Source organism: Amycolatopsis sp. NPDC114503 (genome assembly GCF_055633655.1).
Map to the genome: position 1 here is coordinate 373,833 of NZ_JBVKDT010000004.1, position 57,671 is coordinate 431,503.

The window sequence follows — 57,671 nt, forward strand, 5'->3', positions numbered from 1 at the left end:
AGGGGATCAAACAAGAGACTGAAGCCACTCATCTGTCAAAACCGAATGATCCCCCCGAACCCCAGAAAAAATCACTGGACCCCACCAGGGACCCCCCCCACTCCTCGGCCCGAAACGTCGGCTTAAAGCGATCCCGCACGCGACGGCGAAGCCGGCGCCATCAAACCCAGTCCTGCCGAGCCACCAACCAAAACCGGCGCCCTACCCCCGCACACTCACCCACAAAACCCCGGCAACTCCCGCGTATCCCCCACCGGCCCCCACCGCCCGTCAACCTTGGCGTACTCCCACCGAGCCCCCCGAGCCACGATCTGCCGCAACGCCAGCACCAGCCGATCCACGTGCTCCTCGGTACTCCCCAGCCCCAGGCTCACCCGAACCGCCTGCTGCCCCTCGCCCCCGGCCTCCCGAATCAACCGCCGAGCCGCGACATGCGCACAGAACGCCCCGTCCCGCACCCCGATCCCGTACTCAGCCGACAGCACCGCCGCCAACCACCCCGGCTCGAACCCGTCGACCACAAAACTCACCGTGCCGACCCGATCCACCGGCGCGTCAAAGAACCGCAGCTCAGCAAATCCAGGCAAGCCCTCGAGCCCCTTACGCAACCGCTCCAGCAACGCAGCCTCATGCGCCTCCACGGCCTCCCACCGAGCCGCCAACTGCTCGCAGGCCACCCCGAGCGCATACACCCCAACGGTATTCGGCGACCCAGCCTCGTGCCGCTCCTCACCGCTGTTCCACACCACGGCTTCCTCGGTCACCAGCTTGGTCGCCCCACCACCGGCGAGATACGGCTCAGCCGCCCGCAACCAGTCGCTGCGCCCGACCAACGCCCCAGCCCCAAACGGCGCATACAACTTGTGCCCGGAAACCGCCACGTAGTCGACATCCAACTCCCGCAACGAAATCCGCCGATGCGGCGCGAGCTGAGCCGCGTCCAACGCCACCCGGGCCCCGTGCTTCCGAGCCACCGCAGCAATCTCCGCCACCGGCAACAACTCGCCAGTCACATTCGACGCCCCAGCGACCACCACCAACCGAGGCCCCTGCGGACATTCCGCCAGCGCTTCGTCCACAACGGACACCGCGGCAAGCCGAGTCCGCGGCAACTGCACCCGCCGAACGTTCGGCCCCCGCCACGGCAACAGCGCGGCATGGTGCTCACTGTCGAAAACAACCACAGAAGTCTTACGCGGCAACGCTTTCGCCAGCAGATTGAACGCATCAGTCGTGTTGCGCGTGAAGATCACCGAGTCACCGCTGCGAGCATCCACGAACCGGCGCAGCACACCCCGGGTCCGCTCGTACAACCGAGTAGAAACCTGCGACGCAAACCCAGCACCACGATGCACGCTGGCATACCAGGGAAGAAACTCGTCCACCGCCGACCGCACCGCGTCCAGGCACGGCGCGCTGGCCGCGTGATCGAGATTCGCGTAACCGATGTCGCCGCCCGTCACCAGCGGCACCCGCAGCGCCGCACCGGCAACAGTGGGAACAGCGGCAACAGTTTCCGTGGACCGGTCGAGTGCGAGAGTCATGACGGCGCCTCCTCGGCGTTCCGGGGGACCCCCGGCGAGGGGCCCGCGCTTGCCCGTCGCGCTGCGCGACCGGCCTGGTCCTCACCCGGGGCACCCCACCGCGGTAGGAGGGTTGCCGGCCAGCAAGCCGGGGCTTCGCGCTGGCACTCATGACCTGAAACCGACGATAGCGGAAAACCGGGGAGCGAAACCAGCCCCGTCCCGTGATCTGAGACAGCGGTCACACGGGTGTCCACAAAGGACAGAGGGGTCAGGCCCCGGATTCCCCGTGCCAGCGAGCAAGACGACCGGCCCGGTCGACGGCCCGGATGCGCTGTTCGGTCGCGTCGCGGTCGGCGGCGGTCGTGACCACCAGAAGCTGGTCTTCGACCTGCAACCGGCTGGTTTTCTGCGGGGTGAAGGCAGTGCCGCCGCGGACCACGAGACTGACCGTCGCCCCGGCGGGCAGGCGCAGCTCCGACAGGTACACGCCGTGCAGCTTCGACCCCTTCTGGATGCGCACCTGCAGCAGTTCCGCGCCAAGCTCGTCGAGCGGTGCGGCGTCGACCTCGATCTCCTGCGCCTGCGTCGCCTTCGCCAGCCCGAGGATCCGCGCGAGCGGACTGAGCGTCGCGCCCTGCAGCACGGTGAGCACGATGACGAGCACGAAAACCGCGTCCACGAGCCGTTGCGCGCCGGGCACGCCCTCGGACAGCGGGATCATCGCGAGCACGATCGGCACCGCGCCCCGGAGCCCCGCCCAGGACAGGAACACCTGATCCCGCCACGGCAAACGGAACGGCAGCAACGACAGGACCACCGACAGCGGCCGGGCGAGCAGCAGGACCACGGCGCCCGCGACCAGACCCGGAATCAGCGTTTCGAGCAGCCGGGTCGGCGACGCGAACAGGCCGAGCAACACGAACAGGCCGATCTGCGCGAGCCAGCCGAGCCCTTCGGCGAACGACAGGGTGTCCGACCGGTGCGGCAGCTTGGAGTTCCCGAGTACCAGGCCAGCGACGTAGGTGGCGAGCAGGCCGGACGCGTGCGCGAGTTGTCCCGAGGAGTACGCGAGCACGCACACCGCCACCGTGGCGAGCGGGTACAGACCGGTCGCCGGGAGCGCCGCCCGGCGCAACGCCTGCGCGCCCAGCCAGCCGAACGCGAGGCCGAGCACGAGACCGGTGAGCAGTTCGTAGACCACCAGCAGCGGCAGTGACCAATCGACCGCTTCGCCGGACGCGAGCACGACGACCGCGATGTAGGCAGGCGCGTCGTTGATGCCGGATTCCAGTTCCAGCGCGCCGACGAGCCGTTTCCCGACCCCGGCCGTGCGCAGCACGGAAAACACCGCCGCGGCGTCGGTGGACGCGAGAACCGCGCCCCACAGCAGGGAGAGGCGCCAGTCGAGGCCGAGCAGCCAGTGCAATGCCGCGCCGGTGACCGCGATGCTGATCACCACGGCCACTGTGGACAGCAGGATTCCGGGCCCCAGCGAGGGTTTCACCGCGGACCAGCGCGTGGTGAGCCCGCCTTCGGTGAGGATCAGGACAAGCGCGGCGAGGCCGAGCGACTGGGTGAGCGCCGGATTGTCGAAGCGGATGCCGAACCCGGCTTCCCCGAGCACGACGCCGATCCCGAGATACAGCAGCAGCGACGGGAATCCGAGCCGGATGGACACCCGCACCGCGACGACCGAGACGACCAGAACCAGCGCGCCGACGCCCAGCACCATGGGAAGCTCGTCCATTCGCCCGCCTCCCTCCCGGTCGCCCGCAGGCGTCCAGAATAGTGAGGCAGTGTCCGGTTCCCGACCGCGCACCACCGGTGCGGGGGACCACCCAGGTGTGTTACGACGCCTCGGCGGCACTCACCGTCGCGAGATCGACACCGAGCGCGGCGAACGGCCCCCTCGCGCCCGGCAGAACCCGGACCGCGCGCTGCTGGTCCCGTGTCAGCCATCCCGCCTCGACCGCCCGCTCCAGCACCGCCGCCGGGACCGCGCCGGCGAGGTGCTCGCGCCGCTCTGTCCAATCCAGACAGTCGCGCAGCAGCGGCCGCCGCGGCCGATCCGGCACCGCCACGCCGAGATCGGCCAGCACCTCGCGTCCGGCGTCGGTGAGCGCGAGCCCGTCCGACACGTCGATCAGTCCCCGATCGACCATCCCGTCCCGCAACGCGACCCCGAGCGTCCCGGCCAGATGGTCGTAACAACTGCGCGCGAAGGACAATCGCTGTACCCGCAACGAAGTCCGCAGCCCGGACGGCCGTTTCAGTTCGGCATGCTGCGCCAAATGCTCGATCAACTCCGCAACCCGCGGATTCGCAAGCCGCACGTACGCGTGCCGCCCCTGCTTCACCCGGGCCACGAACCCGGCCTCGGCCAATCGCGTCACGTGCTCGCTGGCCGTCGAAACCGCGATCCGCGCGGCGGCGGCCAGTTCGCCGACCGTCCAGGCGCGGCCGTCGAGCAGCGCGAGGCACATGGTCGCGCGGCTCGGGTCGGCGAGAACAGCGGCGACCTCGGCCAGTGCGACGGTTTCCATGCCTCAACGGTAGAGCGGGGACACTTCGGCCGCGGCCGAACTACAGCGCGTCGAGGAACTTCGCGCCGAGCGAGACGGCCGGTTTGGAGTCGTTGGCCCCCTCCAGGAAGACCGCGAACGCCAGGTCGCCGCGGTAGCCGACGAACCAGCCGTGCGCCTCCGCGCCGTCGCCGAACTGCGCGGTGCCGGTCTTGCCGAACACCGAACCGGAGTGCGACAGCCCGGTCGCCGTGCCGCCGGTGACGACCTCGCGCATCATCGGCCGCAACGCCGACAGCACCGACGACGGCGGCGGATTGTAGCCGGTGTTGACCTTGGTGCCGTCCGCCCACAGCCGCGGCACGACCGCGTGCCCGGACGCCGCGGTCGCCGCCATCACCGCCGCTCCCATCGGGCTGACCTGCACCTTTCCCTGGCCGATGCCGTCCTCGACCTGCTCGTCCGCATTCGCCGCCGGGTCGACGCGGCCCAGCTCGGTGGACAGGCCGCCGATCCCGAAGTCGGCGTTGAGGCCGAACTGGGTGGCCGCCTTCGCGAGTCCGTCGGCGGGCAGCTGCGACGCGAGCCGGGCGAACGTGGTGTTGCAGGACTTCGCGAACGCCTTGTGCACGGTGGTCGTGCCGAGGTCGAATCCCTCGTTGGAGAGCGTGCGGGTGCCGATCCGGTCGGTCAGCGGGCACGGCACCGAGGAATCCGGCGTGACCAGCCCGGCTTCCAGCGCCGCGGTCGCGGTGACGATCTTGAACGTCGAACCCGGTGCGTACTGGCCGCTGAACGCCGACGCCGCGTTGGTGACGCTGGCATTCTGCGCCACGGCGAGCAGATCGCCGGAAGACGGCTGGATCGCGACCAGGACCGCCTTGCCGTGATATCCGTCGACCGCCGCCTGAGCTGCGTTCTGCGTCGCGACGCTGAGCCCGGTGGCGGCCGGTTTGTGGTCGCCTTCGGGATTTCCGAACAACGCCTCCAGGCTCTTGCCCGAAGCGTCCACGCGCTCGACCGCGAAGGCTTCGGACGCCTGCCCGTGCCCGGTGAGCGCCGAACGGAGCAGCGGGAACGCCTTGTCGTCAGCCAGTTTCAGCCCGCCGCTGCCGGACACGACGAGCGGTTTGCCGTCGCGGTCGACCACCGCCGGCACGTCCGAGGACGCGAGCGCCAGCCGCTGCCCGGCTTCCAGCTTGGGGTGCAGGACCGTCGGCGCCCAGTGGACACGCCACTTGCCCTGCGCCTGGACGAGGCCGAGGTTGCCGGTGTACGTCCAGGTGCGGCCAGGGCCGAGGTTCCAGGTGATGGTGTAGGCCGCCGTGGCCTTGTCGCCCTGCGCCGCGCCGACGTCGCCGAGCTTGGCGGTCAGCTGCGTGGGCCGAAGCATCGCCCACGCGTCCTGAAGCGCGGAAGAGGCGTCCGTCGGAGCGTCGGTGGCCTTGCTGGCCGTGTCAGCGTCCTTCGTGGCGAAGGCGAGCAGGTACTCGCGGGCTGCCGAGCTCGGGTCGTTCGGCTCCGCGGCGGTCGACGCCGGCTCCGAACCCGGCGAGGCCGCCGTCGGTCCCCCGCCGCCGAGCAGCACGACCGCTGCCACCACGATCGCGACCACGGCCAGCGCGCCCCCGATCAGCACGCCCTTCTTCCCGGCAGGACTCACCGTCGCATCCCCCTCGCCCCACGCGGTCCGCCCGCGTCCCTGGCTCAGCTTGCCCATCGCGGAACAGAACCGGGTGTTACCTCGGGGAACGCGACAAATTCGTGATCAATGCCGCGCTGTATAGGTCGTTATACAGTTTGGTCGGCCTTCCGGCGGGCGCGCTGCCAGCAGATCCCGGCCACGACCAGGACCGCGACCAGCACGCCCGAGCTGATCAGCTGGATCCTGGCGTCGTGGTCGGCGAGCAACACCGCCAGGATCGCGACCATCGCGGCCAGCGTCGCCCAGGTCAGATACGGGAAGCCCCACATCCGCACGGTCAGGCTCTCCGGCGCGGTGCGTTCCAGCTGCCGCCGCACTCGCAACTGGGTGCAGGCGACCAGGATCCACACGATCAGCAGCACCGAGCCGACCGCGTTGAGCAGGTACTGGAAGACGGTGTCCGGCCAGAGCGCGTTGAGCGCCACGGCCACGAAGCCGAACAACACCGAAGCCGCGACCGCGAAGACGGGCACACCGTTTCGGTCCACTTTGGTCAGTGCGCGAGGAGCGTGTCCGCGTCGGGCCAGCGAGTACACCATGCGCGCCGCGCCGTACATGTTGGTGTTCAGCGTGGACAGCAGGGCGAACAGGATGACGACGTTCATGATCTGCCCGGTCGCCGGGATCCCGATGCGTTCGAGCACCGCGGCGAACGGGCTCTGCCCGGCCTGGACGCTCGTCCACGGCAGGAGCGAGACGATGACCAGCATGGAACCGACGTAGAACACCGAAATCCGCACGACCGCGTTGCGGACCGCCCTGCCGACGGCGTGCGCGGGATCGTCGGACTCCGCGGCGGCGATGGTCACCACTTCCAGGCCGCCGAAGGTGAAGACGACGGCGAGCAGACCGGTGCCGACGCCTTGCCATCCGTTGGGCAGCAGACCGCCGTGGCCGAGGAGATTGCCGGCGCCGACGAAGGACGTTCCCGGGAGCACGCCGAGGAAGGCGAGCACCCCGAGGACCAGGAAGGCCACGACCGCCACGACCTTGATCAGCGCCAGCCAGAACTCGAGCTCGCCGAATCGGGACACCGCCGTGAAGTTGACCGCGGTCAGCACGGCCATGAAGATCAGGACCAGCGCCCACTGCGGAATGCCGGGCAGCCAGCCGTTGACGATGATGGCGGCCGCGGTGGCCTCGACGGCGAGCACGACGACCAGCGCGGCCCAGTACAGCCAGCCGATGGCGAACCCGGCCCACGACCCGAACGCGCGCTCGGCGTGCACGGAAAACGACCCGCTGGCCGGGATCGCGGCGGCCATTTCCGCCATCATGCGCATGACCAGCATCGCCAGCGTGCCCGCGAGCACGAACGACAGCACGATGCCGGGCCCGGCGAGCTTGATCCCGACGCCGGAGCTGACGAACAATCCCGAACCGATCACGCCGCCCATCGCGAGCATGGCGAGGTGCCGCTGGCGCAAGCCGGCGGCCAGCCCCTCGGGAGCGGCTTCGGCGGCGGCTTCTGAAGTCATGGGAAATCCCTAGCAGACGCTTCCCGGCGCGGCGCAGCTCGGTCGTCCGTCAGGCCGAAGACCGGCTGGGCCGGTAACGCGCCTTGAGATGGAAGCGTTCGCCCTGCGGACCGAGGATGCTGAGGAATTCCACCGCGTGCTCGTCGGCGTTCCCGAACCAATGCGGCAGATGCGTGTCGAATTCGGCGACTTCCCCGGCCTTGAGCACGAAATCCCGGTCGCCGAGGATCATCCGCATCCGCCCGCTGAGGACGTACAGCCAGTGGTACCCCTCGTGCGAACGCGGATCCGGGTCGAGCCGGCCGGTCAGTCCGGCCGGGAGAATCTGCTTGTACACGTGCAATCCGCCGGGTTTGCGGGTCAACGGCAGGACGGTCATGCCGTTGCGGCTGAACGGCCGGGGATGCACGCGGGGGTCGCCGCTGGGCGGGGCGCCGACAAGTTCGTCGAGCGGCAGCTGATAGGCCTTGGCCAGCGGGAGCAGCAGTTCCAGGCCGGGTTTGCGCTGCCCGGATTCCAGCCGCGACAACGTGCTCACCGCGATGCCGGTGGTCTCCGACAACGCGGTGAGCGTGGTCCCGCTGCGGCGGCGCAGCTCGCGCAGCCTGGGCCCGACCGCGGCCAGCACGGCGTCGAACTCATCGCTCATCCGCCCATGGTGCGGGCGGCTTTGCGGTTTCCGCCAAGAATTTTGCTGAAACCGCGGTCTTGCTCCGGCTCCCGGAGCAAGACCGCGGTGCCTCACGCCTTCGCGACCGCCACGCGGACCTTCACGCCCTCGCCGACCGTGCCGTCGAAGCCCTCGGCCACCTCGCCGTAGGACACCGACGTCGCGAGCGTTTCGGACGCCACGAACTCCTCGTGCTTGCGCACCGCGTCCGCCACCTCGCCGACGGCGTCGACGGTCAGCGAGATCCGGTCTCCGACGTCGAGACCGGCCTCACGGCGGGCCTGCTGCACGACGCGGACCAGGTCGCGCGCCAGGCCCTCGGCCGCCAGTTCCGCGGTGACCTCGGTGTCCAGCACGACCAGACCGGCCCCGCCGGGCAGTTCGGCCGCCGCGCCGCCGCCGGCCGCCACCAGGCGCCGGTCGTACTCGCCCTCGACCAGTTCGACGCCCGCCGCCACGACCGCGCCGGACGCGTTCGTCGTCCAGTCGCCCGCCTTGACCGCCTTGATCACCTGCTGCACGGCCTTGCCCAGCCGAGGCCCGGCCGCCCGCGCGTTCACCGCGACCTCGAACGTGCCGTGCGCGGCGACATCGGCGGTCAGCTCCACCGACTTCACGTTCACCTCGTCCCGCAGGATCTCGGTGAACCCGCGCAGCGGTTCGACGTCCTCGGCCGCGACGACGAGCTTCGCCAGCGGCAGCCGCACCCGCAGCTTGTTCGCCTTGCGCAGCGCCAGCGCCGACGACGCCACCTGCCGCACCTTGTCCATCGCGGTCACCAGCGCGGCGTCGGCGGGCAGGTCGAGCGCGTTCGGCCAGTCGGTCAGGTGCACCGAACGGCCGCCGGTCAGCCCGCGCCACACCGTTTCCGTGGTGAGCGGCAGCAGCGGGGCGATGACCCGGCAGGTCACCTCCAGCACGGTGTGCAGCGTGTCGATCGCGTCCTGCTCGCCCGCCCAGAAGCGGTCGCGCGAGCGGCGGACGTACCAGTTCGTGAGCACTTCCAGGAAGTCCCGCACGGTCTGGCACGCGCCCGCGATGTCGTAGCCGTCCATCGCGGACTCGACGTCGGTGACGAGTTCGTGCGTCTTCGCGAGCACGTACCGGTCGAGCAAGTGCGTGGAATCCGTGCGCCACTGCCCCTGCTTGCCTTCGGCATTCGCATACAGCGCAAGGAAGTAGTACGAGTTCCACAGCGGCAGCACGGCCTGACGGACCGCGTCGCGGATCCCCCGGTCGGTGACGACGAGGTTGCCGCCGCGCAGGATCGGGCTCGCCATGAGGTACCACCGCATGGCGTCGGACCCGTCGCGGTCGAAGACCTCGTTGACGTCCGGGTAGTTCCGCAGCGACTTCGACATCTTCTGGCCGTCGGAGCCGAGCACGATGCCGTGCGACACGCAGGTGCGGAACGCCGGCCGGTCGAACAGCGCGGTCGCGAGCACGTGCAGCAGGTAGAACCAGCCGCGGGTCTGCCCGATGTACTCGACGATGAAGTCGCTCGGGTAGTGGTGCTCGAACCAGTCGGCGTTCTCGAACGGGTAGTGCACCTGGGCATAGGGCATCGAGCCGGAGTCGAACCACACGTCGAGCACGTCCGGCACGCGGCGCATGGTGGACTTCCCGGTCGGGTCGTCCGGGTTCGGCCGGGTCAGCTCGTCGATGTAGGGCCGGTGCAGGTTGTCCAGCCGCACGCCGAAGTCGGCCTCCAGCTCGTCGAGCGAGCCGTAGACGTCGATCCGCGGATAGGCCGGGTCGTCCGAGCGCCACACCGGGATCGGCGTGCCGAAGTAGCGGTTGCGGGAGATCGACCAGTCGATGGCGTTCTCCAGCCACTTGCCGAACTGGCCGTCCTTGACGTTCTCCGGGTACCAGGTGATCTGCTGGTTCAGCTCGACCATCCGGTCCTTGAACTGCGTCACCGCGACGAACCACGACGAGACCGCGCGGTAGATCAGCGGGTTCCGGCAGCGCCAGCAGTGCGGGTACGAGTGGTCGTAGGTCTCGTGGCGCAGCAGCACCGCGCCCTGGCGCTCCGCGCCGCCGGTGCCGTTCTTGAGGTCCCGCACGATGTTCGGGTTCGCGTCGAACACCAGCTGCCCGGCGTAGTCCGGAACGGTCTCGTCGAACTTGCCGTGGTCGTCCACCGGCGTCACCGGGGCGATCCCGGCCGCGTCGGTGACCACCTTGTCCTCGGCGCCGTAGGCGGGCGCGATGTGCACGACGCCGGTGCCGTCGTCGGTGGTGACGTAGTCCGCCGACAGCACGCGGTGCGCGTTCTCCGTGCCGACGAAGTACGGGAACGGCGGCGCATAACGGGATCCGAGCAGCTGCTCGCCGGTGTAGTGCGCGACGACGGCCGGCTCCTCGCCGAGTTCACGCGCATACGCGGCGACACGGGCCTCCGCGAGCAGGAAGCGCTTGCCGTCGTTCTCCACCACGACGTACTGCACCTCGGGATGCACGGCGGTGGCGAGGTTGGACGGCAGCGTCCACGGCGTCGTGGTCCAGATCAGCAGGTACGTGCCGTCGAGCTCGTTGTCGTTGCCCTCCAGGCGGAATCCGACCGTGACGGCCGGGTCCTGGCGGTTGCGGTAGACGTCGGCGTCCATGCCAAGCTCGTGGTTGGACAGCGGCGTCGCGTCGCGCCAGCAGTAGGGCAGGACGCGGTAGCCCTCGTAGACGAGTCCCTTGTCCCACAACCGTTTGAACGCCCAGAGCACCGATTCCATGTAGGTGACGTCGAGCGTTTTGTAGTCGTTGTCGAAGTCGACCCAGCGGGCCTGGCGGGTGACGTACTCGCGCCATTCGTCGGTGTAGCGCAGCACGGACTCGCGCGAAGCCTCGTTGAACTTCGCGATGCCCATCTCTTCGATCTCGGTCGTCTCGGTGATCCCGAGCTGCCGCATCGCCTCGAGTTCGGCGGGCAGGCCGTGGGTGTCCCAGCCGAACCGCCGCTCGACGTGCTTGCCCTTCATCGTCTGGTAGCGCGGGACGATGTCCTTCACGTACCCGGTGAGCAGGTGCCCGTAGTGCGGGAGGCCGTTGGCGAAGGGCGGGCCGTCGTAGAAGACGTACTCGTTGTCGCCGTTGGTGCCCTCGGGACGGGCGTCGATGGTCGCCTGGAAGGTCCGGTCGCTCTCCCAGTACGCGAGGACGCTCTCCTCCAGCGCGGGGAACGACGGCTGGGACGGGACCGTGGTCTCTCCGCCCGGCGAAGCCTGGGGGTACATCCGGGTGCTCCTTGCGTTCGTCGCTCGTACGGGCGACCGGCGGCCGCCCACACGGGGACGAGACGCTCGCGCGTCACGCGGTACCACCCCGCTTGCCCGGCACGCTGCTCCCGGGCCACTCGTTCGCACGGCTGTCACGGGCCGCACCCGTCCGGTTCTACTGCGGGCTCGCGCCCGGTTCTTCCGGAGGCTCCCCGGTGATGGCCGGATCGACGCCTTGCTGTCACCAGGTTAACCCGTCGCCGCAACTCGCTTTCGCCCTGCCCCGGCCGTGCTCGCGTCTTCACCCGGGCCAAGACGCGGAAATCGATGTCCGGCACCGGGTTCCGCCGATACGGTAACGACCGGGCGTGCGCGGCGGATGTGCCGGGCAGATCTCCCTTCCGGCCACAGCACAGGAGTCGAGCACGGGTGAACCGTAGTTTTCAGGTGGATCTTCGCGGGGTCGTCGACCTGCTGAGCCAGCACCTCTATTCCAGTCCGCGCGTGTACGTGCGGGAACTGCTCCAGAACGCCGTGGACGCGGTGACCGCGCGCCGGGCGGCCGACGATTCGGCGCCCGTCGGCATCGCGATCGACGTCGACGGCGGGACGCTGCGGATCACCGACACCGGGATCGGCCTGTCCGAGGCGCAGGTGCACGAACTGCTCGCGACGATCGGCCGCAGCTCCAAACGGGACGAACTCGGCTACGGCCGCCGGGATTTCCTCGGCCAGTTCGGGATCGGGCTGCTGTCGGCGTTCCTGGTCGCCGACGAGACCCGCGTCGTCACCCGCTCCGCGACCGGCAGTCCCGCCGTCTCCTGGACCGGCCGCGCGGACGGCACCTACGCCGTCGGACCCGGCGAACGGGACGCGATCGGCACCACCGTCACGCTCACCGCGCGCCGCGGCGCCGAGCAATGGTTCGTGCCGGAGACGGTCGCCGACCTCGCCACGCTGTACGGCTCGATGCTGCCGTTCGAAATCACCGTCAACGGCAAGGCGATCAGCGGCGCCGGCGTCCCGTGGCAGGCCGACGAACGGTCCGCCGGGCACCGCTCCGCGGACCTCGTCGGCTACGCGCAGGAGGTCCTCGGCTTCACCCCGTTCGACATCGTCGACCTCGACGTGCCCGAGGCCGGGCTCACCGGCGTCGCCTACGTGCTGCCGTTCCCGGCGAACCCGGCCGAGCACGCCGGGCATCGCGTGTACCTCAAGCGGATGCTGCTCGCGGAGAACGCGCCCGGGCTGCTGCCGGACTGGGCGTTCTTCGCCCGCTGCGTCGTGGACACCGGCGAACTGCGGCCCACTGCGAGCCGCGAAGCGCTCTACGACGACGACCAGCTCGCCGCGACCCGCGAAGCGCTCGGCGAACAGCTGCGCGGCTGGCTCGTCGGGCTCTCGAACACCCATCCGCAGCGGCTGAACCAGTTCCTGAAGATCCACCACCTCGGCGTGAAGGCGCTCGCGCTGCACGACGACGCCATGCTGCGGCTGGTCGACGAGTGGTGGCCGCTGGAAACGAACGTCGGCCGGATGACGCTCGCCGAGTTCCGCGCGCGCTACGGCGTGCTCCGCTACTGCGCGACCGCCGACGAATTCGACCAGCTCGCCGGCGTCGCGGCCGCGCAGAACCTGCCGGTGATCAACGGCGGCTACACCTACGACAGCGAACTCGTCGAACGCGTCCGCGCGCTCGAACCGGACGTGCGCGTCGAGCGGCTCGACCCGAGCGAACTCGCCACGGCCTTCGACGATCTCGACCCGGAGACCGCGCTGGCAGTCCGGCCGTTCGCGGCGGCCGCGCAACGCTGCGTCGACCGGCTCGGCTGCGAGGTGGTGCTGCGCGAGTTCGAGCCCGCCTCGCTTCCGGTGCTCTATCTCGTCGACCGCGCCGCCGCTTTCGCCGGCGAATTGCGCGCGACCAAGGAAGCCGTGGACGAGCTGTGGGCCGGGGTGCTCTCGGCCTTCGAGAAGCCGGAACGGGAACGCCCGCAGCTCGTGCTCAACTACCGCAACCCGCTGGTGCGGCGGATTTCCCGGCTCGAGAACGAGGAATTGACCTCGCTGGCCGTCGAATCCCTCTACGGACAGGCGCTGCTGCTCGGCAGGCACCCGATCCGGCCCGCCGACTCCGCGCTGCTGAACCGGGCCTTCCTCAGCCTTCTCGACCACGCCGTCCCGAACCGGGAGAACTGATGACCGCGCCGACCGGACAAGAGCTGTGGGACCGGCTGTCGTCGGCCCGGGACCTGCCCTTCGGCAAAGGTCAGACCGCCGCGGTGGAGAGCCTGGTCCGGACCGCCGACGCCGAGGGCATGCCGGACCTGCAGTACGCCGCCCGGCTCTCGCTGCTCCGCGCGTACACGCACGGCGGCGAGCCGGCGAAGGCGTTCGTGCCGTTCGCCTGGTGCCTCGCCGAGCACGACAAGGGCAACGGCGACGAGAGGTGGGACTACATCCTCTTCTGGTCGTTCAAATCCGTCGTCACGTCGCTGGCCGACTTCCCCGAGGTACCGCTGGATCGCACCTACGCCGTGCTCGACGACATGGAGCGCCGGTACCGGGCGGCCGGGTACTCGATGAACCCGGTGCACCAGCACCGGCAAATCGTGGCGCGGCACGTCGGCGACCACGAAACGGCCGTCGAGCAGTACCGGCTCTGGAACGCGGCGCCGCGCGGCGAGATGTCGGACTGCGCCGGCTGCGAACCGTCCGCCAAGATCTCGCACCTGAGCCGCTACGGCCGGTTCGAGGAGGCCGTCGCGGTCGCCGAACCGGTGCTCGGCGGCAGGTTCACCTGCAGCGAGCAGCCGAACGGGATTCTCTCGTCGCTGCTGCTTCCGTTCGTCCGCACCGGACGGCTCGACGAGGCGGCGCGAGCGCACCGGCAGGTGTACCGCACGATCCGGCACAACCGGCTGGACCTGGACCTCGTCCCCTGCCATCTCCGGTTCTGCGCGCGCACCGGCAACCACGTGCGCGGGCTGGAAATCCTCGAGCGGCATCTCGGCTGGCTCGGCGACGCGCCTTCCCCGTACGTCGAAATGGAGTTCTGCGCGTCCGCGGCGCTGAATCTGCGGCTGGTCGCCGAATCCGGCCACGCCGACGCGACCGTGCGGCGGACCGGCGGCGAGATTTCCGTCCAGGCACTGCACGACGAGCTTTCCGAACGGGCGCTGGGCATCGCGGCCCGCTTCGACGCCCGGAACGGGACGAGCGAGCAGAGCGACCTGATCCGCGGTCTCCTCTCCGCCGAGCCGATCGTGGACCACCTCCCGCTCTCCGGGACCGCCCCGCGCCCGGCCCCGGCGCGGACGCCCGCCGCACCGTCCTTTCCGGACACTCCGGAAGAGCTGGCGGACCTGGCCGAAAAGCACTCCCGGCGCAGCGAGGACGCGGCCGCCGAGGCCGTCTGGGCGAAGTTCGACGAACTGTGCCCGGAGCCCACCGGGTCGCTGCTGGCCCGGCGGCTGTCCGGGTCCGCTTCCGCGGCGGCGGACCTCGAAGCCGCTGCGCGCGATTGGCTGCGTGCCGCCGAATTGTTCGCGGCCGAAGGCGACGAGATCGCCCGGCACACCGCCGCGAGCAAGGCCGGACTCGCCCGCTGCCAACTGGGCGAACCCGGCCTTGCCGACCTCGCCGACGCCGCCGAGGCGCTCGCCGGGCTCGGCGACCGGGAGCAGCACGTCCGCGCCCTGATGCGGTGGTCCGTGGGGCTTTCCGAGACCGACGACCTCGACGCCGCGTTCGATGTTCTCGCCCGCGCCGAAGCCGCAGCCACGGAGCTGCCCGCCGATCTGACCGCCCGGCTCTCGCTGCTGCGTGCCGAACTCACCGCGCGCAGCGGTCGCCTGCCCGAAGCGCGAGAACTGGCCGAACGCGCGACGGAACTGTTCGCCGAAGCCGGTTTAGCCGACCAGGAGGCGTGGGCGCGTCTGATGGCCGGACGAATGGCCGCCGCGACCGGCGAACTCGAGGCGGCTTACGCCCTCTTGCGGCCCGCCGAATCCGCCGCTGCAGCCGGCCTGCGCGCCCAGGTGCGGCACACCCTCGGCATGGTCGCGTCCGACCTGCAGCTGCTGGAAGAAGCCGTAGGCCACTACCGCGGCGAGGTCGCTGATCTGACCGAGGCCGGGGACCGGACCGGGACCGCGCTCGCCCAGCTCCGCCTGGCCGCCGCTGCCGAACGCGCCGGGGACGCTGGGACTGCCGCCGACGCGGCCGAGGCGGCGATCGAGGTCCTGGAACGAGGCGGCGACGAGGACGAACTGGCCAGAGCGCGCTACCTGCTCGCCGGGGCGCACCGCACGCTCGGTCAACGGGATCCGGCGCTGGCCCTGCTGGAACAGGTGCTCGACCACTTCGTCGCCGCGGGGCACCAGCCCGCAGCCGGACAGGCGGCCGAGACCATCGGCGACGTCCTCGACGAACTCGATCGCGACAGTGCCGCCGCCGAGTCCTACCTGCGCGCGGCGGAGTACTTCAGGGAGAGCGAAATCCCGGTCGACGCCGTGCGGAACCTCCGCCAGGCAGCGGTGTCGTGGCGATGGGCGCGGCAACCGGACCGGGCACTCGCCGCGCTGGCCGAAGCGGAGACAAGCGCCGCGGCGCTCGAAGGCAACGAGCCGCCGGTCGTCTGGGAACGAGCGATGGTCGCCTTGAACGGCGGCCGGTTGCTGGCTGCCGCCGAACAGCCGGAGGAGGCACTGCCCCGGGCGGCCGCGGAACTGCTCCAGGCACTCGGTGCGACCACCGAGGCCGCGATCGCGACCGCGCTGCAAGCCCGGCTGCTGTTCGAGCTGGAGCGCCCCGCCGAGGCACGAACCGCGGCGGAGGCGGCGATCTCGGACCTGCCGCCGGAGGCGACGGAGCAGATCTCGGAACTCCGAGCGCTGCTGACGATTCTCGACGTGAAGTAGGCGTTGCTCCGCCGAGCCCGCAGGTTTCTCTCGCGGGCTCGGCGGAGGTTCGTTTTGCGTCGGAGGGCTGAGTCCGGTCGTACGCGGTCTCCGGGATGCGTCCCATCGCGCCCACGCCGTCCCCACACCCGTCCGGCTTTTCTCCCGGCGGCTCCCGTCACCTCGTCGGCTCAAGCCGCTTGCTCCGAGCCCGCCTGTGCACCGTCGCCACCGCGAGCGCCGCCGCCGCGAGCCACAGCGCGGCCGACACGAATCCCAGCACGTGCAAGCCCCGCACGAACTCCGCGTGCTCCGCCGGTTCTCCCGCCACCGCACCGAAAACCGCCACGCCGAGCGCACCGCCGGCCTGCCGTGCCGCGTTGTTGATCCCGCCGGCGATCCCCGCGCGCTCCCCCGGCGCGTCGGCCACCGCCGCAGTCACCACGGCAGCGGTCAGCAGTCCCATCCCGACGCTGAGCACGAGCAGCGTCGGCAGCAGCGTCCAGTATCCGGTGCCGGGACCAACCCGCAACAGGTTCAGCATCGCCGCCGCACCGAGCAGAAGCCCGGCCACGATCTGCGGACGCGGGCCGAACTTCGCGGTGAGCCGTCCGGAGACCGGGCCGGCGAGGACCAGCGGAACGAACATCGGCAGCAGCGCGACCGCGGCGGCGATCGGGTCCGCGCGGAGGACGTCCTGCAGGTAGAGCGTGAACACCAGCACCGAACCGAGGCCGACGAAGTTCATCGCCGCGGACACCAGGTTCGCGCCCGCCGTCTGCCGGGACCGCAGCAGCGGCAACGGCAGCATCGGTTCGGCGGAGCGCCGCTCCACGACCACGAACGCAACGGCCGCCGCCACCGCGAGCAGCCCGGCCCACGGCGTCTTCGCGATCACCGCATACACGGCCGAACCGAGTGCCAAGGCCGCGGCCGCCGCGCCGGGAACGTCCACGCGGCCCGGTTTCCGGACGTCCGGGGGCACCATCCGGCGAGTCGCGACGGCCGCCGCCGCGACAATCGGGACGTTCAGCCAGAACACCGGCCGCCACCCGGCCGTCTGCACGAGAATCCCGCCCAGCAACGGCCCGGCGGGCAGGGCGAGCGCCGAAACCCCGGCCCAGATCCCGAGCGCGCGAGCCCGTTCGGCACGGCCGGGGAACGTCCCGGTGATGACCGCCATCGTGCCCGGCAGCAACAGCGCCGCCCCGACGCCCTGCACCGCGCGGGCCGCGACGAGCCAGCCCGCCGACTGCGCCAGCCCGCACGCCGCCGAAGCGGCCCCGAAAACGGCCAGCCCGGTCAGCACCACGCCGCGGTGCCCGAGGACGTCGCCGAGCGCTCCCCCGGTCAGCAGCAGCGCGGCGAGCACGACCGAATACCCGACCACCACCCACTGCAACTGCGGAACGCCGGCGTGAAGTTCGCCGCCGAGGGTGGGGAGGGCGACGTTGACGACGGTGACGTCGAGCTGCACCAGGAACATCCCGGCGCACATGGTGAACAAGATCGCGGTGCGCATGGGTCCAGCAGACACCGGGAACGCTTCCGTCGCGGTGGAAGTGTGGCGGGGGCATGCTGGAGGCATGGAAGGAGACGCTGACATCGCGCGCACCGCCGCCCTGTTCGCCGATCCGGCGCGGGTCCGCGTGCTGATGGCCCTCGCGGACGGCCGGGCGCTGGCCGCGTCCGTGCTGGCCGGCGAAGCGGGCCTGACCGCGCAAGGCGTGAGCGCGCACCTGTCGAAACTGCTGGCCGCGGGCCTGGTGACCGCGGAAAAGTCCGGCAGGCACCGGTTTTACCGCATCGCCGGCGCCGCCCCGGAACTGCTGGAAGCGCTCGCCCGGCATTCCCCCGCGCGCCCGGTCCGCTCGTTGCGGGAAGGCACGCGCGCGGAAGCCTTGCGCACGGCGAGATTGTGCTACGACCACGTCGCCGGACGGCTCGGCGTGACCGTCACGGCGGCGTTGCTCGACCGCGGCGCACTGGCCACTGTGGACGGTAACCCGACCACTCACCGACGGCCCGGGGACCGGATTTCCTCGCAGCTGCAAGAACATCCGTACGTGCTGGGGCCTGCCGCCGACGAGGTGTTCGCCGCATTAGGCGTGGATGTCGAGGCAGCCGCGGAGAGCCGTCGGCCGCTCCTGCGGTTCTGTCTGGATTGGACGGAGCAGCGCCATCACCTGGCCGGAGCCCTGGGCGCAGCGGTCACACGACGATTCATGGACGCCGAGTGGCTTCGGTCACGGGCCAAGGCGCACCGAGCGGTGCAGCTCACCGAGGCTGGCGCAAGGGTGCTGGAAGAGGTGCTGGGGATCAGCGGTGCGCCGCGGCCAGCACCGCGTCCGGACCGCACCGCGCGCACGGCGTGAAGCCCAGCTGCCGCGCCTCGCCGACGCCGATCGGGATCGTGTCGCGGCCGGACAGCCAGCCGCAGTCGACCAGGTGGTAGCGCGGGTACTCGTCGACGACCACGACCTCGTCCTCGAGTTCCTTGACCACCTCGAGGTCTTCCGGCGCGGTCTCTTCCACGCCGGGCGGAGTGTCGCGCACCGCCTTCGCTTCGGATTTCGGCTCGCCTTCCGAAGCGGCCTTCGGCTCGGCAGGCTTCTCGACCTCCGGTTCCGGCACGTCCGCCGGATCGCCCAGCTCGCCCGTCGCGGGAAGCAGCGTCGTCTGCTCGGCGTCCTCCTCGGCAGGGACCGCCTCGTCCTTCTTCTCCGAGCCGGGCTCCTCGTCCGCCGAGTCCCCGGAATCCGCGTCGGAATCCGCGCGCTTGCGCCGGCGCAGCCAGTCGACGAGCAGAAGGAGCCCGGCGAGCACGGAGAGGCCGATGGAAACCCAGGCCCACAGCGAGGTGCCCGTGATGAGCGCCGTGACGAGCAGCCCGAGAGCCGCCAGCACCAGAACGAGGACGATGTAGAGCACGCTGAATTACAACACGCCCCGCCCGGCAACCGGGCGCGACCCGCCCACGCGGCGTACCCCGCCGGTTCCCCACCGTGGCGTGTCCGGATCCGGACACGCCGAAACCCCGCCGGGTCGGAAGGTCATCCGGCGGGGTGCGGTACGGCGGTGGGTCAGCCGGCCTCGGCGCGCGGGCCGAACGAGTAGCCCTGGCCGCTGCTTCCGGTCGAGGACTGGCTCGAACCGGAGGACGCCGACGCCGGGGCCGCGGAGCCTCGGTCGTCGAGCTCGCGCAGCTGGGACTCGAGGAATCCGCGCAGCCGGGTGCGGTATTCGCGCTCGATCGTGCGGAGTTCTTCGATCTTCTTGCCCAGAGCGCCCTTTTCGGCGTTCAGGTTGTTCATCGTCTCGGTGTACTTGCGCTGCGACTCGCGTTCCAGCGTGGTCGCCTTGTCGCGCGCCTGGCGCTCCAGCGTCTCGACCCGCGTGCGCGCGTCGTTCAGCATGGTCTCGGCGCGGGTGCGCGCCTCGTTCACCATCGAGTCGGACTTCGCCCGGGCGTCGGACAGCAGCTGCTCGGACTTGGTCCGCGCCTCCGCCAGCATCCCGTCGGACTCGGTCTTCGCCTCGGCGGTGAGCCGGTCCGCCATCTCCTGCGCCAGGCCGAGCACCTTGGCGGCCTGCACGTTCGGCTCGCCGCTGTCGGGGACCATCGAGTGAGCCTGGGTCTGCTCCATCGCCGACGGAGCGGGCGGCACCGGGGCGAGCCGACGCGACGGCTCGGGGTCGCGGCCCGGCGGCGGGCCGGCGACCTTCGCGTTCTCGAGCTCGGAGCGGGTCGACTCCAGCTCGGCGTCGAGCTGCTCCACCTGCTGCCGCAGCTCGTTGTTGTCCTCGATCAACCGGGCAAGCTCGGTCTCCACCAGGTCGAGGAACGCGTCCACCTCGTCCTCGTTGTAGCCCCTCTTGCCGATGGGCGGCTTGCTGAACGCGACGTTATGCACGTCAGCGGGGGTCAACGACATCAGATCACCTCACGCACTCCATGGCCTGCAGGACACACCCGGGTTTTCCCCGATCACCTGGGTGTCAGTTGCATCGCGAAGAACACAACCAACAGCAGCACCATAATCGACAAGTCCAGTCCTACGCCGCCGATCCGGACCATCGGAATGATCCTGCGGAACAACCGCACCGGCGGGTCGGTCACTGTGTAGATGGTCTCGAGCGTCACCGCAACCCCTCCGGCGGGACGCCATTCCCGTGCGAAAGTCCGCACGAGCTCGACCACGATCCGGGCCGTGAGCAGCAGCCAGAAGGCAAACAGCACGTACCAGATCGCAAGCCACACAGCATTCACGGCGACCACTCTAGCGGGGGACGGCCGAGTTGGGCGCGACCAGCCGCTCGAAGGGCGACATAGTCGACAAAATCACGTCTGGCTGCGCCCAGCGGTCCGCCTGTGTTCACCCGCGCAGGAACAATCCGCCCTCGGCGATCCGCCTGCGGTCCTCGGCGGTCACGTCCACATCGGGCGGTGAGAGAAGGAACACCTTGTTGGTGACCTTGTCCATCGAGCCCCGCACGGCGAACGCCAGCCCCGCCGCGAAGTCCACGATCCGCTTGGCGTCCGCGTTCTCCATCTCGGTGAGGTTGATGATCACCGGGATGCCCTCGCGGTAGTGCTCGCCGATCGCCCGCGCCTCGATGTAGCTCGTCGGGTGCAGCGTCGTGATCCGGCTGAGCGGGTCCCGCACCGGCGCGGCGACCGGTTCGGCGACCGGCCGCAGCCGGGCGACCGGCTCCGGCTGGCGGTCCACGGCGAGCGCGCCGTGGGTGGACGGCTCGGCCGCCATCGCCCGCGACCGCACTCGCGCGGCGGGCTCGTCGTAGCTCTCTTCGACGTCGCGGTAACGCGCCCGGGACCGGGCGGGCGGCTGGTCGTAGCCGTCGTCGTACTCGTCGTAACCGTCGTCGTAGCCGTCTTCGTCCGCGGGCACCATCCCGAAGTAGGCCTTCAGCTTCTGCAGCGCGCTCATAGCCTCTCCCTAGCCCTTGCCGCTCCCGCACCGTTGTGCCCCGCCCGGCCGGACACGAAACGTGACCACCGGGCGGACTCCCTACGGCGAGGCTAAACCGCGCCCGCCGAGCAACGCGGTTCCGACACGCACACACGTCGAGCCGTGCCGGATCGCCTGGTCCAGATCATGGCTCATTCCGGCGGAGACGTCAGCGGCTTCCGGATACCGGGCGCGAACTCTTTCCGCCGCGTGGGACAACCGGGCAAAAGCTGTGCCCGGATCCTCCCCTAACGGGGCCACGGCCATCACGCCTCGCAACCGCAGCTCCCCCGTGTGGGCGATGCGGTCGGCGAGGGCGTCGACGTCTTCCAGCAGGGTTCCGCCGCGCGCGACGTCGCCGTCGAGGCTCACCTGGACCAAGACGTCGAGCGGTCCGGTCCGCTCCCCGGCCTCCCGCGCGGCGGCGACCGCGCGGGCGAGCGCGTCGGCGAGCCGGACCGAGTCGACCGACTGCACCTCGACCGCCCAGCGCACCACCGAACGCGCCTTGTTCCGCTGCAGCCGCCCGACCATGTGCCAGCGCGGCGCGACGTCCGGACGCAGTTCGGCGACCTCGGCCGCCTTCGGACCGGCTTCCTGGTCGCGGTTCTCGGCGAGGTTCAGCAGCCCGAGGTCGGTCAGCAGGGCGGCGTCGGCCGCCGGGAACGTCTTGGTGACGCCCAGCAGCCGCACCTCGTCGCGGGACCGCCCGGCCGCCGCGCAGGCGTTCGCGATGCGCTCCTCGACCGCGGCCAGCGACGCCGCCAGCTCCGCCCGCCGCTTCTCCGCCGGGTCCTCGGTCACGCTTTCTCCTCTTCCAGCCAGGTGATGCCGGCGATCCGGCCGGTGGTGCCGTCGCGGCGGAAGCTGAACAGCGTCTTGTCCTCCGCCGTGCACCGCGGGTCCGCGCCGACGCGTCCGACGCCCAGGTCGGCCAGCTGCTGCCAGAGCCCGGCGCGCAGGTCCAGACCGGTCGTGCCCTTGCGCGTTTTGCAGGAACTGCCGGGGAGATGCTTCTCGACGTCCGCGGCCATCGCGGCCGGGACCTCGTAGCAGTCGCCGCAGATCGCCGGGCCCAGCAACGCCTCGACCCGGCCCGGTTCGGCGCCGAGTTCGCGCATCGCCTCCAGCGCGGCGGGCACCACCCCGACGCGCGCCCCGACCCGGCCCGCGTGCACCGCGGCGACGACGCCTGCTTCCGGATCCGCCATGAGCACCGGGACGCAGTCCGCGACCAGCACCACGAGCGCGACGCCCGGACGGTCGGTTACCAGCGCGTCGGTGGCTTCGGCGGCCGAGGTCTCGGTGCCGTCCACGATCGTGGCGGTGCGGCCGTGCACCTGCTCCATCCAGGCCAGCCGGTCCTCGGCGAGGCCGAGTTCGGACGCCAGCCGCTTGCGGTTGGCGTAGACGTCGCCCGCGTCGTCGCCGACGTGGTCGCCGAGGTTGAAGCTCTCGTACGGCGGCCGGGAAGCCCCGCCCGCCCTGGTCGTGACCACTCGTCGTACTCGCACCCCGCCATCCTGCCAAAAACGACGGCGGCCGCCCTCCCGAGCCTCGTGCGCGGCGATGCCGGTTAGAACCGGCGCCAGCACTCACGAGGCCCGTCCAGCCGCCGCCGCTTCTGCCGCTGCGCCGCGCCCGCCCCCGACAGCAGCCCGCTCGCCCCGCGTGTGCGTGCGTCGTCGTGGCCGAGGCCCTCGTGCGCGGCGATGCCGGTTAGAACCGGCATCAACACTCACGACGGTCCGGACACACGGCAACGGCCGCCCCGAACGTGTCGGGACGGCCGTTGCCGGAAAACCAGGATCAGCGCCGCATGAACGGGGGAACGTCCACGTCGTCGTCGGTCGGGTCGTCGTGGACCGTCGTCGGGCGGCTCGGCAGACCGCCCGTCGCAGAACCCGAACCGATCGGCGAATACCCCCTCGTGCCGCCTCCGGGTTGCGGAAGGCCGCCCGGCGGGGTACCGGTGCCGGGCTGCGACAGTCCCGAGGAGGGCGTGCGCGGCGGAGCCACCGGGTAGCCGGAGCTGCCCGCCGGCGGCACCGGGGTCGCCCCGGTCTGCGGCGGGGACTGCGGAGCCGAACCGCCGCCGACCTGGCCCGCCGCGGCGGACGCGGTGCCGTTGCCCTGTTTGCCGCCGAACGCGGGCGGGTCGAGCTTCTTGTGGGTGGGCGCGCCGGCGTCGAAGCCGGCCGCGATCACCGTGACGCGGACCTCGTCGCCGAGGGAGTCGTCGATGATCGTCCCGAAGATGATGTTCGCGTCCGGGTGCGCCGATTCCTGCACGAGCGACGCGGCCTCGTTGATCTCGAACAGCCCGAGGTCCGATCCGCCCGCGATGGACAGCAGCGCGCCGTGCGCGCCGTCCATCGACGCTTCCAGCAGCGGCGAGTTGATCGCCTTCTCCGCCGCCTGTATCGCCCGTCCCTCGCCGCGCGCGGAGCCGATGCCCATCAGCGCGGAGCCCGCGCCGGACATGACGCTCTTGACGTCGGCGAAGTCCAGGTTGATCAGGCCCGGCGTGGTGATCAGGTCGGTGATGCCCTGGACACCGGAGAGCAGCACCTCGTCGGCGGAGCGGAACGCGTCCATCAGGGACACGCCGATGTCGCCGAGCTGCAGCAGCCGGTCGTTCGGGATCACGATCAGCGTGTCGCATTCGTTGCGCAGCTGCTGGATGCCGTCCTCGGCCTGCTTGCCGCGGCGTTTGCCCTCGAAGGTGAAGGGGCGGGTCACCACGCCGATCGTGAGCGCGCCGAGCTTGCGGGCGATCTGCGCGACGACCGGCGCGCCGCCGGTGCCGGTGCCGCCGCCCTCGCCCGCGGTCACGAACACCATGTCGGCGCCCTTGATGACCTCTTCGATTTCCTCGCGGTGGTCCTCGGCCGCCTTCTGCCCCACTTCGGGGGCGGCTCCGGCGCCGAGTCCGCGGGTGAGTTCCCGGCCGATGTCGAGCTTGACGTCGGCATCGGACATGAGCAGTGCCTGGGCATCGGTGTTCACCGCGATGAACTCGACACCCTTGAGGCCGACCTCGATCATCCGGTTCACGGCGTTCACGCCGCCGCCGCCGATGCCGACGACCTTGATCACCGCAAGGTAGTTGTGCGGGGGCGTCATCGGGTCCGCCTTCCTGATCGTGATGTGCACATGCCGCCCGCCGGGGCCGGAAACCCTCAACCTCAACCCGAGAGTGAGAGTTATGTCAACCACCGGCGTCAAGGCAGGACGGTAGGCGCCGCGCAAGCTCTAATCCAGTAGCCACGCCGTGAGCGGCAAAGGTGTTTTGCCACAACGCGAAGCCGCGCGCAAGGCCGGAACCCGCCGCGGAGCCCGGCGCGCGGTCTGCTATGCGGGCACCGAAGTGACCAGCACGACGTCGTTCGAGGGCTTCCCCGACGGCGCTCCCCCGGCCTGCTCGACACTGATCGCGAACTGCTGCGCACCAGCCAAACCATCCGCCACCACCAGCGAACCCGACGGCCCGCCCGGCAGCAAACCAGCCGGTCGCGGCGCCAGATCCGGGCCCATCAGCCAGGCCTCGTACACCTTCCCGGACTGGACCGGCGGCAGCCCGGACTGCATGAACATCACGCGGTCGAGCTTCCGCGAAATCACCACCGTGCCGCCGCCCCCGCGCGGCGACACGACGTGCTCCGTCCGTGCGTCGGGCGCGGTGAGCAATTCGGCCACCGGCAGGTAGCGCTCGCGCGCGGTGTCCAATTCGGACTGTGCGCTGGTGAGCTGACTGCTGGTGTGCAGTGCGATGCCGCCGAACACGCCAGCCAAGGCGAGTCCGATGACGGCTGCCGCGGCGGCGATCAGCATCGGCCAGCGGCGCGGGCCGCGCAGGCGAGGTTCCGCGGATTCGGTCCGCGGCGGCAGCTGGCGGGTCGTGCGCATGTCCGCCAGCACCCGGTCCTTGAGCCCGGACGGCGGCTGTTCGTCCATCGCCGCGCCGAGCCGGGCCGCGGTCTCGCGCAGTTCCCGCACTTCTTGCGCGCAGGAGTCGCACTGGTCGAGATGGCGGCGGAATTGGGCCCGCTCGACCTCCGACAGCGCGTCGAGCGCGTACGCGCCGGCCAACGTGTGCATGTCCGGACTGGTCACGCCGTCACCCCCAGGCAGTCGCGCAGCCGGATCAATCCGTCGCGCAGTCTGGTCTTGACCGTCCCCTGCGGCGTGTCCAGCACGTCGGCGACCTCGCGATAGGTGTAGCCATGGTAGTAGGCCAGGAGGACGGATTCCCGCTGCAATTCAGTGAGCGTCTTCAGGCAGCGCCGCACCTGCGAGCGTTCCAGCCGGGTCGCGACGGATTCGGCGACCTCGTCGAACGGACGTCCGCGCGCGGCTTCGAAGGTTGCCTTCCGCTCGCGTTCGGTGCTCGCCCGCGCGGACCGCACCCGGTCGACCGCGCGGCGGTGCGCGAGGGTCATCGCCCAGTTCAGGACGCTGCCCTTCGCCGACGAGTAGCGCGTGGCGGTCTTCCACAGCTCCAGGAGCACCTCCTGCGCGACCTCCTCGGACTGCGCGGGATCCCGCACGATGCGGCGGACGAGCCCGTAGACGGGACCGGCGAGCTGATCGTAAAGCCGTTCGAAGGCGCGTTCGTCCCCCTTCGCGACCAGCGCCATCAGGTCTTCGGCGCTCGTCGAAGGCACCGCCGCGAGCCGGTCGGCCGGGCGTGCGCTCTCATCCCGTGCGCTCTCATCCATGGAGGGCTCCTGCCGTGTTCTGTCCGGTCCGGGCGGCGAGCGGGGCCTTGCGCCGCCACAGCGCGAGCCCGTGCCGGCGGATCAACGCGGCGACGCGGTGCGGTTGCAGCGGCCGGCCCAGCAGGAAGCGCGCGAGCGTGCGGATCCCGGCCGGACGGCGGACTCCTCGCAGCGTAGCCGTCAGAGCGGCGTCGCCGTCGCGGTGGAGGACGACGGTCAACGCCAGCAGCGCGTCCGGGCGCGGCAGGTGCATCCGGTACTCCCCCGACATTTCCTGGAACGGCGACACGTAGAACTCCTTGTCCGCCCGGAGGTCTTCGCCCGGCTGGAGCAGGTAGGCGTGGCGTCCGCCGTAGGTGTTGTGCACCTCGGCGACCACGCAGGCGAGCGCGCCGTCCGGCGTATGGCACCAGTAGACGGTGATCGGATTGAACACGTACCCGAGAACGCGCGCCGACGCGAGCATCGTCACCGGCCCGCCGCGCAAGTCCACTCCGCGGTGCGCGAGCCAAGCGTCCAGTTTGGACCGGATGTCGCCGGGCTCGTCCCGGCCGAAGTGGTCGCGGCCGTCGAAGCGGGCGAACGGCCGGAGCCACCACGGCAGCTGCGGCAGTCGGTCGAGATCGGTCAGCCACAGGTACATCCGGTGCGCGAAGGAGTACGGCGGGTCGGTCCGGCGGACGTGCGCCACGGTGGCGTCGTAGAGAGCGGTCACCAGGTCACCCCGAAACTGGCCGCGGCGCGGACACCGGAGGAACAGCCGTCCTCGTGGAATCCCCAGCCTTGATAAGCACCGGCATACGCGACGACTCCGTCGTTCAATTCCGTCAGACGCCTTTGCGCGGCAACGGGTTCCGGCGTGTAGATCGGGTGTTCGTAGGACATTTTCGCGACCACCGCGGCGGAATCGAGACCATCGCTCGGATTGAGGGTGACGGCATACGTCGTCGATTCTTCGAGACCCATCAAGCGATTCAGGTCGTAAGTGACCTGGACGGCGCGCAAATCGGCGCCACAGCCCGGCGTCCGGTAATTCCAGGAGGACCGGGCGGCGGGCGCCGTCGGCAGCACGGCGGGATCGGCGTGCAGCCAGGCTTCGTTGCGCGAATAGCGGAAGGCGCCGAGCAGGTCCTGTTCCGCCGCAGTGGGATTCGCCAACAGCCGCAACGCCTGATCGGCATGCGTGGCAACCACGACCCGGTCGACCCGGTGCACGGTATCGGCGTCGTCGCGCACCTCGACGCCGCGAGCGGTCCGCTGCACCGAGCGCACCGGAGTCGACAGATGCACGGCGGTCAGCTGCTTGGCCGCCCGCTCGACGTACTCCCGCGAACCGCCGACCACCGTCCGCCAGGTCGGCGAATTCCGCACGGTGAGCATTCCGTGGTTGCGCAGGAACTCGAACAGATACCGCGCCGGATACTGCATGGTGTCCGTGCGGTCGGCGGACCACACCGTCGAAACGAGCGGCAGCACGAAATGGTCCACGAAATACTGTGAATACCCGCCGATCGCCAGGAACGCGCCGAGCGGGACGTCACCCGCCTCGGCTCGCGCCAGGAGCCGTTCGGCGTGCCGGTGGAACCGCTTCACCTCGGCCAGCATGAGCAGGTAGCGCGTGGACGCGGCGTTGCTCCTCTGCGCGAACAGCCCGCGCAGGCCCTTCGCCCCGGCGTACTGCAGGCCGCAGCCGTCGCAGCGGATGCTCATCGACATCTCGGTCGCGCGGGTGCGGACGCCGAGTTCGCCGAACAGCCTCAGCAGCGTCGGATAGGTCCGCTCGTTGTGAACGAGGAACCCGGTATCGACCGCGACCGTCCCGCCGTGCGCGCTCGCCACGTCGTGGGTGTGGGCATGCCCGCCGAGCCGGTCGTCGGCCTCGAACAGCAGAACCTCGTGGCGGCGCTGCAGCAGGTACGCGGCGGTGAGGCCGGCGACCCCGCTGCCGATGACAGCGATGCGTTGTCCCGTGGTGTGGTGCACGGAAGGCATTCGGCGCGGCCGCCGGGACGGATTGGTACCAATCCGCGCGAGAGGCGGCTCCGAAGCCCCGGTATGCCGAAATCCGCAGCTCACCGACTGGCCGACTTCGCCGAACGCCTCCTCGGCGGCCCGCTGCCGGTGGCCGTCCGCACCTGGGACGGGCACCAAGCCGGGCCGGCCGGGCCGACCGTCGTCCTGAAAAACCGCCGCGCGCTGCGCTGGCTCCTGTACTCCCCCGGCGAGCTGGGCCTGGCACGGGCTTATGTCTCCGGCGACCTGGACGTCGAAGGCGATCTCACCGAAGGCTTCCGGCGAATCTGGGCCTACCGGCCACAGCTGTCCGCACGCGACCTCGGCGAGGCAGTCCGCTTGGCCGCCCGGCTCGGCGTGCTCGGCCTGCCGCCCAAACCGCCCGCCGAAGAAGCCCGGCTGCGCGGAAAGCTGCACACCCCCGGCAGGGACCGCTCGGCGATCTCGCACCACTACGACCTGTCGAACGCCTTCTACCAGTTGCTGATGGACGATTCGATGGCGTACTCCTCGGGCTACTGGTCCGAATCCGCCGATCTCGCCCGCGCCCAGCACGCTAAACTCGAACTGATCTGCCGGAAACTCGGCCTGCGACCGGGCATGCGACTCCTCGACGTCGGCTGCGGCTGGGGTTCGCTGCTCGTGCACGCGGCGAAGCACCACGGCGTCGAGGCCGTCGGCGTCACGATCTCCGCCGAGCAGGTGCAACACGTCAAAACCCGCCTGGCGCACCACGATCTGGACGACCGCGTCGAGGTCCGCAGGCAGGACTACCGCGAACTCGCCGGAGACTCCTTCGACGCCGTCGCCTCCGTCGAGATGGGCGAACACGTCGGCGAAGACAACTACCCGACCTACGCCGCGACGTTGCACCGCATGCTCAAACCAACCGGACGACTGCTGCTGCAACAAATGTCGCGCGGGGCCGTCGCTCCCGGCGGGGGCGCGTTCATCGAGCGCTACATCGCCCCCGACATGACCATGCGCCCGCTCAGCCGCACCCTCGGCCACCTCGAAACCGCAGGCTTCGAAATCCGCGACGTGCACGCGTTGCGCGAGCACTACGTCCCGACCGTGCGAGCCTGGGCAGACACCCTGGAGCAACACTGGGACGAAGCCGTCGCGCTGATCGGCGAGGCAGGCGCCCGGGTCTGGCGGCTGTACCTGGCGGGCGGCGCACTCGCCTTCGAGGAAAACCGCATGGGCGTAGACCAAATCCTGGCCGTGCGTCCCGACGAGAACGGCCGCACCGGAATGCCGTGGACAAGGGAGTGGGCATGATCGCGCTGCTCGGCCTCACCGCCGGTGTCACCCTGGCCGCGGTGACCCTCACGTTCGGCATCGCCCGCCTGCGCCGCCGCTACGACACCATCGACACCTTCTGGGGCTTAGGCTTCGCCCTCGTCGCCGTGGTCTCGTTCCCCCTCGGCACCGGCCCGCTCGCCCTGCGCCTGACCACCGCCGCACTCACCGTCGTCTGGGGCGTCCGCCTGGCCGTCCACCTGCACCTGCGCAACCGGAGCAAGCCGGAAGACCCGCGGTACCAGCAGATCGTCGAACGCGCCGGCCCGAACCCCGGCGTCCGGATCTTCGTGCGGACCTACCTGATGCAGGCCGTGGTCCTGTGGTTCGTCTCGCTGCCCGTGCAATTCGCCATGTCCGGCACGGGTTTCGGCGTCGCCGCCTGGCTGGGCGTGGCGGTCTGGCTGCTCGGCTTCGCCTTCGAAACCATCGGCGACGAACAACTCCGCCGCTTCCGCGCGAACCCGGCGAACCAGGGCCGAGTCCTGGACACCGGCCTCTGGCGCTACACCCGCCACCCGAACTATTTCGGCGACGCCTGCGTCTGGTGGGGTCTCTACCTGCTGGCCTGCTCAACGTGGCCCGGCGCCGCGATGATCCTGTCCCCGATCGCGATGACCTTCACCCTCGCCCGGGGAACCGGCAAACCCATGCTGGAAAAAGGCATGCAACACACCCGCCCCGGCTACGCCGACTACATCGCCCGTACCAGCGGTTTCCTCCCGCTGCCCCCGAAGAAACTCACTCCCCGATAAGCGCTGCGCAACTCCCCGACCGGCAGGTCGGCGACAACGACGTCGGACATGGTGTTCTCCACCAACGCGAGGTACCACAAAATCCCGGCTGCGGTCATCACCTCGCCGGGCCTGCTCGTCAGTGACTCCGAAGCACTTCCACACCACGATCGCGCGCAGCAGCTGCGCGCGATCGAGGCTCACTCCCCGGTGAGACCGTCCGTCAGCTCGCGCAGAAGGTCAAGATGCCCGAGATGGCGCGCGGTCTCCTCGATCATGTGCGCGACAACCCAACGCACCGTGAGCGGTTTGTCCCCCTTGAACAACACCGTGTCCTCGAACCCCCGAGCCGCCACCACCGCCCGGCACTTCTCGACTTCAGCCTCGTAGCCAGCGATCAACTGCGTCATCGGCAGCTCCAACGCGACCCGGAACTCAGCGTCCCGGTCGATCTCGAGCCGATCCGCCCACTCGTCCGGCTGCCCGTCGAGCACGATGCGGAACCAGTAGTTCTCGACCAGGGTGAGATGGGACAGCAACCCGGCGATGGTGGTCAGCTCACTGGGCAGGTGCTTCTGGCGAGCCTGTTCGTCGGTGAGCCCGGAACATTTCCACACCACGCTGGCCCGCAGGAAGTCGAGAAACCCGGTGAGCTGAGTGCGCTCGTCCCCCGCCATCGGCGGGTCAGGACGTTCAGGAGCATTGGTCACCCCTCGCAGTCTGCCGCACCCGGCCACCCGTTTTCGTGAATTACCTTGCGCACAATGTAATTGCGCACTACCTTCAAGTGGGTACGCATCCCCCGACCGCCTTCAAGGAGACAGCGATGCCCAGCCGCGACGCAACCACCCACTGGACCGGCGGACTGCAGAAAGGCAAGGGCGAGGTCACCTTCGACTCGTCGAACCTGGGCACCTACGAGGTGTCTTTCCCGACCCGGTCCGGCGATCCCGACGGCCAGACCAGCCCCGAGGAACTCATCGCCGCCGCCCACTCGAGCTGCCTGGCGATGAACCTCTCCGGCGTATTGGAATCCCAGAACCTGGAAGCAGAATCGATCGACGTCTCCGCCGAAGTCACCCTCGGCCCAGCCAGAGGCGGCGGCTTCGAAATCAGCGGAATCGCCATCACCCTGCGCGCGAAACTGGACGGCGTGACCGCGGAACAATTCGCCGAGCTGGCAAAAACCGCCGAACAAACCTGCCCAGTCTCCAAGGCCCTCTCCGGCACCACCATCACCCTGGACGCCGCCCTGGCCTAACGCCTGTTCCGTGAAGGGCTCCTTGAGGGAATCTGATTCCCTCAAGGAGCCCTTCACGTCTTTCGGCACAGATGAGAGGTCCGTGAGGGGACCCCTGAGAGCCCCTGATTCCCGCAGGGTTCCCCTCACGACCCTCCACCGGTCGCGAGGGACCCCTTCACGGACCTAGATTCCCTCAAGGGGCCCTTCACGACCCACCCCTCCCACCACCGCGATGCACCCAAAGCGGTCTTGCACGCAGAGCGGGGCGTTGACCGCAACCCCCACCCCCACTTTGGTGGCACTAACCACACGCCGCAAACCCCACACAACCAAGCCGCCACACACAACCGCAGCCGCCGCACCCAACGAGCGAGGCACCCAGCCCCTCCCCCGCACCCCGATACGAAGCCTCCCTGCGGTTCGGGGGTGCTTGTCAAGGCATCTTTCCCGCCTTGACAAGCACCCCCGAACCGTCAGCACAATCACGCTTCGGGGTGCCCCACGCAACCCCTCACGCGCAACGTCGCCGCCAGGCGACGAGCCGCACCACCCTCAACAAAACGCAGAAACATTCCCCTTAACCCACTCCGCATAAGAAACCCCAGGCCGCCCCAACAACTCCTCCACCACCCCCGTAGGCACCTGCGGATTCTCCACCGTCACCTCGAACATCCCCGCCAACCAAGAAGCAACCCCCTCCGGATACCCAGCCGCAACCCACTCCGCGACCTGCTCCTCAGCTGTCAACTCCACAAACGGCACCGGCTTCCCCACCGCAACCCCAATAGCCGCAACCATCTCCGCGAGAGAAATCCCCTCCGGCCCGCTCAACTCATACGTCCGCCCCACATGCCCCTCCGTGCTCAGCACATGAGCAGCCACCGCGGCAATATCCCCCAAATCAATAGGCGTCTGCGTAGCCCCCGGACAAACCGACCGCACCTCTCCCCGCTCCCGAATAGAATCAGCCCACCCCAGCGAATTGATCATAAACGCCCCAGGCCGCAAAAACGTCCAGTCAAACCCGCCAGCCACGACAGCCTTCTCAACCGCGGCAAACCCATGCCCGCTAGACCCCGGATGCGTATCCCCGACACTAGCCCCGGACAACGCGACAACCCGCCGAATCCCCGCCTCGCCGGCCAATTCGCAAAACCGGGAAACAGTCCGCGCATAAGGAGCCAGATAAACCGCCTCGACCCCGTCCAGCGCGGCGGGCAACGTCGAAGGCTTGGCCAGCGACCCGACCACCACCTCGACCCCGCCGGGCAGCGCCGCCCGCTCCGGATCCACCGTCAACGCCCGCACCGGCACCCCGCGAGCCACCAGCTCGTCAACCGCCAGCCGCCCGACATTGCCAGTAGCGCCCGTAACCAGAACCGTCATGCCCCCACCTTCTCGTATGGCGTACGAACTCAACAAGCGTACGGCATACGAGAAGTCTGGGCCACTGAATCCCGGGAACCGGCCAGGACGGGAGGACTAAGAGGTGATAGTCGGCAACTCCGGCGCGGAAACGTCGTAGATCTTCCCCTGCTGCGTCAGCAACGCAGCCAGCACCTTCGCCTTGCGATCGGTGTTCTCCGCGTTCCCCCACCGCACGGTCTTGCCCGTGGACAGCGTGAACTCCACGCTCGCCGGAGTCTGCGCGCTCACCGTCGTGGTCTGCTTCAGCAGCTGCTCCGGCAGCACCCCGAGCACCGCGGTGACCGCACGGGTGACCGGATCGTCCACCGACACCTTCGGCAGCTTCAGCTCCGGCAACCCGACCGGCCGGGTCTTCACCGTCTTGAAAACGACCCCGCCGCCGTCGACGAGATGCACCCCGTCACCGCCGGGACCGCTGTCGAAGAACGCGATCGCCGTCCGTTCGGTCACCGCGATCTCGAGCGTCGTCGGCCACGACCGGGAAACATCGACCGTCGCGATGCCCGGCATCTGCGCGACCCGGTCGCGGATCCCGTCGACGTCCGCCCGCAGCATCGGCTGCCCGGACGGCACCGCGGCGGTCGCGCGGATCTGGTCCGCCGACACCGTTTTCGCGCCCTGCACCTCGATCGTCTTCACCGAGAGCAGCGAGCTGAAGAACAGCAGATACCCCAGCGCCAGCAGGGTGACCACGGACAGCAGCGCCACCCAGCGGCGGCGGATCTCCCTGCCGCGGGTCGGCCGGGACTTCCGCGCGGCGGCCCGTTTCGAGCGGCCGGTGCGCGCGGCGGTGCGGACGCGGGTGCGCTGGCGCTCCTCCTCGGTCCGCCGTCCCCGGCGTTCCCGGGCCAGGGCAGCACGCTGCTCCTCGCCCGCGCGAGGCGCGGGCGAGCGACGGCGCTGCTGCCTGGTCCCGGTCATGCCCGTCCGGCCCTCCGGTCCAGCTCGGCCAGGATCTCCGGGCCCAGCTGCGTCACGTCGCCCGCGCCCATGGTGATCGCGAGATCGCCCGGCCGCACGAGGTCCGCGACCAGGCCGGCGGCCACGTCAAAAGCGGGCTGGTAGTGCACCGGCACGGTCACCCGGTCGGCGATCAGCGCGCCGGTCACGCCCGGCACCGGCTCCTCGCGCGCGCCGAACACGTCGAGCACCACGACCTCGTCGGCCAGCGACAACGCCTCGGCGAACTCGGCCGCGAAGGTCTGCGTGCGCGAGAACAGGTGCGGCTGGAACACCACGACGACCCGTCCATTGCCCGCGGCCGTGCGCACCGCGCGCAGCTGCGCGGCCACCTCGGTCGGGTGGTGCGCGTAGTCGTCGTACACCCGGACGTCGCCCGCACGGCCCTTGAACTCGAACCGGCGGCGCACCCCGCCGAACGCGGCGAGCCCGGCGGCCATGCCGTCCAGCGGCGCGCCCAGTTCGAGCCCGGCGAGCAGCGCGGCGACCGCGTTGAGCGCCATGTGCTCGCCCGGCACCGCGACCCGCAGGTCGTGTTCTTCGCCGTCCAGCGCGATCCGCACGACGCCGCCGTCCGGCGCGGGCGTGTAGTCGAGCACGCGCACATCGCCCTCGCCGGAAGCGGCTCGGCCGTAACGGCGCACTCGCACACCAGCGGCGGCGGCCTCGTCACCGAGACGGGCCGCGCCTTCGTCGTCGGCGCACACGATCAGCAATCCGCCCGGCTCGATCTGGCCGACGAAGTCGCTGAACACCTTCACATACGCCTCGGCGGTGCCGTGGTGGTCGAGGTGATCGGGCTCGACATTCGTCACCACTGCCACCGACGGCGAGTAGGTGAGGAAGGAACCGTCGCTCTCGTCGGCCTCCGCGACGAATACGCCGCCCTCGCCGTGATGCGCGTTGGCCCCGGATTCGTTGAGGTCGCCGCCGATCGCGAACGACGGGTCCATCCGGCAGTTCTGCAGCGCGACGGTGAGCATCGACGTGGTCGACGTCTTGCCGTGCGTTCCCGCGATGCACGCGACGCGATGCCCGGCCATCAACCCGGCCAGCGCCTGCGCGCGGTGCAGCACCGGGATGCCGCGCTCGCGGGCCTCGGCGAGCTCCGGGTTGGTCTCCTTGATCGCGGTCGACACCACGACGGCCGACGGCGGTTCGGCCAGCTCGCCGAGGTTTTCCGCGGTCTGGCCGACGAACAGCGTCGCGCCCTGCGCGCGCAGCGAAAGCAGCGCGCGCGATTCCTTGGCGTCCGACCCGGACACGGCCGCGCCGCGGGCGAGCAGGATCCGCGCGATGCCGGACATCCCGGCCCCGCCGATCCCGATCAGGTGCGCCCGGCGCAGCTGCGCGGGCAGTTCGGGCGTGTCAGGCACCGGCGGCCTCCAAAACGATGCGGGCGAGGGTCTCGTCGGCCTCGCGGTGGCCGAGCCCGACCGCGGCCGCGCTCATCGCGGCGACCCGGTCGGCGTCGGTCACCAGCGGGATCACCAGTTCGGCGACCTTCTCCGCGGTGAGGTCGGCGTCGGCGACCATCAGCGCCGCGCCGGCGTCCACCGCGGGCTGGGCATTCACCGCCTGCTCGCCGTTGCCGTGCGGCAGCGGGACGAACACCGCGGGCAGCCCGACCGCGGACACCTCGGCCGCGGTCATCGCGCCGGACCGGCACACCACCGCGTCCGCCGCGGCGTAGGCCAGGTCCATCCGCTCCAGGTACGGCACCGGCACGTACGCCGGGCGGCCGGGAAACTCTTGCACCACAAGGGAATTCTTCGGCCCATGCGCGTGCAGCACGCCGACGCCGGCCTCGGCGAAGTCCTTCGCCGCGCCGGAAATCGCGGAGTTGATCGACGCCGCGCCCTGCGAACCGCCGAACACGAGCAGCGTCGGCGCGTCCGGGTCCAGCTCGAAGAATTCACGCGCCTCGGCACGCAGCGCGGCCCGGTCCAGCGTCGTGATCGAGCGGCGCAGCGGAATGCCGACCACCTCGGCCTTCGGCAGCGGCGTGCCCGGCACCGCGACCGCGACGCGGGACGCGAACCGGGCGCCGACCTTGTTGGCCAGCCCGGCCGATTTGTTCGCCTCGTGCACCACGATCGGCGTGCGGCCGCGCGCGGCGAGGTACGCCGGCAGCGCGACGTAACCGCCGAAGCCGACCACGACGTCCGCGTGCACCCGGTCCAGCACCTCACGGGTGCGGCGGACCGCGTCGCGCACCTTCAGCGGCAGCCGGAGCAGCTCCGGCGTCGGCTTGCGCGGCATCGGGACCGGCGGGATCAGCTCCAGCGGGTACCCGCGCGCGGGCACGAGCTTGTTCTCCAGGCCGCGTTCCGTGCCGAGGGCGATCACCTCGGCGTCCGGGCGCAGCCGCTTCACGGCGTCCGCCAGCGCGAGCGCGGGTTCGATGTGCCCGGCGGTGCCCCCGCCTGCGACCACGACGACCGGCGCCCGGCCCGCTGCCGACCGCTGCGTTCCCTTGACGGGCTTGCTCACCAATGACCTCTCCGGTTCGCGGTGCCCCGGGCACCGCGGTTCGCTGTAGTCCGCCGCGCCGACCGGCGGCGTTCCTGTGCCGGTGCGGGCCGGGCCGCACGCGGCGCCGGCCTGGCCGCCTTCGTCCCGTTCCCCGCGGCGCGCGTTCCCTTGCGGGAGGACGGCGGGCGGTACGGATCGGGCGCGGGCAGCCGCAGCAGGCGTCCGAATTTACCCGGCCCGTGCGAGCGCAGCGCGGCCACCGCCTCGGGTTCGTGCCGCGCGGCGTTGGCCAGCACGCCCATGATGAGCATGGTGATCACGAGCGACGTGCCGCCGTAGGAGATCAGCGGCAGCGTGACGCCGGTGACCGGCAGCAGCCCGACCACGTAGCCGATGTTGATGGCCGCCTGCGCGACGAGGAACACCGTCAGCGTGCCCGCGACGATCCGGATCCACGGGTCGATGTTGCGGGTGGCGATGCGCAGGCCGACCACGGCGACGCCGGCGAACAGCGCCAGCACGACCGCGCAGCCCACGAAGCCCAGTTCCTCGCCGATCAGCGCGAAGATGAAGTCGTTCTGCACGTTCGGCAGATAGCCCCAGTTCGACGCGCCCTGTCCGAGCCCCTTGCCGAACAGGCCGCCGTCGGCGAGCGCCAGCTTGGCCTGGTTCGCCTGGAACCCCTCGGCCGAGGTGTCCGCGTCCGGCGACAGGAACGACATCACCCGGGCGAGCCGGTAGGGCGCGATGATCGCCAGCACCAGCACGCCGCTCAGGCCGCCGGCCAGGATCACCCCGAAGAGCCGTTTCGGCGCGCCGGCGAACCACAGCAGGCCGAGCAGCACCACCGCGAGGGTGATCGTGCCGCCGAGGTCGGGCTGCAGCATCACCAGCGCGAACATCAGCAGCGCCACCGGCACCACCGGGACCAGCAGATGCCGCCACTGGTGCAGCACGTTGTACTTGATCACCAGGATGTGCGCGCCCCAGAAGGCCAGCGCCACCTTCGCCGCCTCCACCGGCTGGAAGGTGAACACCCCGAGCTTGAACCAGCCCTGCGAGCCGTTCACCGTCGATCCGAGCGGCGTCAGCACCAGCAGCAGCAGGCCGAGGCAGGCCACCGTCATCGTCGCCGACATCCGGCGGATCCGTTCGAGCCGGACGCGCAGTCCGACCCAGAACACGATCCCGCCGAGGGCGACGAACATCAGGTGCCGGAGGAACAGCGCGTACACGCCGCTGCCGGTCTTCGGGTTGTAGGAGGCCACCGACGACGCGGACAGCACCATCACCGCGCCGATCACGGTGAGGATGCCGGTGAGCGCGAGGACCAGGTGGAACGACGCCAGCGGCCGCGAAAGCCAGGCGGTCAGCCCAGTGCGGAGCGCGACGAATGGGCTTTCCTTGCGGACGCGCCGCCGCCGTGGCTTGTCGCCGTCAACGACTGTCATCCGCCGCCCCCGCCGCGCCGTCGGCCAGCGCACGCACCGCGGCTTCGAACGCGTCGCCGCGCGCTCCGTAGCCGCGGAACATGTCCAGCGAGGCAGCGGCGGGCGCGAGAAGCACCACGTCACCAGGACGAGCCAGGGCGCTGGCCGCATTCACCGCCGCAGTCATGGGCTCATCGTCACCCGGAAGGAGGCGGTTGCACGGGACATCCGGCGCGTGTCGCGAGAGAGCGGCTTCGATCACGGGGGAATCGGCGCCCAGCAGGACAGCCGCGCGCAGCCGTCCGCCGACCGCGGCGACGAGCTCGTCCACGGACGCGCCTTTGAGCTGCCCGCCGACGATCCAGACCACGCTTTCGTGCGCGAGCAGCGAGCCGAGCGCCGCGTGCGGATTGGTGGCCTTCGAGTCGTTGATGTACCGGACGCCGCCGACCTCGGCGACCTCCACCGCGCGGTGCGGCGCGGGCTCGTACGCGCGCAGGCCCTTCCGCACCGCCGCGAGCGGCACTCCGTGCACGCGGGCGAGCGCGGCCGCGGCGAGCGCGTTCGCGAGGTTGTGCGGTCCGGCCGGGCGGACGTCGGCGATCTCGGCCAATTCCTCGGCGCTCGTCTCCGGGTCTGTCCCGAAAGCACGGTCCACCAGCAGGTTTTCGACCAGTCCCAGCTCTCCGGCGCGCGGGGTGTCGAGCACGAACCCGATCCGCCGGGCCCCCTCCGGCGCGTGTTCCTCGGCGATCCGCGTGGACCACGGATCGTCGACGTTGTGCACGACAGCGCGGGAACGATGGTGCGCGCGGCCCTTCGCCGCGGCGTACTCCTCCATCGAGCCGTGCCAGTCGAGGTGGTCCTCGGCGAGGTTCAGCACCACCGAGGCGTCCGGCGCGATCGTCGAGGACCAATGCAGCTGGAAGCTCGACAGCTCGACAGCCAGCACCTGATGCCCGCCGCGAACCGCGTCCAGCACCGGGTAGCCGACGTTGCCGCAGGCCACCACGTCCGCGCCGGCCTCGCGCAGGATCGACTCCAGCATCCCCACCGTGGTCGTCTTGCCGTTGGTCCCGGTGATCACCAGCCACGCGGGCGGATGCTCGCGCAGCTGCCCGACCCGCCACGCCAGCTCGACGTCGCCGATCACCTCGATGCCCGCCTCGGCCGCCGCGACCAGCAGCGGAGACGTCGGCCGCCAGCCGGGGCTGGTCACCACGAGCACGGTGTCCGCGGGCGGTTCGGTGAGGCCGGGCACCAGCTCGGCGTCCAGGTCGTCCAGTTCGGCGAGCCGTTCGGCGTTGCCGTCGGTGACCGTGACCCGTGCGCCCAGCTCGCGCAGCACGGGAACGACCGACTTCCCGGTGACGCCCGCGCCCGCGACCAGAACGTGTTTGCCGTCAAGCTCCAAGGGTCAGCTCCCGAAGTTGAGCTGCTCGCTGTAGAACAGCCCGAGCCCGAACATGCAGCAGATCGCCGAGAGCAGCCAGAACCGGATGATCACCGTGGTTTCGGCCCACCCGGCCAGTTCGAAGTGGTGGTGGAAGGGCGCCATCCGGAACAGCCGCCGCCGCGTCGTGCGGAAGACCGCGATCTGCGTGACCACCGAGATCATCTCGACCATGAAGAGGCCGCCGATGACGATGGCGAGCAGTTCGGTGCGGGTGGTCATGGACAGCCCGGCGACGAGGCCGCCGAGGGCGAGCGACCCGGTGTCGCCCATGAAGATCTTCGCCGGAGCCGCGTTCCACCACAGGAACCCGATACAGGCGCCGGTGGCCGCCGCCGCGACCACCGCGAGGTCGAGCGGGTCGCGCACGTCGTAGCAGGCGGGCAGCGGCTGGGTCGAGCACGAGAGCCGGGCCTGCCAGAACGAGATGACCACGTAGGTCGCGAGCACCATCGCCGCCGCGCCGCCGGCCAGGCCGTCGAGGCCGTCGGTGAAGTTCACCGCGTTCGACCAGCCGGAGATGACGATGTAGCAGAAGATCACGAACACGACCGACGGGAACGTGATGAGCGCCAGGTCGCGGACGTAGGACAGGCTCTGCGACGCCGGGGTGAGCCCCTGGGCGTCCTTGAACTGCAGCGACAGCACCGCGAACAGGATGGTCACCACGAGCTGGCCGACCAGCTTCGCGGTCTTGTTCAGCCCGAGGTTGCGCTGTTTGCGGATCTTGATGAAGTCGTCGAGGAAGCCGACCACGCCGAGCCCGACCGCGAGCATCAGCACGAGCAGGCCCGACGCCGAGGGGGCCGCCGAGCGCGAGTTGCTGATCCACGTGATCAGGTGCGCGACGAAGTAGCCGACGACCATCGCGATGATGATCGCGACGCCGCCCATGGTCGGCGTGCCGCGCTTCGACTTGTGCCCCTGCGGGCCTTCCTCGCGGATCTCCTGGCCGAAGCCCTGCCGCGAGAAAACCCGGATGAGGTAGGGCGTGAGCAGGATCGAGACCAGCAGACCCGCCGCGGCCGCGATCATGATGTTGATCACGCGTGACCACCGTTCGAGCGTTCGGAAGACGAGGAGGAGGAGTTCCCGGGATCGGCCAGCAGCGCTTCGGCCACCCGCCAGAGACCGGCGGCCTTGGACGCCTTGACCAGCACCACGTCCCCGGGACGGAGCTGATCATGCAGTACGGCGACGGCGGCCTCGACATCGGGTACCAGCACCGACTCCTCGCCCCAGGAACCCTCCTGGAACGCGCCCTGGTGCATGGCGGCAGCGTCCTGGCCGACCACGACGAGCTTCTCGATGTTCAGCCGGACCACGAGCCGCCCGATCGCATCGTGCGCGGTCACCGAGTCCTCGCCCAGCTCGCCCATCACGCCGAGCACCGCCCACGCGCGACGGCCGGAGCGGCTCATCGAAGCCAGCGCCTTCAGCCCGGCCCGGACCGATTCCGGGTTGGCGTTGTACGAGTCGTTGAGGATCGTGACGCCGTCCGCACGGGTCGTGACGTCCATCCGGCGCTCCGAGCGCCGCTGCAGCGACGAGAGCCGCCGTGCGATCTCCTCGGTGGTCGCGCCGAGCTCGCGCGCGATGGCGGCGGCCGACAGCGCGTTGCCGACGTGGTGCTCGCCGTGCAGCGGCAGCGTCACCGGGGCCTCGCCCTCGGGCGTGATCAGCCGGAAAGACGCGCGGGCCTCGTCGTCGACGGTGATGCCGGCGGCCCGGACCTGCGCCCCTGCCGACTCCCCCACGCCCACGACGCGGGCCTTCGTGCGGCTCGCCATGGCCGAGACCAGCGGGTCGTCCAGGTTCAGCACCGCGAGACCGTCTTCCGGAAGCGCCTCGACCAGCTCGCCCTTGGCCTTCGCGATCCCCTCGCGCGAGCCGAACTCGCCGACGTGCGCGCTGCCGACGTTCAGCACCGCGCCGATCCTCGGCGGCGTGGTCGCCGCTGCCTCGGCGATGTGCCCGACCCCGCGCGCGGACATCTCCAGCACGAGGAACTTGGTCGACGCGTCGGCGCGCAGCGCGGTCCACGGGTGGCCCAGCTCGCTGTTGAACGACCCGGGCGGCGCGACCGTCGGGCCCATCGGCTCGATCAGCTGCGCGATGACGTCCTTGGTCGAGGTCTTGCCGGACGAGCCGGTGACGCCGATGACGGTCAGCCCGCCCGCCGCCAGCCGGTCGACGACGTGCCGGGCGAGCTTGGCCAGAGCGGCCAGCACAGCCGCCCCGGAGCCGTCCTTGTCGCCGGTCAGCGCGACCGACCCGGAGTTGCCCTGTCCCGCCGGCAGCGGCGGCACGACGATCGCCGGAGCGTCGACCTCCCGCGCGGCCAGCACGCCGACCGCGCCGGATTCGACCGCCTTCGCGGCGAAATCGTGCCCGTCGACGCGTTCGCCGGGCAGGGCGACGAACAGCCCGCCCGGACCGAGTTCGCGGGTGTCGAACTCGACGCTGCCGGTCACGACAGCGGATCCGTCGGTGCGGTGCAGCCTGCCGCCGACGACGTCGGCGATCTCGGCCAGGCTCAGCTCGATCACGCGGTCACCTCGAGACGCTTGCGGATGGCGGCCTCCAGCTCGTCCCGGTCGGAGAACGGGTGCACCACACCCTGGGCCTCCTGGCCGGTCTCATGGCCCTTGCCTGCGATCAGGACGATGTCGCCCGGCTCGGCGAGCGACACCGCGTGCGCGATCGCCTCGCGCCGGTCGCCGATCTCCAGCACCTCGCCGCCCGCCGCGGGCCCGACGGCGCGGGCCCCGGCCAGCATCGCGGCGCGGATCGCGGCCGGATCCTCCGAACGCGGGTTGTCGTCGGTCACGATCAGGACGTCGCTGCGGCGCACCGCGGCCTCGCCCATCATCGGGCGCTTCGCGGTGTCGCGGTCGCCGCCGCAGCCCAGCACGGTGATGATCCGGCCGTCAGTGCGGGCGCGCAGGGCGTCGAGGCCCTGGGCCACCGCGGCCGGTTTGTGCGCGTAGTCGACCACCGCGGTGAACTCCTGGCCGAGGTAGACCCGCTCCATCCGGCCGGGCACCTCCACCGCGGCGAGCCCGGCGACGATGTCCGCGGCTTCGATGCCCGCGCTGTCCAGGATCGCCGCAGCGAGCACCGCGTTGGCGACGTTGAACGTGCCGGGCAGCGGGATCTTCGCGGCGAGGCTGAGCCCGTCCGGCCCAAGCAGCGTGAAGGTCTGCTCCCCGGCCGGGGTCGCTTCGATGTCGGCGGCCCGCCAGAGCGCGTCGGCTCCGGCTTCGATCGACACGGTCACCGTCTGCGGCGTGAGCAGCGCCTGCCCCCACGCGCTGTCGACCACGACGACCTCGGTGGTGGACCGGCCGTCGAACAGCAGGGACTTGGCGGCGAAGTACTCCTCCATGTCCTTGTGGAAGTCGAGGTGGTCCTGCGACAGGTTGGTGAACGCGCCGACCGCGAACCGGGTGCCGTTGACCCGGCCGAGCGCCAGCGCGTGGCTGGACACCTCCATCGGCACGTGCGTGACGCCGCGTTCCAGCATCACCGCGAGCAGCGCCTGCAGGTCCGGGGCCTCCGGCGTGGTGAACCCGCTGGCCAGGCGCTCGCCCGCGATCCGGGTCTCGACCGTGCCGATCAGGCCGGTGGTGCGCCCGGCGGCCTGCAGGCCCGCGTCGACCAGGTAGGAGGTGGTGGTCTTGCCGGAGGTGCCGGTGACGCCCAGCACGGACAGGTGCAGCGACGGCTCGCCGTAGATCCACGCGGCGATCTCGCCGAGCGCGGCGCGCGGGTCCGGGTGCACGAGGACCGGCACCGGCGCGTCGCGCAGCGCGGGCCGGTCGGCCCCGCTCGGGTCGGTCAGGACGGCCGCGGCTCCGGCGGCGAGCGCCTGGTCGCTGAAGTCGGCTCCGTGCGCGCGGGCTCCGGGAAGGCCGGCGAACAGGTCGCCGGGCAGCACGTGCTGCGCACGCAGCGTGGCGCCGGTGACGGTGAGGTCGGCGGCCTCGGGACGGTCGGCGATGAGCCGGGCTCCCGCACGGGCGAGCAGAGTGGCCAGCGGGACCGGGTCGATCCGGGCCGGCCGGGGCGGCGCGGCGGCTGCCTTGGCCGGGCTGTCCGGCAGCGAGGCGGCAGCGGGCCCGCTTCGGGGCTGGGACGAGGACACGGACACGCCGGAGAGGTTACCGAGGCCGGATCCGGGTGACCCAACGCGGTACGGCGAACGCGCGTCCCCGCGGCGAGTGTGCTAAGCGGAGCGGTCAAGATCGTTGCGGCGCAACCCTTTCCCCGGCTCCGCACCGGCCCGTGTGGACGATCGGCGCACGTTCCGCCCTCATGCCGCAGAAGTCCGTGAGGGGAACCCTGGGGGAATCAGATTCCCCCAGGGTTCCCCTCACGGACCATCGCTGCTGGGAAAACCGGGCGCGCCGGTCAGCCGACGACGAGCGGCACCACCGGCGACGGCCCGTCCGACAGCGGAATCTGGTACCGCTGCGACAGGTACGACGCGATCGAGTGGAACAGCGGCCCCGCGGAATGCCCGGCGGGCAGCGTGGTGTCGGGCGCGTCCAGCCGGATGCCGACGACGAACCGCGGGTGGTCGGCGGGCAGGATCCCGGCGAAAGTGATGTTCGCCAGGCTCGAGCTGTAGGCCTTGGTGCGCGGGTCGATCTGCTGGCCGGTGCCGGTCTTGCCGGAGACCTGGTAGCCCTCCAGCCCGGCCGAGGGCGCGGTGCCCGAGTTCGGGCTCTTGGCGTTCTGCACTACCGAACGCAGCATGTCCCGCACCGTTTTCGCGGTTTCCGGGCTCACCACGCGCTCGGTCTTCGGCGGCGCTTCCGGCGTCACGGTGCCGTCCGGGTTCTTCTTCGCCTTCACGATCCGCGGTTCCACGCGCAGGCCGTCGTTCGCGATCGCCTGGTACATCCCGGCCATCTGCACCACGGTCATCGAAAGGCCCTGCCCGATCGGCAGGTTGCCGAACGTGGACGCCGACCAGTCCTTGCGCGGCGGCACGTAGCCGGAGCTTTCGCCGGGAAGGCCGATGCCGGTCTTCTGCCCGATGCCGAACTTCTTCAGCAGCGCGAGATACCGGTCCGGGCCGACCTGCTGGGCCAGTTCCAGCGTGCCGACGTTGGAGGATTTCGCGAACACGCCGGTGGTGGTGAACGTCTGCGTGCCGTGCGGCCAGGCGTCGTGCACCGTCCGGTCGGCGATCTTGATCGAGCCCGGCACCTCCAGCGTCGAGGTGGGGGTGGCGATCTTGTCGTCGATCGCCGCGGTCGCGGTGATCACCTTGTTCACCGAACCGGGTTCGTACGGTGTGGTGACCGGCCGGTTGTTGAGCAGGTCGTCCTTGATCGTGGAGGGGTCGTTCGGGTTGAACGTGCTGGCGTCGGCCAGCGCGTACACCTCGGACGTCTTCGCGTCCATGATGACCGCCTGGCCGCCCTTGGCGTTCGACTTCGAGACGTAGTCGGCCAGCTGGCGCTGCAGCTCGAACTGCAGGTCGGAATCTATGGTCAGCTCGAGATCAGAACCCGGGACGGCGGCGTTGAGCACGTGTTCGGTGCCCGGCAGGTACAGATTGTCGTTGCCGTTCTGGGTGTTCACGATCTCTCGGCCGGGCGTGCCCGCCAGATCGGCGTCGCGCGATTTCTCCAGCCCGATCACGCCGTGCAAGTTGTGTTTGGACACATCGGGGTCGTCCATCCGCCAGTTCGACAAGCCGACGATGTTCGACGCGAGCGTGTCGCCCGGGTACTCGCGCTTGGCGCGTTTTTCCACGCTGATCCACGCGTACTTCTTGACGATCTGGTCGGCCACCGACGGCTCGACGTTGTCGACGAGGTAGGTGAAGGACTGCTGTTTGTGCAGCAGCGCCAGCTGTTCGGCCTCGGTGGTGAGATGCGGAAGCTTCTGCGCGATCAGCTTCGCCGCACCGGCGACTTCGGTTTCGAAGTTGCGCCCCTTGTCCGGGTACTTCTTCGCGTACTCGTCCATCGACTTGTGCAGCGCCCGCAGGTTCACCGACAGAGTGCGGGTTTCCACGCTGAACGCCAGCTTCGCCCCATTGCGGTCCACAATGGACCCGCGCTGCGCCGGGATGTCGATGGTGAGGGTGCGCTGCCGTTCGGCCGCCGCGGACAGCGTGGGCGCCTCGAACCACTGCACCTGGACCAGTTTCGCGCCCGCCACGACCATCAGGACGACAAGCATGATGCGCACCGCGGAAAACCGGCTGCGCTGTCCGCCGTTGCCCCGTTTCGCGACCGCGCGGCGGGTGCCCGCGGCGTAAGTCCGCCGCGCGCTGCCCGCCGCCCGGGAACGGCTGTTGCCGCCTGCCGCCATCACTGCCCTCCCGCGGTCCCCGCGGGCGTGCCCGACAGGTCGCCTTCGATGCCGCCCTCCGGAGGAGCGGCGGGCTGCGCCGGGGGCGCGGCCGAGTCCTGCTCTTCCGGCTGGGCCTTCTTCGGTTCGCCGACGACGGTCGTCTTGCCGTCCTTGCCCACGACGATGCGCGCCGGGTCGCCGCCGGGCACCATGCCCAGCTGCTTGGCCGCGGGCGCGAGAGACGCCGGGGACTGGGCCTTCGCGACTTCGCGCTCCAGCCGGTCCTTGGTCTCCATGAGAGAAGCGCTGTCCGTGCGCAGTTTTTCGAGCCGGTAGGAATCGGCGATCGCCTGCGTGGTGAACCACAGCGTCGCGGCGACCCCGACCGCCAGCAGCCCCATCATCACGAGCACGAACGACGCGCGCGACCGCGGCCAGCGCAGCTTGAGCCGCGTTCCCGCCGTCTTCGCTACGACGGTTTCCGGTTCGGCAGCGGGCTTTTTCGGCGCGCGCTGGCGCAACAGGTCGGCCCGCTGCGCCCGCCGGGCGTACGCGCGCTCGGCAGCTGTCGTGCGCCGCCGACCCGGGGCTTCCGTCTCGGTGACGGTGTTCCGCGGTGCCCGCTCCGCAGCGGTCGACGACGAGCGGCGGGACTTCGTAGGTGCGGTCATCGCGGCTCTCCGATCCGTTGTGCTGCGCGCAGCCGCACCGAGGCGGCCCGCGGGTTGTGCTCGATCTCGCTCTCGCCGGCCTTCTCCGCTCCCCGGGTGAGGAGCTTCAATTCCGGCCCGTGCCCGGGCAGTTCGACCGGAAGCCCTTCCGGCGTCCGGGATTTCGCCAGTTCCGTCAGGGCCTGCTTCACCAGCCGGTCCTCAAGGGACTGATAGGACTCGACGACGATCCGGCCGTCCATCGCCAGCGCGCCCAATGCCGCGGGCATCGCCCGGCGCAGCACTTCCAGCTCGCCGTTGACCTCGATCCGCAGCGCCTGGAAGGTGCGCTTCGCCGGATGCCCGCCGGTGCGCCTGCTCGCCGCGGGCACCGCGGAGTAGAGCAGTTCGACCAGCCTTCCGCTGCGGGTGAACGGTTCCTTCTCCCGTTCCGCCACCACGGCGCGGACGATCCGCTGCGCGAAGCGTTCCTCGCCGTAGTCGCGAAGGATCCGGATCAGCTCGCCGGGCGCGTAGGTGTTGAGCACGTCGGCGGCGGTGAATCCGGTGGTCGGGTCCATCCGCATGTCCAGCGGCGCGTCCTGCGAATAGGCGAAACCGCGTTCGGTGCGGTCGAGCTGCATCGAGGAGACGCCGAGGTCGAACAGGATTCCGTCCACTTGGGACAGTCCCAGTCCGGCCACCGCTTCGGGAAGTCCGTCGTAGACGGTGTGCACGAGGTCGACGCGGTCGCCGTGCCGCGCGAGCCGCTCCGCGGAGCGCTCGAGCGCGGCGGGATCGCGGTCCAGCCCGATCAGCCGGAGCCGGGGAAACGCGGCGAGCAGCGCGTCGGAGTGGCCGCCGAGGCCCACGGTCGCGTCGACCAGGACGGCGTCGCGGCCGGCCAGCGCGGGGGCGAACAGCTCGACGATGCGGTCCAGCAGCACCGGAACGTGCTCGGCTGCGTCCGTCATGTCTTCCCCCTTTCTGCCGCGTGTTTTCCGGGGAAGATGCGGCGGATGCCGTCAGGTCCCTGCCCGCCCGCTTGCTGACCTGGCACCGGGGAAGGTGCGCCAGGGTCAAAGAGCGGACAGAGGCCTCACGGCATCCGCGTCGAACGGCGTACCCGCGTCCCCCGACGACGCAGGTTCGCCCGGAACGTCTCCTAGAAGACGCCCGGCAGAACTTCCTCCCGAGCCTGTGCGTAGCTGTCTTCGTGTTCGTCCAGGTAGCCCTGCCACGCCTGGGCGTCCCAGATTTCGAGCCGGGTGATCGCACCGATCACCACGCACTCCTTGTTCAGCCCCGCGTACCGGCGAAGCTCCGGCGCGATGGCGACGCGCCCTTGCCCGTCCGGACGTTGCTCGTCCGTCCCGGCGAACAGGTAGCGCTGGTAGGCCCGCACCGCCTCGTTCGTGAACGGGGCTTCGGCGACCTTCCTGGCCATCTGCTCGAACTCGGCACGGGGGAAGACGAAGAGGCAGTGGTCCTGCCCCTTGGTGACCATCAGCCCGCCTGCCAAGGCTTCGCGGAACTTCGCGGGCAGCGTGAGCCGCCCTTTGTCGTCCAGCTTCGGGGTGTGGGTGCCGAGGAACACCGGCCTCCACCTCCCTACCGAATCCGGTTGGCTCCCCGCCCGGTTCCGGCTCGGGGGCTCCCTTCCGCCCCACTGGCCACCACCGTACCCCACTTTTCACCACAGTCAACGAGTCTTGCGCGCGTGCCACTCCGTCGAGTGGCGCGTTTGCGCAGGTCACGGAGGTGGGTCCAGGTGGGGGCCGGGTGGGGGGACCGTGGCGAAGATCCCCCGCACCGGGGTCTTCCGCAACCTCGGGAGGCGTGAAACGTCCGAGTTTCGGCAGCGTGGGGACCGCCGGTGGGGGTTGGTGGGGGAACGGGTGGGGGCTGGTGGGGAGGCGGGTGGAGCGGGGTGGGGAGCCCCGGTGGGGCTTGGTGGGGGGCGCGGTGGGGAACCCGGGTCGACGGGCTGGGACGCACGTGGGGGGCGTTGTGGGGAGCCCGGCGCGGTTCGGCCGATGACGTGGTGGGGGCGAGTGGGGCGTTGTCCGGCCCGGTTGGGTCAGGTGGCGGAGGCCAGCGAGAACCCGGCGCGGTTCGACCGGAGCCACAGTGGGGGTGGGTGGGGAGCGGTGCGTCGAGCCCGGCGGGGAGACGTGGGCACTGGCCGGGTGGGGCTCGGTGGAGAGCCCGGATGGAACCGAGCGGGGAACCGTCCGCATGCGGCTCCGGCAGCCGACCACGACCGTCCACTTCAGACCCACCGGGTCAGCCGGATCAGCCGGATCAACCAGGCAGCAGCTCCATCACCCGCTCGGCGAGCCGGGGGCTGTCCACCGGGGACACCGTCACCCACTCCTGCCCGCCGCGGCCCGGCGAGGTCACCGCCGAATACGCCCCGGCGTCCGTGTCGAACCACGTCAGCCCGCCGGTCCGGGACAGTTTCCCCGCCCGGTCGCGCACGTGGACGGTGAACTGCCCCGCCGCGTACACCGGCCGGGACTGGATCGCCCGCAGCTCCTCCCCCTGCGCGCCGCCGGGCGGCTCCCCCGCCGCGGGCAGCCGGACGCCGTAGCCGGGACCGGCCGAAAGCTCCGGCAGCACGTCGACGATCGCCGACGCCAGTTCGCTTTCCCCGATGCCGCGCACGCCGATCGTCCGCGCGGGCTGCACAGCCAGCACCGCGTTCCGTCCCCGAATCGCGGCGACTGCGCGGAACGGTTCGTCGGAGGTCATGTCCGCGAGCGCCTCGCACTCCACATACCGCTCCGCGGACGCCAGCAGCCGCAGGCTGTTCTCCAGGGAGGCGTCGAGCCGGCCGTCGAAGAGGCCGCGTTCGCCGAGGTTCCGGTAGACCTCCGCGCGGATCGCCGACCGGTCGGCGTCGGTCTCCCCCACGCTGCGCACCGCCAGCGGCGCGGGCGGGGCGTCGAGGCCGAGGTCGGCCCAGACGATGTCGAACGCGGACGCCGACAGGCTGATCAAGCCGGCCCCGCGCCGAGCGGCGGGACCGCCGGGAAACCGCCTTCGGGCACGAGCCCGCGCAACGCCGTGTCCCGGGTGCGCAGGACGTCGATCGCCTTCTGCCGGGCGGCCTCGGCTTCGGCGCGCCGCTCGTCCATCGCGGACGACAGCCCGGCCAGCCGCACCATGCTCCCGCTCGCGGCGGCGGAACGGATCATCGCCGCCGGGTCGAAGTCCACCGGCGCGGGCATGTCCGCGCGCGCTCGCGCGGCGACCTCGGCCTGCCCGTGCACGGCTTCCCCGACCTTCGCCGACACCACGGAGGTCTCGGCCAGCCAGCCGGACGCTTTGCCGAGCACTGCCCGCATCGCGTCGCCGGCGTTGCCCTGCCAGGTCTCCTCGCTGCCGGCCGACAGCGCGACCAGGCCGCCGATCGAATCCTCGAGCCGTTGCGACAGCCCGGCCCACCGCGCGCCCGATTCGCCGGCCGCGGCCGGGTCGTTGCCGTCGACCGCCTGCGCGGCCAGCGCCGCGTGGCTGAACGCTTCGTACCGGGCGGTCGGCTCAGGAGCGGCCGGGGACTCGGCGGGCACGGCCGGGGTGTCGGTCACGACTTTCCTCCTCGCACGGGGTTCACGGCAGCTTCGGCTCGAGCAGTCCGGCCACGTCGCTCGCCCGCGAGCAGGCGAGTTCGGAGTCGGAGAAGTTCGCGTTGTTCACGTCGACCTGGACGCTCTGCGCGCCGCCGACGTCGAGCAGCACCGCGCAGGTGCCGCGGCGGCCGGACACCTGCACCGCCTGGTGCGAGCCGACGTCTTTCTTGGTGCGCTTGCCATCGGAGAGGCCGAGGTTCGCCAGGCCGTTGGTTTCGTCGAGGGTGACGGTGAGGCCGAACGTCGAGGGCACCGTCCAGTCGCAGGCGCGCGCCTCGCCGATCGTCTTCGGCTTGCCCTGCCCGGTGAGCCCGGCCGACGACCGGTCCTGCGGCGAAAGGAGCGTGCACGGGTCGAGCTTGGCGAGCGACGCGGAGGAGGAAGACGACGGCGCGGGAGCGGGAGGGCCTCCGTCCGCGGGCGCGGCGTGCGAAATGCCGGGCATCCGGCCGCACGAAACCAGCACGCTGAGCCCGGCCAGCGGGAGAAGAAGGAGCGCGGCGCGCGCCGCGAAACGGTCAGCCACCGGTGCAGTCCACGCCCTCGGCGGCCTCGCCGTCCTGGTCGCGGTATTTCTCCAGCGCGCCGCCGATGCGTTTCTTCAGCCCGGCGATCTCTTTCCCGAAAGCGGTGAGCTGGTCGACCGCCGACCCGTCGCGGCCGAGGCCGTACTTCGCCATGAACGCGCCGACCTCGCCGGCGTACCCGCCGCCGAGCGGCACCGACCGGCCGAGCACGGCGGCCTCGCGGACCATCTCGCCGACGACGTCCTGCAGCTCGCCCAGCTTCGAATAGGTCGCGGACGCCAGCTCGGGCGTGACCGCGAACCGGCCGCCGGACAGTCCCGGGAGCCCGGCTTTCCGTTCCGCCTCGGCCTCGCTCATGCGCGGATGCACCTCTTCCGACGTCGAACCGTGGTCGGGCGACTTCGTTTCGGAGCATACGACAGTGCATACGGTCAGCGGGATCACCTGAAAATGCCTCATAATCACCCGTAAGAAGGAGTGCCGGGGTGGCTGGGCGTCACCATGAAACGATCTCGGGGTTCCGCCGCCCAGTTCTCCCGGGTTTGACACACTGGGGAGAACGCTGGACAAGGCGCGCATCCCCGCCGGTTCGCGTCCAGCTATTGCGCCACCAGGAGGTCGAGTGACGTCGAGAATCCAGTCCGCTTCCCCCGCCGGAGGTCACGGCAACGGGTCCGGGCAGCCGCCGTACCCGGCGGTCGAGTCCGCGGACGGGCTGGCGCAGGTCCCGGCGGCCGGGCTCGGCGAACTGCACGACACCGCCCGCCGGATCGCCGCGAACGTGGAGCGCGTCCTCGTCGGCAAGCCGGACGTCATCCGGATCGCGCTGGTGACCCTCCTGGCCGAGGGCCACCTGCTCGTCGAGGACGTGCCGGGCGTCGGCAAGACCTCGCTCGCGAAGGCGCTCGCGCGCTCGATCGACTGCACCGTCAGCCGCGTGCAGTTCACGCCCGACCTGCTGCCCAGCGACGTCACCGGCGTCTCCATCTACAACCGGCAGACCGGCGAGTTCGAGTTCCGTCCCGGCCCGGTGTTCGCGAACATCGTGGTCGGCGACGAGATCAACCGGGCCTCGCCGAAAACGCAGTCCGCGCTGCTGGAGTGCATGGAGGAGCACCAGGTCACGGTCGACACGAGCACGTACACGCTCGGCGAGCCGTTCATGGTGATCGCGACGCAGAACCCGATCGAGATGGAGGGCACCTACGCGCTGCCCGAGGCCCAGCGCGACCGGTTCACCGCGCGGGTGTCCATCGGCTACCCCGACCAGCAGGCCGAACTGGCCATGGTCGACGAGCATTCCGGGCACAATCCGCTCGCGGAACTGACCCCGGTGTCCGACGGCGAGACGATGCTGCGGCTGATCCAGACGGTCCGCGACGTGCACATCGCGCCGGAGGTCCGGCGGTACGCCGTGGACGTCGTGTCGGCGACCCGGCAGGTGCCGGAGATCCGGCTCGGCGCGTCGCCGCGCGCGACGCTGCACCTGGTCCGGGCCGCGCGGGCGCAGGCCGCGCTGTCCGGGCGCGACTACGTGGTGCCCGACGACCTGCACACGGTCGCCGTGCCCGTGCTGGCGCACCGGCTGGTGCTCACCACCGAGGCGCACGCCGCCCGCCGTTCGGCGACCGACGTCGTCCGCGCGGTGCTGCACCGCGTTCCCGTCCCCCAGGGCTCGGCCCGCTGAGGCGCGTCCCGCTACCCGAATAGGGAATCCGCATGCTGCGCGCGCTGTCCGGCCTCACCACCCGAGGCCGTTGCCTCCTCGCCGCCGGGATCGCGGCCGCGGTGTGCTCGCTGGTGCTCAACGAACGCGACCTGCTGCGGGTCGCGGTGTTCGTGGTCGCCCTTCCGCTGCTGGTCGCCGCCTACATCTCGGCCACCCGGCTGCGCCTCGGCGCCGCGCGCGCCCTGCGCCCGGACCGGGTCGCGGCGGGCTCGACCGGCGAGGTCGACCTGGAGCTGTGGCGCAGCGGACGGCTGCCCGGCGGCGAGGTGCTGCTGGAGGACGGCGTGCCGTACGCGCTGGGCTCCCGGCCGCGGTTCGTGGTCGAACGGCTGCCGCACGACCGGCGCGTGCTGCTGCGGTATCCGCTGCGGCCGGCCATGCGCGGGATCCAGCAGGTCGGCCCGCTGCGCGCGACGATCACCGACCCGTTCGGGCTGTGCGAATTCGAGCGGGAGCTGATCGGCCATTCGCGGCTGGTCGTCGTGCCGCGCGTGGTGCCGTTGTGGGGTCTGCCCGGCGGCGCCGGAGCAGGAGCGGGCGACGACGGAAGCGTCCGGCTGCATTCCGGGCAGGGCGAGCCGGACGTGATCGTCCGGCACTACCGCACCGGCGACGACATGCGGAAGGTCCACTGGCGTTCGACGGCGCGCCGTGACGAGATCATGGTCCGTATCGAAGAACGGCCGTGGCGCGGCGGCACGACAGTGTTGCTGGACCACCGCGCGGCGGCGCACCACGGCAGCGGCCCGACGGCCAGCCTGGAGTGGGCGGTGTCGTTCGCCGCTTCGGTGTCGCTGCATCTGCGACGGACCGGCCACCGGGTCCGGCTGGTCACCGAACACGGCGTCTCCCTCGCCGATTCTCCCGGCGACGGCGGCGAAGGCTACGACAACCTGGTGCTCGACGCGCTGGCCGCGCTTCAGCCGGCGCACCAACGAGACGTGACGCTCGGCCACGATCCGGCCGAGGGACAGGAACTGATCGCGATCCTGGGCACAGTGAGCGCGGAATCGGTGCACGAGCTGACGCGGTACCGGGCGCGCGGAGTCCGCAGCCTCGCCGTTCTCCTGGACACGCCGACCTGGGCGGGTTCGGCCTCGCCGGACCACCTCGCCGCGGCGACGAAGGAATCGGCGGAGCTGCTGCGCGGGGCCGGCTGGGGCGTCGTGGTGGCCGGTCCGAAGACGCCGATGCCCGAGGTGTGGGGGCTGCTGTGCCGCGCGGGCACCCACCGGTCGACAGTGATCGGCGGAACGCGATGAACCTGATGACGACTGCCGTGCGCGCCTGTTCCCCTCGAAACGGCCAAGCACGCGAGGGGACCCGATGACCACCACCGCTCCCCGCCCGTCCGGCGCGCCGCCGATCCCGCACACCCCCACCCCGCAGCCGACCGATCCTCCGCCGGCGTGGCGGAGCAGCGTGCTGCCGCCGATCGCCGCCGGGCTCGCGACGCTGTGCGCGGCCACGTCGCTGACCAGCGTCGTCTCCGGATGGGCCTGGTTCGGGTACCTCTTCGTGGCCGTCGTGCTCGTCGCGGGCACCGGCCTGGCGCTGCGGTCGCTGCGCGCGCCGACGGTCGTCGCCGGGTTCGGGCAGCTGCTCGTGCTGCTCTTCCTCATCACCGGGGCGTTCACGACGCAAGGCGTCCTCACGATTTTCCCCGGCCCCACCGCCTTCGGCGAACTGCAGGCCACGCTCGCCGCGGCGGCCGACCAGATCCGGATCGGCCTCCCGCCGGTCGACAGCACGCAGCCGATCCTGTGCTTGGTCACGATCGCGGTCGGTCTGGTCGCGGTGCTGGTCGACACGCTCGCCGTCGCCGCCGCAGCTCCCGCGGCGACCGGGCTCGTGCTGCTCTGCGTGTACGCGGTGCCCGCGGCGTTGTCGGACGAACTGATGCCGTGGTGGACGTTCGTGCTCGGCGCGGGAGCCTTCGCGTGCCTGCTCGCGCTTGACGGCAACCACCGGCACCGTCGCTGGCGCAACCGCGACGCGCCCGGCTCCGGCAGCATGCTGCGGCTCGCGCAAGCCCCGGTGGCCGTGGTCAGCTCGGCGATCGTGCTCGGCCTGCTGGGCGGCGGGATCACCGTGGTCGGGACCGTCGGCAAGATCCCGTTCGGCTCCGGCCCGGGCGGCGACGGCGACGGGACCGGCGGGTTCGGCATCGCGCCGTTCACGCAGTTGCGCGGACTGCTCGACCAGGGCCAGAACACCGAACTGTTCCAGGTCCGCGGCCTCGGCCCGGACCGGCGGCTGATGCGCGCGTTCACCTTGGACACCTACACCCCGAACAAGGGTTGGGGCCTGCGCGCGGGCGGCCAGGCGCAGAGCGGCGTCCTCGCGAACAGCACGCTGCCCGCCGCGCCCGGCGACGACGGCACCGGGGTGTCGCGGCAGATCCAGATCCAGCCGACGCGCTGGGTCGACAACTGGCTGCCGGTCTACGGAGCCCCGCGCGCGCTCCGGGGCGTGCCGCCGCAGTGGCTGTACGACCGGGTCAGCGGCTCGGTGTTCACCACGGCGAGCGAACCCGCGCCGGCGTACGTGGAAACCGCGTCGCTGAAGGAGCCGACCGCCGCGGAATTGCGCGACGCCGCACCGAAATCCGACGAGGTCCCCGCGCTGTACACGCGGATCGGCCAGGTCGACCGGCGGGTCTCGGCGCTGACCGATCAGCTCACCGCGGGGAAGACGAACAACTTCGACCGGGCCACCGCGCTGTGGCAGTACTTCAGCGCGCAGAACGGTTTCGTGTACGACACGAAGACCGCCGACGCCACCGACGCGGACGCTCTCGCCGACTTCATCCTCAAGGGAAAACGGGGCTACTGCGAGCAATACGCGTCGGCGATGGCCGTGATGCTGCGGGTCGCGCACATCCCCGCGCGCGTCGCGATCGGCTTTACTCCCGGCGTTTCCAAGGGCGACTACCAGTCGATCAGCTCGCAGGACGCGCACGCGTGGGTCGAGGCGTACTTCGGGGACAAGGGCTGGGTCAGCTTCGACCCGACCCCGCTGGCCGACGGCCGCGGCATCGTCCCGCCGTACCTGGAGCAGAACACCCAGAACCCGCAACAGCCCAACGCGACCGACAACCTCCCGACGGCCCCGCGCTCGGCGTCCCCGTCGACCGGCGCGTCGGCCGACAAGACCCACGACCAGGCCGCCCCCGCGGCTCCCGCCGACACCGCCCCGGACGACAGCTGGCTGACCTGGCTCGCGTTGGCCCTGGCCGTCCTGGGCGCCGCCGCCGTTGCCGCGTCCTATTTCCTGCGCCGCCGCCCTCGTCCCGGCCTGACCCCCTCCGGTGTCCCGCCGGGTGCCGCGCCCGAGGGCGACGTGCTGGTCAGAAACCCCGTCACCGCCCCGACTCCGCTGCACCTGGCCGCGTTGTGGCTGCCGCTGACCGGAGCCGTCCTGCTGGTCGCCGCGGTCGGCCTGCTGGCCGGAACGGTGTCGTGGTGGTTCGCCTTGGCGGTCGTGCTGGTCCTCGCGGCGACCGGCGGCCCCGCCGCGATCCGGGACCTGGTGCGCCGCCGCCACCTCCAGACGATCGCGACGCACTCCCCCGGCGCGGCCGACGCGGCGTGGCGCGAGCTGAAGGCCGAGTGCGCGGACCGGGACCTGCCGATCTCCGACAGCGACACGGTCCGCGTGGCCGGCGGGAAGATCGCCGAACGCCACCGCCTGGACGAGCCCGGCCGGGAGGCCCTGCGGACGGTGCTGGGCGCGGTGGAACGCAGCTGGTACAGCGACGAGGCCGCTCCGGACGCGACCTTGGAGCCTGCATTCGGACAGCTGCGGGACAGCCTGCGCCGGACCGCGCCGTTGTCGATGCGGGGGCGCTTGTTCCCGAGGTCGGTGCTTCGCCGGCGGCGGTGAGCTTCAGGTTGGATTGAATTGGCGAGACGGCCGCCTCGCCTGGGCGATTGTCGCGAGGACGGCCGAGGACGCGCTCCTCCCTCACTTCGCCAGGGCCGCGCCGAGGAACGCGAGGATCTCCGCCTGCGCAGCCTCGGCCTGTGGTTCCACACCCGGCAGGGTCAGAAATGCGTGCTTCGCGCCCGGGTACTCGGTGAGCCGCACCGAGGTTCCCGCCTCGCGGAGCCGCTCGGCGTAGCGGCGCCCGTGGTCGGCGACCGCGTCTTGGGTCGGCACCACCACGAGCGCCGGAGCGAGCCCGCTCAGGTCCTTTGTGGACAGCGGGGAAACCGCGCTGGCGTCAGCTCCCGGCGGGACGGCGAGCCGCTGGAAGAGTTGCAGCAACGGCAGGGCCCGGGACGGGCTGTAGGCGTATTCGGTCATGGAGGGGTGGTCGAACATCGTCTCAGTCACGTCGGCGACCGGGTTGACCAGCACCTGCGCCTTGAGCTCCAGACCCGCGTCCCTGGCGCGGACAGCCGTCAGAGCGCTGATCAGCGCTCCGCAGCTCTCGCCGAACACAGCCACGCGCGCCGGGTCGACGCCCCACTCCGCAGCCTGCCGCAGCACGTGCCGGAGCACGTCCCAGCCGTCGTCAGCGGCGTCCGCGAGCGGACTGGCCGGGGCGAGGAGGCGGTGCTCGACCGAGACGACGACGGCGGGCAGTCGCGCGGCGACGTGGCTGTTGGTCCAGTCGCATTGCGCGGCTGTGCCGACGAAGCCGCCGCCGTGGACGTGGACCACCAGCGGCAGGCCGGCTCCGGCTTCAGCCGACTTCGGCCAGTAGACCCGGACTGGCAGGTCGCGGCCGGGCAGCGCGATCTTCCGCCACTCGATCGCGGCGCCCGGGTCCGGCTCGCCGAGGATTGCCCGCGCCGCGCCGGAGGCCCGGAAACGGTTCTCCGCCTCGCGATAGACGAGCAGTTCCTCGGTCGTGATCGCCGCGAAGTCCGGCTCCGGCGGGCGGGTCGCGAGTTCGGTCATGTTTCCTTCTTTCCCCAGTCGATGCGCCGAGTGCTCGCCCAGCGCCTTGTCCTCATTATGCACACGGTGTGTGCAACGACAAGTGCACAGGTTATGCTGGGCGGGGCGAAAGGGGCGAGATGACGGGCCGCAGGCGATGGACGACCGACGAAATCCTGGACACGGCGGAGGACCTGCTGCGCACGAGCGACGCCGACTCGTTCAGCGTGCGCAAACTCGCCGCGGCGCTCGGGACCGATCCCTCGAGCCTCTACCGGCACTTCCGCAACAAGACCGAACTGCTGCGCGCCGTCGCCGACCGGATCCTCTTGGCCGCCATGGACGGCTACCGCCCCGAAGGCGATTGGAAGCAGCGCATCACCGCGCTGGGCCTGCGCCTGCACGAGGCCTTCGGCGAGCAGCCTCAGCTCGCGACGGTGTGGGGACGCTACGCATCCGGCGGCACGGGATCCCGGTTGGTCATGGAGGAACTGCTGCAGGCCCTGCGCGCGTCCGGCCTGCCCGACGAGCAGGTCCCGGTGCGCTACCACCGCGTCGTGCTCCTCCTCGCCGCGCTGATCGCGTCCGAGGCAGGCATCAGCACCATCACCGCCGAGGAGTACGAACAAGGACTGGAGCAGTTCCGCGTCGCCGTGCTCGGCGCCGATCCCGAACGGTTCCCCGCCCTGGCCTTTTTCGCCCGCGACGTCCGTCCCCTCGGGGCAGACCGCCGGGCCGCGTTCGAGGAGATCCTTGCCGGGCACCTCGCTCAGATCGAGGCCGAGATCCCCTGATACGCCGGATCATCGGCGCGACACGCCGCGAGTGCGGTGCCGGAGCAGCCGAGCGATTGCTCGGACCGATCCTGCCCGTCGGCTGCACCGGACACCGCGAGCAGTCCGCCGTTTCAGGAGGCACCCAGCTCAGCACCAGCCTGCTTGAACCGGTGCCTCAAACCCGACCGGCACGTCAGACTCGGCAATCCACTGCGACCTCCCGGCCGCTCCGGTCTGCGCGACCCCGGCGTCCTCGAACTCGAACCGGCAGCGCACATGTCGAGATCGCCGCAGACCTGCCTCAGCCCGGGTTGTCGCCACGACCGCGGCAGTCCCGCAGAACCGTTCCCACGGCAGGCCGGATCCAGCACCGCGCTGAGCGTCGTCGGGAATCACCCGTCGACGC

At 70.9% G+C, this 57,671-nt stretch carries 49 protein-coding genes and 1 riboswitch; of the genes, 10 read left to right on the forward strand and 39 right to left on the reverse strand.

Annotation, left to right across the window (positions count from 1 at the left end):
• Nucleotides 1-215 precede the first annotated feature (215 nt).
• The 7 genes from ACZ7OI_RS18900 to ileS form a co-directional block, all read right to left on the reverse strand.
• Nucleotides 216-1,544 carry an aminotransferase class V-fold PLP-dependent enzyme gene (locus ACZ7OI_RS18900; protein ID WP_470265492.1) on the reverse strand — a complete coding sequence of 443 codons (1,329 nt, stop codon included), beginning with the start codon at nt 1,542-1,544 and terminating at the stop codon, nt 216-218.
• A gap of 40 nt (nt 1,545-1,584) precedes the next feature.
• Nucleotides 1,585-1,699: riboswitch (SAM riboswitch) on the reverse strand.
• Nucleotides 1,700-1,794: 95 nt separating this feature from the next.
• The gene (locus tag ACZ7OI_RS18905; RefSeq protein ID WP_470265493.1) at nt 1,795-3,273 is read right to left on the reverse strand and encodes a potassium/proton antiporter; all 1,479 of its coding nucleotides are present in this window, start codon (nt 3,271-3,273) and stop codon (nt 1,795-1,797) included.
• A 100-nt stretch (nt 3,274-3,373) separates the two neighbouring features.
• Nucleotides 3,374-4,069: an ArsR/SmtB family transcription factor gene (locus tag ACZ7OI_RS18910; protein ID WP_470265494.1), complete on the reverse strand. Its 696-nt coding sequence runs from the start codon at nt 4,067-4,069 to the stop codon at nt 3,374-3,376.
• 40 nt (nt 4,070-4,109) lie between these two features.
• Nucleotides 4,110-5,768, reverse strand: coding sequence for a penicillin-binding transpeptidase domain-containing protein (locus ACZ7OI_RS18915; RefSeq protein ID WP_470265495.1), 1,659 nt, complete (start codon nt 5,766-5,768; stop codon nt 4,110-4,112).
• 71 nt (nt 5,769-5,839) lie between these two features.
• Complete coding sequence (locus ACZ7OI_RS18920; RefSeq protein WP_470265496.1) at nt 5,840-7,231, reverse strand: amino acid permease; 1,392 nt, start codon at nt 7,229-7,231, stop codon at nt 5,840-5,842.
• Nucleotides 7,232-7,280: 49 nt separating this feature from the next.
• Nucleotides 7,281-7,880 (reverse strand): helix-turn-helix domain-containing protein, encoded by a 600-nt coding sequence (locus ACZ7OI_RS18925; protein WP_470265497.1) that lies wholly within the window; start codon nt 7,878-7,880, stop codon nt 7,281-7,283.
• A 92-nt stretch (nt 7,881-7,972) separates the two neighbouring features.
• The gene (gene ileS / locus ACZ7OI_RS18930; protein ID WP_470265498.1) at nt 7,973-11,134 is read right to left on the reverse strand and encodes an isoleucine--tRNA ligase; all 3,162 of its coding nucleotides are present in this window, start codon (nt 11,132-11,134) and stop codon (nt 7,973-7,975) included.
• 411 nt (nt 11,135-11,545) lie between these two features.
• Between ileS and ACZ7OI_RS18935 the strand changes: the two genes are divergently transcribed.
• The gene (locus ACZ7OI_RS18935; protein WP_470265499.1) at nt 11,546-13,315 is read left to right on the forward strand and encodes an HSP90 family protein; all 1,770 of its coding nucleotides are present in this window, start codon (nt 11,546-11,548) and stop codon (nt 13,313-13,315) included.
• On the forward strand, nt 13,315-16,038 hold the full coding sequence (locus tag ACZ7OI_RS18940; RefSeq protein ID WP_470265500.1) for a hypothetical protein: 2,724 nt from the start codon (nt 13,315-13,317) through the stop codon (nt 16,036-16,038). Before ACZ7OI_RS18935 ends, ACZ7OI_RS18940 begins: the two co-directional genes overlap by 1 nt.
• A 157-nt stretch (nt 16,039-16,195) precedes the next feature.
• Here ACZ7OI_RS18940 and ACZ7OI_RS18945 read toward each other — a convergent pair whose 3' ends face one another.
• Nucleotides 16,196-17,539 carry an MFS transporter gene (locus ACZ7OI_RS18945; RefSeq protein ID WP_470265501.1) on the reverse strand — a complete coding sequence of 448 codons (1,344 nt, stop codon included), beginning with the start codon at nt 17,537-17,539 and terminating at the stop codon, nt 16,196-16,198.
• Between the two features lie 64 nt (nt 17,540-17,603).
• Here ACZ7OI_RS18945 and ACZ7OI_RS18950 point away from each other — a divergent pair, with 64 nt between their 5' ends.
• Nucleotides 17,604-18,392, forward strand: coding sequence for an ArsR/SmtB family transcription factor (locus tag ACZ7OI_RS18950; protein ID WP_470265502.1), 789 nt, complete (start codon nt 17,604-17,606; stop codon nt 18,390-18,392).
• Here the strand turns inward: ACZ7OI_RS18950 and ACZ7OI_RS18955 are convergent.
• The 12 genes from ACZ7OI_RS18955 to ACZ7OI_RS19010 form a co-directional block, all read right to left on the reverse strand.
• Nucleotides 18,337-18,948 (reverse strand): hypothetical protein, encoded by a 612-nt coding sequence (locus tag ACZ7OI_RS18955; RefSeq protein WP_470265503.1) that lies wholly within the window; start codon nt 18,946-18,948, stop codon nt 18,337-18,339. The two genes, ACZ7OI_RS18950 and ACZ7OI_RS18955, sit on opposite strands and share 56 nt — an antisense overlap.
• Before the next feature lie 152 nt (nt 18,949-19,100).
• Nucleotides 19,101-19,952, reverse strand: coding sequence for a DivIVA-like cell division protein Wag31 (gene wag31, locus ACZ7OI_RS18960; RefSeq protein WP_470265504.1), 852 nt, complete (start codon nt 19,950-19,952; stop codon nt 19,101-19,103).
• Between the two features lie 53 nt (nt 19,953-20,005).
• Nucleotides 20,006-20,278 (reverse strand): YggT family protein, encoded by a 273-nt coding sequence (locus tag ACZ7OI_RS18965; protein WP_037367937.1) that lies wholly within the window; start codon nt 20,276-20,278, stop codon nt 20,006-20,008.
• 115 nt (nt 20,279-20,393) lie between these two features.
• The gene (locus ACZ7OI_RS18970) at nt 20,394-20,966 is read right to left on the reverse strand and encodes a cell division protein SepF (RefSeq protein WP_470265505.1); all 573 of its coding nucleotides are present in this window, start codon (nt 20,964-20,966) and stop codon (nt 20,394-20,396) included.
• Nucleotides 20,967-21,047: 81 nt separating this feature from the next.
• Complete coding sequence (locus ACZ7OI_RS18975) at nt 21,048-21,791, reverse strand: YggS family pyridoxal phosphate-dependent enzyme (protein ID WP_470265506.1); 744 nt, start codon at nt 21,789-21,791, stop codon at nt 21,048-21,050.
• Nucleotides 21,788-22,501, reverse strand: a complete 714-nt coding sequence (pgeF, locus tag ACZ7OI_RS18980; RefSeq protein ID WP_470265507.1) for a peptidoglycan editing factor PgeF — start codon at nt 22,499-22,501, stop codon at nt 21,788-21,790. Before pgeF ends, ACZ7OI_RS18975 begins: the two co-directional genes overlap by 4 nt.
• 62 nt (nt 22,502-22,563) lie before the next feature.
• Entirely contained in the window at nt 22,564-22,719 is a 156-nt protein-coding gene (locus ACZ7OI_RS18985) for a hypothetical protein (protein ID WP_470265508.1), read from the reverse strand.
• 77 nt (nt 22,720-22,796) lie between these two features.
• On the reverse strand, nt 22,797-24,113 hold the full coding sequence (gene ftsZ / locus ACZ7OI_RS18990) for a cell division protein FtsZ (RefSeq protein ID WP_470265509.1): 1,317 nt from the start codon (nt 24,111-24,113) through the stop codon (nt 22,797-22,799).
• Between the two features lie 228 nt (nt 24,114-24,341).
• Nucleotides 24,342-25,103, reverse strand: coding sequence for an anti-sigma factor (locus ACZ7OI_RS18995; protein ID WP_470265510.1), 762 nt, complete (start codon nt 25,101-25,103; stop codon nt 24,342-24,344).
• Entirely contained in the window at nt 25,100-25,708 is a 609-nt protein-coding gene (sigK, locus tag ACZ7OI_RS19000) for an ECF RNA polymerase sigma factor SigK (RefSeq protein WP_470265511.1), read from the reverse strand. The genes ACZ7OI_RS18995 and sigK overlap by 4 nt, the downstream gene beginning before the upstream one ends.
• Nucleotides 25,701-26,426, reverse strand: a complete 726-nt coding sequence (locus tag ACZ7OI_RS19005; protein ID WP_470265985.1) for a DUF1365 domain-containing protein — start codon at nt 26,424-26,426, stop codon at nt 25,701-25,703. The genes sigK and ACZ7OI_RS19005 overlap by 8 nt, the downstream gene beginning before the upstream one ends.
• The gene (locus ACZ7OI_RS19010) at nt 26,420-27,700 is read right to left on the reverse strand and encodes an NAD(P)/FAD-dependent oxidoreductase (RefSeq protein WP_470265512.1); all 1,281 of its coding nucleotides are present in this window, start codon (nt 27,698-27,700) and stop codon (nt 26,420-26,422) included. Before ACZ7OI_RS19010 ends, ACZ7OI_RS19005 begins: the two co-directional genes overlap by 7 nt.
• A gap of 63 nt (nt 27,701-27,763) precedes the next feature.
• Here ACZ7OI_RS19010 and ACZ7OI_RS19015 point away from each other — a divergent pair, with 63 nt between their 5' ends.
• Together ACZ7OI_RS19015 and ACZ7OI_RS19020 are read left to right on the forward strand one after the other, a co-directional pair.
• Entirely contained in the window at nt 27,764-29,002 is a 1,239-nt protein-coding gene (locus ACZ7OI_RS19015) for a class I SAM-dependent methyltransferase (protein ID WP_470265513.1), read from the forward strand.
• Nucleotides 28,999-29,778 carry a DUF1295 domain-containing protein gene (locus ACZ7OI_RS19020; protein WP_470265514.1) on the forward strand — a complete coding sequence of 260 codons (780 nt, stop codon included), beginning with the start codon at nt 28,999-29,001 and terminating at the stop codon, nt 29,776-29,778. The genes ACZ7OI_RS19015 and ACZ7OI_RS19020 overlap by 4 nt, the downstream gene beginning before the upstream one ends.
• 179 nt (nt 29,779-29,957) lie before the next feature.
• Here the strand turns inward: ACZ7OI_RS19020 and ACZ7OI_RS19025 are convergent, their stop codons facing one another.
• Complete coding sequence (locus ACZ7OI_RS19025) at nt 29,958-30,467, reverse strand: DinB family protein (RefSeq protein ID WP_470265515.1); 510 nt, start codon at nt 30,465-30,467, stop codon at nt 29,958-29,960.
• 116 nt (nt 30,468-30,583) lie between these two features.
• Between ACZ7OI_RS19025 and ACZ7OI_RS19030 the strand changes: the two genes are divergently transcribed.
• The gene (locus tag ACZ7OI_RS19030) at nt 30,584-31,018 is read left to right on the forward strand and encodes an OsmC family peroxiredoxin (protein ID WP_470265516.1); all 435 of its coding nucleotides are present in this window, start codon (nt 30,584-30,586) and stop codon (nt 31,016-31,018) included.
• A gap of 534 nt (nt 31,019-31,552) precedes the next feature.
• Here the strand turns inward: ACZ7OI_RS19030 and ACZ7OI_RS19035 are convergent.
• The 17 genes from ACZ7OI_RS19035 to ACZ7OI_RS19115 form a co-directional block, all read right to left on the reverse strand.
• Complete coding sequence (locus ACZ7OI_RS19035) at nt 31,553-32,386, reverse strand: NAD(P)H-binding protein (protein WP_470265517.1); 834 nt, start codon at nt 32,384-32,386, stop codon at nt 31,553-31,555.
• 96 nt (nt 32,387-32,482) lie between these two features.
• Nucleotides 32,483-33,349: a cell division protein FtsQ/DivIB gene (locus ACZ7OI_RS19040; protein WP_470265518.1), complete on the reverse strand. Its 867-nt coding sequence runs from the start codon at nt 33,347-33,349 to the stop codon at nt 32,483-32,485.
• Nucleotides 33,346-34,764 (reverse strand): UDP-N-acetylmuramate--L-alanine ligase, encoded by a 1,419-nt coding sequence (gene murC / locus ACZ7OI_RS19045; protein ID WP_470265519.1) that lies wholly within the window; start codon nt 34,762-34,764, stop codon nt 33,346-33,348. The genes ACZ7OI_RS19040 and murC overlap by 4 nt, the downstream gene beginning before the upstream one ends.
• On the reverse strand, nt 34,757-35,881 hold the full coding sequence (gene murG / locus ACZ7OI_RS19050) for an undecaprenyldiphospho-muramoylpentapeptide beta-N-acetylglucosaminyltransferase (protein WP_470265520.1): 1,125 nt from the start codon (nt 35,879-35,881) through the stop codon (nt 34,757-34,759). The genes murC and murG overlap by 8 nt, the downstream gene beginning before the upstream one ends.
• Nucleotides 35,878-37,314, reverse strand: a complete 1,437-nt coding sequence (ftsW, locus tag ACZ7OI_RS19055; protein ID WP_470265521.1) for a putative lipid II flippase FtsW — start codon at nt 37,312-37,314, stop codon at nt 35,878-35,880. The genes murG and ftsW overlap by 4 nt, the downstream gene beginning before the upstream one ends.
• The gene (gene murD, locus ACZ7OI_RS19060; protein ID WP_470265522.1) at nt 37,301-38,707 is read right to left on the reverse strand and encodes a UDP-N-acetylmuramoyl-L-alanine--D-glutamate ligase; all 1,407 of its coding nucleotides are present in this window, start codon (nt 38,705-38,707) and stop codon (nt 37,301-37,303) included. Before murD ends, ftsW begins: the two co-directional genes overlap by 14 nt.
• Before the next feature lie 3 nt (nt 38,708-38,710).
• Nucleotides 38,711-39,793 (reverse strand): phospho-N-acetylmuramoyl-pentapeptide-transferase, encoded by a 1,083-nt coding sequence (gene mraY / locus ACZ7OI_RS19065; RefSeq protein ID WP_470265523.1) that lies wholly within the window; start codon nt 39,791-39,793, stop codon nt 38,711-38,713.
• Nucleotides 39,790-41,295: a UDP-N-acetylmuramoyl-tripeptide--D-alanyl-D-alanine ligase gene (locus ACZ7OI_RS19070; RefSeq protein ID WP_470265524.1), complete on the reverse strand. Its 1,506-nt coding sequence runs from the start codon at nt 41,293-41,295 to the stop codon at nt 39,790-39,792. The genes mraY and ACZ7OI_RS19070 overlap by 4 nt, the downstream gene beginning before the upstream one ends.
• Complete coding sequence (locus tag ACZ7OI_RS19075) at nt 41,292-42,851, reverse strand: UDP-N-acetylmuramoyl-L-alanyl-D-glutamate--2,6-diaminopimelate ligase (RefSeq protein ID WP_470265986.1); 1,560 nt, start codon at nt 42,849-42,851, stop codon at nt 41,292-41,294. Before ACZ7OI_RS19075 ends, ACZ7OI_RS19070 begins: the two co-directional genes overlap by 4 nt.
• Nucleotides 42,852-43,159: 308 nt before the next feature.
• Nucleotides 43,160-45,079 (reverse strand): peptidoglycan D,D-transpeptidase FtsI family protein, encoded by a 1,920-nt coding sequence (locus tag ACZ7OI_RS19080; protein WP_470265525.1) that lies wholly within the window; start codon nt 45,077-45,079, stop codon nt 43,160-43,162.
• Nucleotides 45,079-45,732 (reverse strand): cell division protein FtsL, encoded by a 654-nt coding sequence (ftsL, locus tag ACZ7OI_RS19085; protein ID WP_470265526.1) that lies wholly within the window; start codon nt 45,730-45,732, stop codon nt 45,079-45,081. Before ftsL ends, ACZ7OI_RS19080 begins: the two co-directional genes overlap by 1 nt.
• Nucleotides 45,729-46,685: a 16S rRNA (cytosine(1402)-N(4))-methyltransferase RsmH gene (gene rsmH, locus ACZ7OI_RS19090; RefSeq protein ID WP_470265527.1), complete on the reverse strand. Its 957-nt coding sequence runs from the start codon at nt 46,683-46,685 to the stop codon at nt 45,729-45,731. The genes ftsL and rsmH overlap by 4 nt, the downstream gene beginning before the upstream one ends.
• Nucleotides 46,686-46,876: 191 nt before the next feature.
• Entirely contained in the window at nt 46,877-47,308 is a 432-nt protein-coding gene (mraZ, locus tag ACZ7OI_RS19095) for a division/cell wall cluster transcriptional repressor MraZ (protein WP_009080393.1), read from the reverse strand.
• A gap of 707 nt (nt 47,309-48,015) precedes the next feature.
• Nucleotides 48,016-48,714 carry an ESX secretion-associated protein EspG gene (locus ACZ7OI_RS19100; protein WP_470265528.1) on the reverse strand — a complete coding sequence of 233 codons (699 nt, stop codon included), beginning with the start codon at nt 48,712-48,714 and terminating at the stop codon, nt 48,016-48,018.
• Nucleotides 48,711-49,304, reverse strand: a complete 594-nt coding sequence (locus ACZ7OI_RS19105; protein ID WP_470265529.1) for a PE-PGRS family protein — start codon at nt 49,302-49,304, stop codon at nt 48,711-48,713. Before ACZ7OI_RS19105 ends, ACZ7OI_RS19100 begins: the two co-directional genes overlap by 4 nt.
• Nucleotides 49,305-49,326: 22 nt before the next feature.
• Nucleotides 49,327-49,872 carry a DUF3558 family protein gene (locus tag ACZ7OI_RS19110; protein ID WP_470265530.1) on the reverse strand — a complete coding sequence of 182 codons (546 nt, stop codon included), beginning with the start codon at nt 49,870-49,872 and terminating at the stop codon, nt 49,327-49,329.
• Complete coding sequence (locus tag ACZ7OI_RS19115; protein ID WP_116206842.1) at nt 49,865-50,230, reverse strand: hypothetical protein; 366 nt, start codon at nt 50,228-50,230, stop codon at nt 49,865-49,867. Before ACZ7OI_RS19115 ends, ACZ7OI_RS19110 begins: the two co-directional genes overlap by 8 nt.
• A gap of 265 nt (nt 50,231-50,495) precedes the next feature.
• On the opposite strand from ACZ7OI_RS19115, the gene ACZ7OI_RS19120 reads away from it, so the two are divergent.
• The 3 genes from ACZ7OI_RS19120 to ACZ7OI_RS19130 all read left to right on the forward strand — a co-directional run bounded on the left by ACZ7OI_RS19120 (nt 50,496) and on the right by ACZ7OI_RS19130 (nt 55,487).
• On the forward strand, nt 50,496-51,560 hold the full coding sequence (locus tag ACZ7OI_RS19120) for an AAA family ATPase (RefSeq protein ID WP_470265531.1): 1,065 nt from the start codon (nt 50,496-50,498) through the stop codon (nt 51,558-51,560).
• A gap of 32 nt (nt 51,561-51,592) precedes the next feature.
• A complete protein-coding gene (locus tag ACZ7OI_RS19125; RefSeq protein ID WP_344284803.1) occupies nt 51,593-52,864 on the forward strand; it encodes a DUF58 domain-containing protein in 1,272 nt (423 codons plus the stop codon).
• Between the two features lie 64 nt (nt 52,865-52,928).
• Nucleotides 52,929-55,487, forward strand: coding sequence for a transglutaminase TgpA family protein (locus tag ACZ7OI_RS19130; RefSeq protein WP_470265532.1), 2,559 nt, complete (start codon nt 52,929-52,931; stop codon nt 55,485-55,487).
• Nucleotides 55,488-55,568: 81 nt separating this feature from the next.
• Here the strand turns inward: ACZ7OI_RS19130 and ACZ7OI_RS19135 are convergent, their stop codons facing one another.
• On the reverse strand, nt 55,569-56,510 hold the full coding sequence (locus tag ACZ7OI_RS19135; RefSeq protein ID WP_470265533.1) for an alpha/beta hydrolase: 942 nt from the start codon (nt 56,508-56,510) through the stop codon (nt 55,569-55,571).
• Nucleotides 56,511-56,629: 119 nt separating this feature from the next.
• Here ACZ7OI_RS19135 and ACZ7OI_RS19140 point away from each other — a divergent pair, with 119 nt between their 5' ends.
• Entirely contained in the window at nt 56,630-57,283 is a 654-nt protein-coding gene (locus tag ACZ7OI_RS19140) for a TetR/AcrR family transcriptional regulator (protein WP_470265534.1), read from the forward strand.
• The last annotated feature ends 388 nt before the right edge of the window (nt 57,284-57,671 follow it).

What these genes read in the sequence shown, in the direction of transcription:
- ACZ7OI_RS18900 (WP_470265492.1), bottom strand. Translation starts at nt 1,544, where the DNA reads ATGACTCTCGCACTCGACCGGTCCACGGAAACTGTTGCCGCTGTTCCC.
- ACZ7OI_RS18905 (WP_470265493.1), bottom strand. Translation starts at nt 3,273, where the DNA reads ATGGACGAGCTTCCCATGGTGCTGGGCGTCGGCGCGCTGGTTCTGGTC.
- ACZ7OI_RS18910 (WP_470265494.1), bottom strand. Translation starts at nt 4,069, where the DNA reads ATGGAAACCGTCGCACTGGCCGAGGTCGCCGCTGTTCTCGCCGACCCG.
- ACZ7OI_RS18915 (WP_470265495.1), bottom strand. Translation starts at nt 5,768, where the DNA reads ATGGGCAAGCTGAGCCAGGGACGCGGGCGGACCGCGTGGGGCGAGGGG.
- ACZ7OI_RS18920 (WP_470265496.1), bottom strand. Translation starts at nt 7,231, where the DNA reads ATGACTTCAGAAGCCGCCGCCGAAGCCGCTCCCGAGGGGCTGGCCGCC.
- ACZ7OI_RS18925 (WP_470265497.1), bottom strand. Translation starts at nt 7,880, where the DNA reads ATGAGCGATGAGTTCGACGCCGTGCTGGCCGCGGTCGGGCCCAGGCTG.
- ileS (WP_470265498.1), bottom strand. Translation starts at nt 11,134, where the DNA reads ATGTACCCCCAGGCTTCGCCGGGCGGAGAGACCACGGTCCCGTCCCAG.
- ACZ7OI_RS18940 (WP_470265500.1), top strand. Translation starts at nt 13,315, where the DNA reads ATGACCGCGCCGACCGGACAAGAGCTGTGGGACCGGCTGTCGTCGGCC.
- ACZ7OI_RS18945 (WP_470265501.1), bottom strand. Translation starts at nt 17,539, where the DNA reads ATGCGCACCGCGATCTTGTTCACCATGTGCGCCGGGATGTTCCTGGTG.
- ACZ7OI_RS18950 (WP_470265502.1), top strand. Translation starts at nt 17,604, where the DNA reads ATGGAAGGAGACGCTGACATCGCGCGCACCGCCGCCCTGTTCGCCGAT.
- wag31 (WP_470265504.1), bottom strand. Translation starts at nt 19,952, where the DNA reads ATGTCGTTGACCCCCGCTGACGTGCATAACGTCGCGTTCAGCAAGCCG.
- ACZ7OI_RS18970 (WP_470265505.1), bottom strand. Translation starts at nt 20,966, where the DNA reads ATGAGCGCGCTGCAGAAGCTGAAGGCCTACTTCGGGATGGTGCCCGCG.
- ACZ7OI_RS18985 (WP_470265508.1), bottom strand. Translation starts at nt 22,719, where the DNA reads ATGCCGGTTCTAACCGGCATCGCCGCGCACGAGGGCCTCGGCCACGAC.
- ftsZ (WP_470265509.1), bottom strand. Translation starts at nt 24,113, where the DNA reads ATGACGCCCCCGCACAACTACCTTGCGGTGATCAAGGTCGTCGGCATC.
- sigK (WP_470265511.1), bottom strand. Translation starts at nt 25,708, where the DNA reads ATGGATGAGAGCGCACGGGATGAGAGCGCACGCCCGGCCGACCGGCTC.
- ACZ7OI_RS19010 (WP_470265512.1), bottom strand. Translation starts at nt 27,700, where the DNA reads ATGCCTTCCGTGCACCACACCACGGGACAACGCATCGCTGTCATCGGC.
- ACZ7OI_RS19015 (WP_470265513.1), top strand. Translation starts at nt 27,764, where the DNA reads ATGCCGAAATCCGCAGCTCACCGACTGGCCGACTTCGCCGAACGCCTC.
- ACZ7OI_RS19020 (WP_470265514.1), top strand. Translation starts at nt 28,999, where the DNA reads ATGATCGCGCTGCTCGGCCTCACCGCCGGTGTCACCCTGGCCGCGGTG.
- ACZ7OI_RS19030 (WP_470265516.1), top strand. Translation starts at nt 30,584, where the DNA reads ATGCCCAGCCGCGACGCAACCACCCACTGGACCGGCGGACTGCAGAAA.
- ACZ7OI_RS19035 (WP_470265517.1), bottom strand. Translation starts at nt 32,386, where the DNA reads ATGACGGTTCTGGTTACGGGCGCTACTGGCAATGTCGGGCGGCTGGCG.
- ACZ7OI_RS19040 (WP_470265518.1), bottom strand. Translation starts at nt 33,349, where the DNA reads ATGACCGGGACCAGGCAGCAGCGCCGTCGCTCGCCCGCGCCTCGCGCG.
- ftsW (WP_470265521.1), bottom strand. Translation starts at nt 37,314, where the DNA reads ATGACAGTCGTTGACGGCGACAAGCCACGGCGGCGGCGCGTCCGCAAG.
- ACZ7OI_RS19080 (WP_470265525.1), bottom strand. Translation starts at nt 45,079, where the DNA reads ATGGCGGCAGGCGGCAACAGCCGTTCCCGGGCGGCGGGCAGCGCGCGG.
- ftsL (WP_470265526.1), bottom strand. Translation starts at nt 45,732, where the DNA reads ATGACCGCACCTACGAAGTCCCGCCGCTCGTCGTCGACCGCTGCGGAG.
- rsmH (WP_470265527.1), bottom strand. Translation starts at nt 46,685, where the DNA reads ATGACGGACGCAGCCGAGCACGTTCCGGTGCTGCTGGACCGCATCGTC.
- ACZ7OI_RS19115 (WP_116206842.1), bottom strand. Translation starts at nt 50,230, where the DNA reads ATGAGCGAGGCCGAGGCGGAACGGAAAGCCGGGCTCCCGGGACTGTCC.
- ACZ7OI_RS19125 (WP_344284803.1), top strand. Translation starts at nt 51,593, where the DNA reads ATGCTGCGCGCGCTGTCCGGCCTCACCACCCGAGGCCGTTGCCTCCTC.
- ACZ7OI_RS19130 (WP_470265532.1), top strand. Translation starts at nt 52,929, where the DNA reads ATGACCACCACCGCTCCCCGCCCGTCCGGCGCGCCGCCGATCCCGCAC.
- ACZ7OI_RS19135 (WP_470265533.1), bottom strand. Translation starts at nt 56,510, where the DNA reads ATGACCGAACTCGCGACCCGCCCGCCGGAGCCGGACTTCGCGGCGATC.
- ACZ7OI_RS19140 (WP_470265534.1), top strand. Translation starts at nt 56,630, where the DNA reads ATGACGGGCCGCAGGCGATGGACGACCGACGAAATCCTGGACACGGCG.